The sequence below is a fragment of the Pseudomonadota bacterium genome (genome assembly GCA_039196715.1).
Lineage (GTDB): Bacteria > Pseudomonadota > Gammaproteobacteria > CALCKW01 > CALCKW01 > CALCKW01.
This window is the reverse complement of sequence record JBCCUP010000028.1, coordinates 1-56,940: the sequence shown is the minus strand read 5'-3', so window position 1 is coordinate 56,940 and position 56,940 is coordinate 1. Positions and strand designations below refer to the sequence as shown.

Annotated in this window: 49 protein-coding genes and 1 pseudogene; 34 read left to right on the top strand and 16 right to left on the bottom strand. The window is 65.9% G+C overall.

Annotated elements, in window-relative coordinates; genetic code table 11:
• The first annotated feature begins 903 nt into the window (after window positions 1-903).
• From AAGA11_11550 to AAGA11_11520, 7 genes are all read left to right on the top strand, one after another.
• Window positions 904-1,266 (top strand): hypothetical protein, encoded by a 363-nt coding sequence (locus AAGA11_11550; GenBank protein MEM9603490.1) that lies wholly within the window; start codon window positions 904-906, stop codon window positions 1,264-1,266.
• A 173-nt stretch (window positions 1,267-1,439) separates the two neighbouring features.
• Entirely contained in the window at window positions 1,440-1,712 is a 273-nt protein-coding gene (locus AAGA11_11545) for a hypothetical protein (GenBank protein ID MEM9603489.1), read from the top strand.
• Window positions 1,713-1,971: 259 nt separating this feature from the next.
• Window positions 1,972-2,382 (top strand): universal stress protein, encoded by a 411-nt coding sequence (locus tag AAGA11_11540; GenBank protein MEM9603488.1) that lies wholly within the window; start codon window positions 1,972-1,974, stop codon window positions 2,380-2,382.
• Window positions 2,383-2,475: 93 nt separating this feature from the next.
• Window positions 2,476-2,883: a bleomycin resistance family protein gene (locus AAGA11_11535; protein MEM9603487.1), complete on the top strand. Its 408-nt coding sequence runs from the start codon at window positions 2,476-2,478 to the stop codon at window positions 2,881-2,883.
• A gap of 60 nt (window positions 2,884-2,943) precedes the next feature.
• Window positions 2,944-3,327: a RidA family protein gene (locus AAGA11_11530; protein ID MEM9603486.1), complete on the top strand. Its 384-nt coding sequence runs from the start codon at window positions 2,944-2,946 to the stop codon at window positions 3,325-3,327.
• Between the two features lie 92 nt (window positions 3,328-3,419).
• Window positions 3,420-4,463, top strand: coding sequence for a hypothetical protein (locus tag AAGA11_11525; protein ID MEM9603485.1), 1,044 nt, complete (start codon window positions 3,420-3,422; stop codon window positions 4,461-4,463).
• A 194-nt stretch (window positions 4,464-4,657) separates the two neighbouring features.
• On the top strand, window positions 4,658-5,056 hold the full coding sequence (locus AAGA11_11520) for a nuclear transport factor 2 family protein (protein ID MEM9603484.1): 399 nt from the start codon (window positions 4,658-4,660) through the stop codon (window positions 5,054-5,056).
• A gap of 29 nt (window positions 5,057-5,085) precedes the next feature.
• On the opposite strand, the gene AAGA11_11515 is transcribed toward AAGA11_11520, so the two are convergent.
• On the bottom strand, window positions 5,086-5,994 hold the full coding sequence (locus AAGA11_11515; protein MEM9603483.1) for a LysR family transcriptional regulator: 909 nt from the start codon (window positions 5,992-5,994) through the stop codon (window positions 5,086-5,088).
• Window positions 5,995-6,096: 102 nt separating this feature from the next.
• Between AAGA11_11515 and AAGA11_11510 the strand changes: the two genes are divergently transcribed.
• From AAGA11_11510 to AAGA11_11490, 5 genes are all read left to right on the top strand, one after another.
• On the top strand, window positions 6,097-6,681 hold the full coding sequence (locus tag AAGA11_11510; GenBank protein MEM9603482.1) for a nuclear transport factor 2 family protein: 585 nt from the start codon (window positions 6,097-6,099) through the stop codon (window positions 6,679-6,681).
• 27 nt (window positions 6,682-6,708) lie between these two features.
• Window positions 6,709-7,611 (top strand): alpha/beta hydrolase, encoded by a 903-nt coding sequence (locus tag AAGA11_11505; protein ID MEM9603481.1) that lies wholly within the window; start codon window positions 6,709-6,711, stop codon window positions 7,609-7,611.
• 32 nt (window positions 7,612-7,643) lie between these two features.
• Window positions 7,644-8,015, top strand: coding sequence for a nuclear transport factor 2 family protein (locus tag AAGA11_11500; protein MEM9603480.1), 372 nt, complete (start codon window positions 7,644-7,646; stop codon window positions 8,013-8,015).
• Window positions 8,016-8,023: 8 nt separating this feature from the next.
• Window positions 8,024-8,680: an SDR family NAD(P)-dependent oxidoreductase gene (locus AAGA11_11495; protein MEM9603479.1), complete on the top strand. Its 657-nt coding sequence runs from the start codon at window positions 8,024-8,026 to the stop codon at window positions 8,678-8,680.
• Between the two features lie 85 nt (window positions 8,681-8,765).
• Entirely contained in the window at window positions 8,766-9,767 is a 1,002-nt protein-coding gene (locus AAGA11_11490; protein ID MEM9603478.1) for a hypothetical protein, read from the top strand.
• Window positions 9,768-9,865: 98 nt separating this feature from the next.
• Here AAGA11_11490 and AAGA11_11485 read toward each other — a convergent pair whose 3' ends face one another.
• The 5 genes from AAGA11_11485 to AAGA11_11465 all read right to left on the bottom strand — a co-directional run bounded on the left by AAGA11_11485 (window position 9,866) and on the right by AAGA11_11465 (window position 16,550).
• On the bottom strand, window positions 9,866-10,201 hold the full coding sequence (locus tag AAGA11_11485) for a DUF805 domain-containing protein (GenBank protein MEM9603477.1): 336 nt from the start codon (window positions 10,199-10,201) through the stop codon (window positions 9,866-9,868).
• Between the two features lie 100 nt (window positions 10,202-10,301).
• The gene (locus AAGA11_11480; GenBank protein ID MEM9603476.1) at window positions 10,302-12,140 is read right to left on the bottom strand and encodes an alkyl sulfatase dimerization domain-containing protein; all 1,839 of its coding nucleotides are present in this window, start codon (window positions 12,138-12,140) and stop codon (window positions 10,302-10,304) included.
• Window positions 12,137-12,982, bottom strand: a complete 846-nt coding sequence (locus tag AAGA11_11475; GenBank protein MEM9603475.1) for an alpha/beta hydrolase — start codon at window positions 12,980-12,982, stop codon at window positions 12,137-12,139. The genes AAGA11_11480 and AAGA11_11475 overlap by 4 nt, the downstream gene beginning before the upstream one ends.
• A 137-nt stretch (window positions 12,983-13,119) precedes the next feature.
• On the bottom strand, window positions 13,120-15,120 hold the full coding sequence (locus AAGA11_11470; GenBank protein MEM9603474.1) for a CocE/NonD family hydrolase: 2,001 nt from the start codon (window positions 15,118-15,120) through the stop codon (window positions 13,120-13,122).
• The gene (locus tag AAGA11_11465) at window positions 15,120-16,550 is read right to left on the bottom strand and encodes a sulfatase-like hydrolase/transferase (protein MEM9603473.1); all 1,431 of its coding nucleotides are present in this window, start codon (window positions 16,548-16,550) and stop codon (window positions 15,120-15,122) included. The genes AAGA11_11470 and AAGA11_11465 overlap by 1 nt, the downstream gene beginning before the upstream one ends.
• Window positions 16,551-16,805: 255 nt before the next feature.
• Here AAGA11_11465 and AAGA11_11460 point away from each other — a divergent pair, with 255 nt between their 5' ends.
• Both AAGA11_11460 and AAGA11_11455 read left to right on the top strand, forming a co-directional pair.
• Window positions 16,806-17,546 (top strand): sulfite exporter TauE/SafE family protein, encoded by a 741-nt coding sequence (locus AAGA11_11460; protein MEM9603472.1) that lies wholly within the window; start codon window positions 16,806-16,808, stop codon window positions 17,544-17,546.
• A 528-nt stretch (window positions 17,547-18,074) separates the two neighbouring features.
• Window positions 18,075-20,867: a bifunctional aconitate hydratase 2/2-methylisocitrate dehydratase gene (locus AAGA11_11455; GenBank protein ID MEM9603471.1), complete on the top strand. Its 2,793-nt coding sequence runs from the start codon at window positions 18,075-18,077 to the stop codon at window positions 20,865-20,867.
• Window positions 20,868-20,989: 122 nt separating this feature from the next.
• On the opposite strand, the gene AAGA11_11450 is transcribed toward AAGA11_11455, so the two are convergent.
• Window positions 20,990-22,534, bottom strand: a complete 1,545-nt coding sequence (locus AAGA11_11450; GenBank protein ID MEM9603470.1) for an AMP-binding protein — start codon at window positions 22,532-22,534, stop codon at window positions 20,990-20,992.
• Between the two features lie 179 nt (window positions 22,535-22,713).
• On the opposite strand from AAGA11_11450, the gene AAGA11_11445 reads away from it, so the two are divergent.
• A complete protein-coding gene (locus tag AAGA11_11445; GenBank protein MEM9603469.1) occupies window positions 22,714-23,229 on the top strand; it encodes a redoxin domain-containing protein in 516 nt (171 codons plus the stop codon).
• A gap of 34 nt (window positions 23,230-23,263) precedes the next feature.
• Here the strand turns inward: AAGA11_11445 and AAGA11_11440 are convergent, their stop codons facing one another.
• Together AAGA11_11440 and AAGA11_11435 are read right to left on the bottom strand one after the other, a co-directional pair.
• Window positions 23,264-24,355 (bottom strand): hypothetical protein, encoded by a 1,092-nt coding sequence (locus AAGA11_11440; protein ID MEM9603468.1) that lies wholly within the window; start codon window positions 24,353-24,355, stop codon window positions 23,264-23,266.
• A complete protein-coding gene (locus tag AAGA11_11435) occupies window positions 24,355-25,581 on the bottom strand; it encodes a hypothetical protein (GenBank protein ID MEM9603467.1) in 1,227 nt (408 codons plus the stop codon). Before AAGA11_11435 ends, AAGA11_11440 begins: the two co-directional genes overlap by 1 nt.
• 543 nt (window positions 25,582-26,124) lie before the next feature.
• Between AAGA11_11435 and AAGA11_11430 the strand changes: the two genes are divergently transcribed.
• Together AAGA11_11430 and AAGA11_11425 are read left to right on the top strand one after the other, a co-directional pair.
• Complete coding sequence (locus AAGA11_11430; GenBank protein ID MEM9603466.1) at window positions 26,125-27,156, top strand: efflux RND transporter periplasmic adaptor subunit; 1,032 nt, start codon at window positions 26,125-26,127, stop codon at window positions 27,154-27,156.
• A gap of 9 nt (window positions 27,157-27,165) precedes the next feature.
• A complete protein-coding gene (locus AAGA11_11425; protein MEM9603465.1) occupies window positions 27,166-30,219 on the top strand; it encodes an efflux RND transporter permease subunit in 3,054 nt (1,017 codons plus the stop codon).
• A gap of 211 nt (window positions 30,220-30,430) precedes the next feature.
• Here the strand turns inward: AAGA11_11425 and AAGA11_11420 are convergent, their stop codons facing one another.
• Together AAGA11_11420 and AAGA11_11415 are read right to left on the bottom strand one after the other, a co-directional pair.
• Window positions 30,431-31,093: a peroxiredoxin-like family protein gene (locus tag AAGA11_11420; GenBank protein MEM9603464.1), complete on the bottom strand. Its 663-nt coding sequence runs from the start codon at window positions 31,091-31,093 to the stop codon at window positions 30,431-30,433.
• 242 nt (window positions 31,094-31,335) lie between these two features.
• On the bottom strand, window positions 31,336-31,743 hold the full coding sequence (locus AAGA11_11415; GenBank protein MEM9603463.1) for a hypothetical protein: 408 nt from the start codon (window positions 31,741-31,743) through the stop codon (window positions 31,336-31,338).
• 120 nt (window positions 31,744-31,863) lie between these two features.
• Here AAGA11_11415 and AAGA11_11410 point away from each other — a divergent pair, with 120 nt between their 5' ends.
• The 7 genes from AAGA11_11410 (at window position 31,864) to AAGA11_11380 (ending at window position 40,246) form a co-directional block, all read left to right on the top strand.
• Entirely contained in the window at window positions 31,864-32,778 is a 915-nt protein-coding gene (locus AAGA11_11410; protein ID MEM9603462.1) for a LysR family transcriptional regulator, read from the top strand.
• Between the two features lie 123 nt (window positions 32,779-32,901).
• Window positions 32,902-33,510 (top strand): DUF899 family protein, encoded by a 609-nt coding sequence (locus tag AAGA11_11405; GenBank protein ID MEM9603461.1) that lies wholly within the window; start codon window positions 32,902-32,904, stop codon window positions 33,508-33,510.
• A 239-nt stretch (window positions 33,511-33,749) separates the two neighbouring features.
• Entirely contained in the window at window positions 33,750-35,933 is a 2,184-nt protein-coding gene (locus AAGA11_11400) for a TonB-dependent receptor (GenBank protein MEM9603460.1), read from the top strand.
• A 129-nt stretch (window positions 35,934-36,062) separates the two neighbouring features.
• On the top strand, window positions 36,063-36,629 hold the full coding sequence (locus tag AAGA11_11395; protein ID MEM9603459.1) for an MSMEG_1061 family FMN-dependent PPOX-type flavoprotein: 567 nt from the start codon (window positions 36,063-36,065) through the stop codon (window positions 36,627-36,629).
• Window positions 36,613-37,515 (top strand): iron-siderophore ABC transporter substrate-binding protein, encoded by a 903-nt coding sequence (locus AAGA11_11390; GenBank protein MEM9603458.1) that lies wholly within the window; start codon window positions 36,613-36,615, stop codon window positions 37,513-37,515. The genes AAGA11_11395 and AAGA11_11390 overlap by 17 nt, the downstream gene beginning before the upstream one ends.
• Complete coding sequence (fhuB, locus tag AAGA11_11385) at window positions 37,512-39,479, top strand: Fe(3+)-hydroxamate ABC transporter permease FhuB (GenBank protein MEM9603457.1); 1,968 nt, start codon at window positions 37,512-37,514, stop codon at window positions 39,477-39,479. Before AAGA11_11390 ends, fhuB begins: the two co-directional genes overlap by 4 nt.
• Window positions 39,476-40,246 (top strand): ATP-binding cassette domain-containing protein, encoded by a 771-nt coding sequence (locus tag AAGA11_11380; GenBank protein MEM9603456.1) that lies wholly within the window; start codon window positions 39,476-39,478, stop codon window positions 40,244-40,246. Before fhuB ends, AAGA11_11380 begins: the two co-directional genes overlap by 4 nt.
• 38 nt (window positions 40,247-40,284) lie before the next feature.
• On the opposite strand, the gene AAGA11_11375 is transcribed toward AAGA11_11380, so the two are convergent.
• Entirely contained in the window at window positions 40,285-41,169 is an 885-nt protein-coding gene (locus AAGA11_11375; GenBank protein MEM9603455.1) for a LysR family transcriptional regulator, read from the bottom strand.
• 113 nt (window positions 41,170-41,282) lie between these two features.
• Here AAGA11_11375 and AAGA11_11370 point away from each other — a divergent pair, with 113 nt between their 5' ends.
• The 8 genes and pseudogenes from AAGA11_11370 to AAGA11_11335 all read left to right on the top strand — a co-directional run bounded on the left by AAGA11_11370 (window position 41,283) and on the right by AAGA11_11335 (window position 48,998).
• Window positions 41,283-42,515, top strand: a complete 1,233-nt coding sequence (locus AAGA11_11370) for a hypothetical protein (GenBank protein MEM9603454.1) — start codon at window positions 41,283-41,285, stop codon at window positions 42,513-42,515.
• A 32-nt stretch (window positions 42,516-42,547) separates the two neighbouring features.
• Entirely contained in the window at window positions 42,548-43,612 is a 1,065-nt protein-coding gene (locus tag AAGA11_11365) for a hypothetical protein (protein MEM9603453.1), read from the top strand.
• Window positions 43,613-43,646: 34 nt separating this feature from the next.
• The gene (locus tag AAGA11_11360) at window positions 43,647-44,144 is read left to right on the top strand and encodes a nuclear transport factor 2 family protein (protein MEM9603452.1); all 498 of its coding nucleotides are present in this window, start codon (window positions 43,647-43,649) and stop codon (window positions 44,142-44,144) included.
• Between the two features lie 50 nt (window positions 44,145-44,194).
• Complete coding sequence (locus tag AAGA11_11355; protein ID MEM9603451.1) at window positions 44,195-44,755, top strand: hypothetical protein; 561 nt, start codon at window positions 44,195-44,197, stop codon at window positions 44,753-44,755.
• A gap of 21 nt (window positions 44,756-44,776) precedes the next feature.
• On the top strand, window positions 44,777-45,175 hold the full coding sequence (locus AAGA11_11350) for a hypothetical protein (protein MEM9603450.1): 399 nt from the start codon (window positions 44,777-44,779) through the stop codon (window positions 45,173-45,175).
• Between the two features lie 69 nt (window positions 45,176-45,244).
• Entirely contained in the window at window positions 45,245-45,958 is a 714-nt protein-coding gene (locus tag AAGA11_11345) for an alpha/beta hydrolase (protein MEM9603449.1), read from the top strand.
• Window positions 45,959-46,022: 64 nt separating this feature from the next.
• Window positions 46,023-46,895: pseudogene (locus tag AAGA11_11340) on the top strand (TauD/TfdA family dioxygenase).
• Between the two features lie 75 nt (window positions 46,896-46,970).
• Complete coding sequence (locus AAGA11_11335) at window positions 46,971-48,998, top strand: FAD-dependent oxidoreductase (protein MEM9603448.1); 2,028 nt, start codon at window positions 46,971-46,973, stop codon at window positions 48,996-48,998.
• A 239-nt stretch (window positions 48,999-49,237) separates the two neighbouring features.
• On the opposite strand, the gene AAGA11_11330 is transcribed toward AAGA11_11335, so the two are convergent.
• Window positions 49,238-50,782: a zinc ABC transporter substrate-binding protein gene (locus AAGA11_11330; protein ID MEM9603447.1), complete on the bottom strand. Its 1,545-nt coding sequence runs from the start codon at window positions 50,780-50,782 to the stop codon at window positions 49,238-49,240.
• Between the two features lie 578 nt (window positions 50,783-51,360).
• Between AAGA11_11330 and AAGA11_11325 the strand changes: the two genes are divergently transcribed.
• Together AAGA11_11325 and AAGA11_11320 are read left to right on the top strand one after the other, a co-directional pair.
• Window positions 51,361-51,762 carry a cupredoxin family copper-binding protein gene (locus AAGA11_11325; GenBank protein MEM9603446.1) on the top strand — a complete coding sequence of 134 codons (402 nt, stop codon included), beginning with the start codon at window positions 51,361-51,363 and terminating at the stop codon, window positions 51,760-51,762.
• A 228-nt stretch (window positions 51,763-51,990) separates the two neighbouring features.
• Window positions 51,991-53,970: a S9 family peptidase gene (locus AAGA11_11320; protein MEM9603445.1), complete on the top strand. Its 1,980-nt coding sequence runs from the start codon at window positions 51,991-51,993 to the stop codon at window positions 53,968-53,970.
• A gap of 23 nt (window positions 53,971-53,993) precedes the next feature.
• Here the strand turns inward: AAGA11_11320 and AAGA11_11315 are convergent, their stop codons facing one another.
• The 3 genes from AAGA11_11315 to dctP form a co-directional block, all read right to left on the bottom strand.
• On the bottom strand, window positions 53,994-55,271 hold the full coding sequence (locus AAGA11_11315) for a TRAP transporter large permease (GenBank protein ID MEM9603444.1): 1,278 nt from the start codon (window positions 55,269-55,271) through the stop codon (window positions 53,994-53,996).
• On the bottom strand, window positions 55,268-55,777 hold the full coding sequence (locus tag AAGA11_11310; GenBank protein MEM9603443.1) for a TRAP transporter small permease: 510 nt from the start codon (window positions 55,775-55,777) through the stop codon (window positions 55,268-55,270). Before AAGA11_11310 ends, AAGA11_11315 begins: the two co-directional genes overlap by 4 nt.
• A gap of 85 nt (window positions 55,778-55,862) precedes the next feature.
• On the bottom strand, window positions 55,863-56,855 hold the full coding sequence (dctP, locus tag AAGA11_11305) for a TRAP transporter substrate-binding protein DctP (protein ID MEM9603442.1): 993 nt from the start codon (window positions 56,853-56,855) through the stop codon (window positions 55,863-55,865).
• Window positions 56,856-56,940 lie beyond the last annotated feature (85 nt).

Genomic DNA, 56,940 nt, shown 5'->3' with positions numbered 1-56,940 from the left:
GTGTCAATCGGGCATTCTTGTGGGTGTTCATCCGGGCCTCTTTGGTGTGTTGGACGTAGACACCCAACAGCATCGAGCAAGGGGCTCGGATGAACAACCTACTGAAAGATCACAACTAGGCAGGAATGATTGAACTACCAAGCACAGATCCAGCAGCCTGTAGAGGCCTAGGAGTTCAGCATCTATCGGATTGAGTCACTCGATCAAGGGCAGGTCGCGTGCGTTTCTGACCTCTACTCACAATGCTGGTCCGAGTCGTACGCCAGTGTGATTCCGACAGCGGCCTTGCCTGAACTGCTGCGGGGCGCCAGCCCAGACGAGATTAGGACATGGTTCGTCGGACCCGGAACCAGAGCGTTGTATATCGCAATAGCAAACACTGACACTATCGGCGCTGCGGCATGCAGCTGCGTTAACGAAACGTGTTTTTTATGGGGCATGTACGTACTCCGTGCGCATCAAGGCAGTGGCGCAGGTCGGGCACTCTTTGATGCGGTAAGACTACGTGCACTGGACCAGAAGTGCAGCTCAATCAAGATCACCGTCTTGCGGTCAAGTCAGCGCGCCCTTGCGTTCTACAAAGCACAAGGTTTCGAAAAGACGGCGCCGACGACGCACGAACTGGTCCATGGCTCTGAACTGGAGGCCTGGTCGATGGATTGCCAACTCAAAGCAGCCAAATAGGACGCTGTGCTCAGCTCAGCCAAGCCGTAGTCTCCTCGGAGTGGGTATCCTTTGCGCGAGCGAAAGAAATCCACGTATTCACGTCAACTATCCAAGCTCCAACGACAGTCTTGCTGCAATTCTTATCTTTCGATAACTGGGCTCAGCCAGTTCCCAGGCTTGCTCCGCCTAATATCAGCGTCACTACTGCTGGTGTATATGTACAGCCAGGGTCACGCCATGAGTGAATTCAGGCGAAAGCTGAACGAGCACATTCGACTCGAGAGCCGACGGCAGCTCGTGTCAATTGGCGTCATTGTCGTTTTCGTTGGCTTCTTCACCCTGTATGACATGCCCAAAATGGGCGCTGTGCGGGAACGGACCGGTGTCGCCCTCCGCGTCGCGGGCGTCCCCTCGGTGATTGGGAACAAGTCGCTCCTTATTGTCAGGCTTGATAGCGGAGAGGAAGTCCGGACTTCGATAGACACTGTGTCGCAGTTCCAACGAGGCAAGACGGCCAGGCTAGCTGAGCGCTCGGCGCTGTTTTTCGGCGCGCCAACCTACCAATTCAGAGGCTACGTGGACGACGGCTCTTCGCGCTGAGCAGGCGGTGCCAATGCGGGGGACGCTACTCCCCCGGGCAATGGTGTCTCACAGTGTTCGTCTAAACACGTTGGTGTCGTTCTTGTATGCACTACGGCCACCCGTCGCGTCCAAACCGCGTGCTCAATGCGTGCGGCCGGACGCACTGACACGATCATCAGAGGACACCTCCCATGCTCGACGCAGACGCCGAAGCGCGAATGAAAGCCATCGACAAGGACATCGTCAAGGTGGCGATGCTGGACGCCCCGGGCACAGCGTTGGTGGGCCTTGGTCTCTACGCCAAGTTCGCCGCCAACGGCGATGCGTTTCTGCCCTTCCTCAACGATTCGGGCATCGTCAACCTCATGTTGGTCGCCGGTGTCGGCATCATGCTGTGGGGCGCGCGCAAGGTGTTTCTGTTGATCTCCGAGAAGCAGCGGCTGAAGACCCAATACGGGCTCTGAATACGCGGTCTTTCCGGGACAATGCCTTAATCCCCACAGCCAGTTGCCCTGAATCGCAGGTGACGACCTGCAGGTGGTCGGGTCGACGCCTCACACGCGTGCACGGCGCAAGACTGCCGAAACCCGCCTGAAAACCCACTCTAGTGCCTGTTTTCCTTCGCTTTTACGGGATTCAGGACACTGACTGGCACGTCACCCCAAAACCGCACATACTGGCCGTTCACCGAGTCACGCGTTGCCCATCAGGAGAGTCACAGCCATGTACCGTTCCATCCTTATCGCGGTTGATCTGGCCAACACGACGAACGTCGATTCCCTGATCGAGCACGCGACCGCCCACGCGAGCACCGACGCGAAAATCGTGTTGTTGAACGTCGTCGAAGACATCCCGAGCTGGGCACAGGTGGAGTTGCCGCGGGGCATACAGGACAAGTCGGTGCAGTCGGCCGTGGAATCCCTCAACGCCCTGGCCGCGTCGATCAGCATCGACGTTGACGCCGAAGTCCGCGTCGGCCACCCGTACAAGACGATCCTCGAAGTCTCGAAGGAGATCGGCAGCGAGCTGATCATCGTCGCGTCGCACCAACCGGACCTGCAGGACTACTTCCTGGGCTCGACCGCGGCCAAGGTCGTGCGCCACGCGACCTGCTCCGTGCTGGTTGTGCGCTGAGCGCAGCCGTCGGCACGCGGCGGCACTCCCTGCAGAACGCTGAACCCGGTTCGCCAGGTGGCCTTTCCTCTCCGATCCGCGGGAGCTCGCAACATGAACGCAAAGGGCATCACACCCATCCTCAATGTGTCGGATTTCGACGACACCTTCGCGTGGTTCGACAAGGTCGGTTGGAGCAAACGCTGGGATTGGGGCGACCCGCCGTCGTTCGGGTGCGTCGGATCAGGCCACTGTGAGATCTTCCTCTGCCTGAACGCGCAAGGCGGCAAAGGCAAGGGCCGGAACACCCGCACCTTCGGTGAAGCCGGCGGCGAAGAGCAGGACAAGGGCGTGTGGCTGTCAATCTGGGTAGACGATGTCGACGCCGTGCACGCACAGTGCGTCGCAGAGGGTGTCGAGGTGTTGCACGAGCCCGAGGACATGCCGTGGCACGCGCGGGAGCTGCACATCCGTCACCCCGACGGCCACGTCTTTCGTGTGAGCCAGGGTGTCGAGGGCTGACCCACACCACCGCGAAGTGGCAGCAGCTCCATCACACCACGTCGACCGGAGGACATCGCCATGCCAATCAGACGCATCAACGCCGCTGACGGCGCCGAGCCTGTCGGCGCCTACGTGCAGGCGTTGGAGGTAACGGGCACGACGCGCCGGCTCTATGTGAGTGGGCAGGGCCCAGTGACATGCGACGGCAGAACCCCCGACACGTTCCGGGAACAGGCGGAGACCGTGTGGCAGAACATCCTCGCGCAATTGCGCGCCGCGGACATGGGCGCCAAACACATCGTGCAAGCCACAACCTACCTCGCCGATCGGCAGCACCGCGACGAGAACCGCGAGGTCAGGCAGGCGATGTTGCAGGGCCACACCTTCGCATTGACGGTGGTGCTCGCCGACCTGTTCGAGGACGGGTGGCTGCTGGAAATCGACGCGATTGCCGAGCAGTAAAACGCTGAACCCGTGCCGCCGCGTGCACCGCGGTCGTTTGTCGGTGCGCGCTCGGGGGCTGGTCCCTGATCACACGCAATGGGGTTCGCACCATGCCAACTGACCTCGCCTTGCAGACCGGGCCTGCCGAAGCGGCCAGGGCCGTCGCGCGAGACCTGCGTGCCGCACAAGCCTGGTGTAATTTCACCCTGTACGCGCCGCGCTGGTTGCCCGACGACGTGACAATCACCGAACAGTCCCTTCGCCCCGAACGTCCGGACCAGACGGCGACGTACCGCTACGTTGCGTGCGGGCAGCGGCGTGCGCTGACGCTCAAGCAATTCCTGTTTGATTTCGCACCCCCTGCCTACGACCACCCGAGCCTGTGGCGAAACCCCCGGAAAACCGCGGCACAGACCTTCCCCGCTCCGAGGCCGTTCCCGCTCGGCGACCACACGGTGTGGCTCGGTCACGACCACCGTCAGTTCGTCGCCGGCACCGTCGGGTTCCGCCGAACGCGGCTCGAACTGACCGTCACAGCGGGGGTGTTCAGCGACGCGGAGTTGCTCGGCGTGTTTCGGGGTCTGCAGGTCGTTGACCCGGAGCGCGCCGACGCCCTCGCGCAGACACCGTTCGCCACGCTCTCGCACCAGGCGCGCCACCCGGCCACCGCGTCTGGCGTGCCAGTGAGCTATTGGCAGCACACACGCACACCGGGTGAGTTGCACTGGACACTGGACGCACACGCAGACACGTTCTCTCGCTTCGGTGTGGCACCGCCCGACCTGTCCCGGGTCGGCTGCACTCTCGACAGTGTGTTCGCAATTGGTCCCGACACGGACCGGTGCTCAGAGATCGACTTCGTGTTCGAGCACACCGCACGCAACGGCGCCTATCTCCGGCTGCTGGTCTCTCCGGAACACGCGCCGTCCCCCATCCCGCTAAACCCGGACATCGGCACGCAAGCCTGCGCGACCAAAGTCGTCGCAGTCGCTGGGCAGGCCGTCCACATCGCGTGGTTGACCGACACGTACGGCCCGTTTGATGCCGCCTTCTCGTACCGCGGCCGCCCCGCGTTGTTGCTGGCCCAATCAGCCGGTTGGACGGGTACCGACTGGTTTCAATCGGTGCTCGCCTGCGTGCTCGAGGCACCGTGACAGCGGTCCAACGGCGGCGTGCTTCGGTAAAACGGACAACCGTCTGCGCCATGCCCGGTCACTGCGCTCTGAAAAACACACTCGTGTCGTCGTTTGAGCCGGCGTCTCACCCCAGCGCCACGGACACAGCCTGTATTGGCATTTGATACACACCCACTGTATGCACCCAACCGCTTGAACAAGGAGCCCACCGCATGGACGTCAAAACCCGAATCGAAGCCATCTACGCCGACTACGCCAACCGCAATATCGCTGGTGTACTCGACGCCATCCCGGACGACTTCTGTTTCGAGTGGCCGGTGGACCCGGCGCACGCGGCGTACGCGGGCGTGTGCGGCACCAAGGCCGAGTTGCTCGCGCAACTCCAGAGCCTCGCCGAGCGGTTCACCTTCAACCGCTACGCCGCGACCAACATCGTGGTCGACGGTGACCGCGTCGCGGCGCAGGTTGCACTCAATCTGACCTCACACCAGACTGGCGACACGTTCGACGCCACGATCGCGCATTTCTGGACCTTCGAGAGCGGCACGCCGGTCAAGCTGGTGGAGTACATGGACAGCGCCTTGATGAAACACCAGTGTGGCACCGGATAGCCACCTGGCTGGCCGTGTGTCCGCGTGAACTAGGCACTGTTCCGGTCTCGTGCTGGCAGTCGCAACTGCTCGATCAGCAGCCGCAACGGCATCAGGGTCCGGTATTCGCGCGGGTAGTAAAGGTGCACGCCGGGGGTCATTTGCAGGTGATCGTCCAGCACCGGCACCAGCTCACCGGCGGCGACGGCGTCGGTGCAGAGGTTGCTGAAGGTGTTGACCAGGCCCAGGCCCTGCTTGGCGAGGTCAATCAGCGCCGGCAGCGTGTTGCCGACTACAGGGCCGTTCACATCGACCTCGTAGCCCCCCTCAGCCCCTGTGAAGCGCCACGGCGCGAGCCGCTTCGACGACTGAAACCGGTATCGAATGCAACTGTGGCCCAGGAGGTCGCGCGGCGTGTCTGGCGTGCCCCGCTCGGCAAAGTAGGCCGGGCTGCCCACTACCGTGAGCGCGAGCGGGTCGCTGACGCGCACCGCCACCATGTCGTCGGCGATGCGGTCGCCGAGGCGGAAGCCCGCGTGCAACGCCTCACCGAGGATGTCGGACAGCGCGTCAGTGATTGACAGCTCGAGCTCGATCTCGGGGTACGCCGCGCAAACGCGCGGCAGCGCCGGCCCGAGCACCAGGCGGTAAACGAACTCCGGCATCGCGAGCTTCAGTGTGCCGCGCGCCGCATGGCCGGTGGACCGCGCGCTCTCCACCGCCTTGCCCAATTGCTCAAAGGCCGGGCCAGCCCCGCGCAGCAAGGCGCGGCCAGCCTCGGTCAGGCTGACCGAGCGCGTGGTGCGCACGAACAACGCGGTGCCAAGTTGCGTCTCGAGCGCCTTCAGCTGGTGGCTGACGGTGGACGGTTGCACCCCCAGGCGGTCGGCCGCCGCCCGCATCGAGCCGGTGCGGGCAATCGCGTCAAAGACCTCGAGCGTCGCGAGTGGCAAGCGCATTGTGTTATTTCATTCAACTATGAGATTGATTTATACCCCATTATCATCACCAATCGCACTGTCTAGACTGCATCCCCACAGCACCACGCCCTGGGGATGACCATGAAACACTGCCCGAACACCGTCGCGCTGACGCTGGCCGCCACACTCACTGCCGCACTGGCTCTCACCCCGGCTACCGCCGCCGACGGCCCCGCCACACCCGGCGACCCGATCACCGCTGAACGGCTCGTCGACGTCGCCGAGCTGACCCGCCTCACCGACGCCATCGACGCCGCTGTCGATGCCAAGGACTGGCCCACCGCGCGCAGCCACTTTGTCGACGAGATCACCGTTGATTTCAGTTCGCTGGTCGGCGGCGGCCCGGCGACGATCCCGGCCGACGGCCTGATCGCCGGTTGGTCGGCCAACCTCACCGCCGAAAAAACGAGCTTCCACCTGCGCGGCAACCACCGCGTGGCCTTCAACGGCGCCGACACCGCATCCGTGTTCAGCCACGGCTACGCCTGGAACCGCCTCGAGCGGGGCGCACTCGAGGCCAACGGCGGCGACCCGCTCTGGCAGGTCTGGGGCCACTACACGCACGGGTTCACCCGCACCGCCACCGGCTGGAAGGTCGACAGCATGGCCTTTCACGCCACCGCCGAGCGCGGCAACCCCTTCGTCCGCAACACCCCCGGCAACTGACAACCGGCACAGTCGAGGCAGAATACCGTGACCACACTCAACCTGCAGAACACCCCGACCCCCGATAGCCTCACTGCCTCCGACGTCCGGTTCGACAGCGCCGGCACGCCACTGCGCGGCACGTTCTACCACCCGAGCGAAGGCGAAGGCCCGTGGCCGGCCGTGGTCGTCACCGGCGCCTGGACCACGGTCAAGGAACAGATGGCCGGCACCTACGCGCGGGAACTTGCGGCGCGTGGCTTCGCCGCGCTCGCCTTCGATTTTCGCGGCTGGGGCGAGAGCGCGGGCACGCCGCGCTACGTCGAGGACCCGACCACCAAGACCGCCGACATCCACGCGGCGGTCGCCTACCTCGCGAGCCGGGACGACGTCGACAGCGCATCGATCAGCGGGCTTGGCCTCTGTGCGTCGTCGGGCTACATGGCGGCCGTCGCGGCCGACAACGACGCCATCCAACGCGTCGCGCTGGTCGCACCCTGGCTGCACGACCCGGCGATGGCCGAGGGCATCTACGGCGGCGCGGAAGCGGCAGCCGGATTGATTGCCGCGAGCGAGCGACCCGGTGCCGCCGACACCGTGCTCACCGCCGCCTCCGCCACCGACGACAGCGCGGTGATGTTCCAGGCGCCGTATTACACCGAGCCCGACCGCGGCTTGATCGACGCGTACGACAACCGCTTCTCGGTCGCGTCCTGGAAGGCCTGGCTCGGCTACGACGCCCAGGCGAGCGCCGACCGCTTGCGCGTCCCGCTGTTGATGGTCGGCTCGCCGTCGATCGCCTTGCCGGCGGGCGCCGAGGCCTACGCGGCGCGCACCGCGGCCCCGCTCAAGCGGCTGTGGCTGGGCGACGACGTGACCCAGTTCGACTTCTACGACCGCGCGGATGCCGTCACCGCCTCGGCCGACGCGGTTGCGGCGTTCCTGCGCTAGTGTCACCCTTGCATCTCACACTGGAGACACGCATGAGAACGCTGCTTGCCGCACTCGCGCTGAGCACCACGGTGGCTGTGGGCATGGAGCCGCTGCCCGCCGCCATCGACTGCTACCAGAACGCCACCACTGCACAGGACATCGACGCCTACATGGCCTGCTTCACCGAAGACGCCGTGATGGTCGACGTCTCGCGCACGTTCACCGGCCAGGCGGCGATCCGCGCCTGGGCCGAGCGCGAGGTCATCCCAGGCGGCGACGGCTTCCGCCACCGCGCGATCCTCGACGCCGACCACGGCTACGCGAAGACGGAGGTCAACTGGTCGGCGTGGGTGGTGCACTACAGCTACTGGTGGAACGCCGACGGCAAGATCACACGCATGTCCTTGCAGTACGCCAACTGAGGTCGACCATGGCACGCGCACTCGTCACAGGCGGTAACCGCGGCATCGGCGAAGCGATCGTCCGTGGCTTGATTGCGGCCGGCTGCGAGGTGGTAATCGGCGCGCGCGATACCGCCGCCGGTGCGACGGTCGCCAAAGCCCTCGGCGCCGAGGCCGTCGCGCTGGACGTCGCCGACAACGACAGCATCGACGCCGCCGTCGCAGCGATCGGCGCGGTAGACATCCTGGTCAACAACGCCGGCGTGCTCGGCAGCGGCAGGGTGCTCGACGACCCAGCCGACTTTGCCGAGGCGATGGCGGTGATGGTCCACGGCCCCTACCGCCTGATGCACCTGCTGGTGCCCGGCATGGTGGCGCGCGGCCACGGGCGCGTGGTCAACGTGTCGTCGGGCTGGGGGGCCTTCGCCGACGGCGTCGCCGGGCCTGGCGCCTACGGGGTGGCGAAGGCGGCGTTGAACGCCCTGACCGTTGCCGCAGCCCGCGGCCTGCCCGCCGACGTCAAGGTCAACGCGATGTGCCCCGGCTGGGTGCGCACCCGCATGGGCGGCGCCGGCGCGGCGCGTTCGCCCGAGGACGGCGCAGACACCGCCGTCTGGCTCGCCACGCTCGACGCAGCCGGCCCGAGCGGCGGCTTCTTCCGCGACCGCCGCCCGATCGACTGGTAGCCAGCGCAACGCGCAACCGGCCCATCGGCGGGGCCGCTCGACCGTGGTAGGGTGAGGCCACACCCGCTTGCACAGCCGCTCGACCGTGACGCCGCCGCCTGCCCTTCGCCGCCCCACCCTGCGCCTGCTGTCGGCGTGCGCGCTGAGCCTGCCGCTGCTGCTGGCGTGTGCAACGCCGACCGAACCCGAGACGCCCGACAACACCCCCACGGCGATCTACGAATCATCGGTCTCCGCCGACGCGGTGGCGATCGACCCGGTCTACCGCCTGACCCCACAAACCCGTGCGGTGCAGGACAACAACACCGTGCTGTTCGAGACGATCAAGCTGCACGCGTGGCTCGACCGCAACCGAGACACGCTTCCCGACGAGCCAGCCGAGCGGCGGGCGCGGATGCGCGAGCGGGTGTACGCGCTGATCGACTCCCGCGCCAAGTACATCACCGCGCAGGAGGGCCAGTGGGTCTTGCCGAGCGACGACCCGGTGCTGTCAATCCTGTTCTACTGGGTCGACGCGCTGGACGTGTACGGCGGCGCGCTGTTGGTCGAGGCGCTCGAGCCAACGCCCTACGCGCCGCCCACCACACACACCCGGACGCAACTCCCCGACCACCTCGATTTGCAACTCGAGCACGGCCTCTTCCGATTGCGCTCGCGCGACGACTGGTCGGTGCGCTACCCGTACTCGTTCATGCTCTGGCAGATCGGCACCACCGAAGACGCGGCGGGCCAGACCGTCGAGGTGGCCATCATCTCGACCGGCACCGCCGACGACACCAGCAAGCGCGGCCACTCGCAAGCGACGATCCTGCTCTCGCACTACCCATCCAACGAAACCGACGCGCTCGCGCACGCGCTGCCGCTTTACGGCATGGGCGGCAACACCGCGCCCGAACCGACGTCGGTCGGCGGCTTCAACAGCCTCTACGCCTTCGACGCCGCGCAGTCGCTGCACAAGGAAGTGGTCAGCGTGCCGCTTGCCAACGGCACGCTGGTGCTGCTCTACACCGGCCTTGAAGGCACCTACCAGTGGAACCGCCTGCACTTCGAAGACTTTCTGCAGGCGCTCACAATCGGGCCTGGCTGAGCACCGTTCCCAGTCGGGTCCAACACCGTCGCACTTCGCTGTTTTTGGTGTCGGGGAGCCCGCAGCGCGGATTTCAAACGTGTCAGCCTCGAACCGCTTCAGGGCGCCGGGCCGAAGCGGTTGTCGCCCTCGCTCGGCTGGACCATGAAGTAGATCAGCACAAGCCACCCCACCAACGGGATGAAGCTGATCAGCTGCCACCAGCCGCTGCGGCCGATGTCGTGCAGCCGGCGCGCAGTCACGCTGATCGAGGTGACCAGCAACAGCAGGGAGAACACGTCCGCCGCCGTCAGACTGTCGTCCGACCCACCGACGAGAAAGGCGAGGCCGAAGTACACGATCACGTAGACGAGGATGAACATCCAGTAGCCGGTCCGCGTGGTGCGCCCCTGAAAATCGAAGGTCTTGGTCAGCGCGTCGATGAAATGCGTCACGGTGTGTCCTCACGGCAGCCGGTGCGGGCGTGGTCCACGCGCCGCGTCCCCAGAGGGTAGATCACCCGCCGGGCCGCGGACGGCACTGCACGGCACCGGGTCAGGGCGTCGCGATGTTGAACCAGAGGTCGAAGCGGTCGTGCAGCGCGAGCCACGCGCCCACCCGGTCTGCGTCACCCTCCACGTTCAGCGCCGCCGCATCACACTGGCCGGCCGCGAGCTGCTCAAGCTCGGCCTGGCTCAGGGTGACCGTCGCGTCGACCGCCGACAGCGCGTCGTCGACCCGCGCGAATTCGGTTTGCCGCGCCACCGTGACCGTCACCGGCGTGCCGTCGACGATCAGCCGGATCGCCAGTGTCACATCCCGGGCGCGCTCGGGGTTCAGCCGCACCGCGAAGGCGTCGAACCAGTCTTGCAATCCGAGCACCGCGGCGAGGTCGCTGTTGCGCCCACCGGCACTCGGCAGGGCTTTGACACCTGCGTCGAGTTCCTGTGCACCGGCGAGGTAGATGTTGCGCATGATACCGCTCTCCTCGCGGTAGGCGAGGTTGCGGTACACCGCCGCGAGCGGTGCTTTGGCGTCCACCTCACCGGCGAACACCGCGTGGCTCAGCAGCGTCGCCGCCCACTGCAGCGCGTCGCCCGCGACGGCCTCGCGCGCCAGCTCGAGCACGCGCTCGACGCCGCCGAGCGCGGCGAGGTAGTGCGCGCCGAGGGTCTCCGGCGGCAGCGGGTTGAGGCTCACCGGCCGGCCGTCGAAACAGCCGTAATACTTCTGGTAGGTCGCGCGGGCGTTGAACGCGAGCGTGCCGTAGTAGCCGCGCGCGTGCAGTGCGCTGGCGAGGAAATCCGGCTCGGCCAATTTGGCGGCGATCTCGTCGGGCCCGTGGCCGTGGTTCGCGAGACGCAGCGTCTGGTCGTGGGTGTATTTGTAGATGTCACGCTGCTCGAGCAGAAACTGCGCGACCGCCGCCTCGCCCCAGACCGGCCAGTTGTGGCTGTTGATCAGCGTGTGGGTGCGCGCGCCGAAACGGCACAGCGCCTCGTCGATCACGCGGGCCCAGAGCAAAGGGTCGCGGACTTCGGCACCGCGGGGCGTCAGCACGTTGTGCAGGGTTTGGGTGCACACTTCGGCCATGCAGAGCACGCCGAACTCGGGCAACAGGAAGGTGAACTCTGCCGGCGCCTCGGTGCCCGACGCCATCAGAAATTCGAAACGCACGCCGTCGAGCGTGCGCGTCTCGCCGGTCTCGCAAACCACGTCGGTCGGGACGACGAAGCCGCGCGTGCCACGCGCCACGGTCTTGCCGATGCCGCCGTCGACCATGCCGGTCGGCCCCATCGGCAACGCGATGCCGAACTGGTCCACCGCGCGGCGCGAGGTGTGGTTGCCGCCGAGCACGCCCTCGGACGCAACGAAATTCATGAACTGGTCGGGCACGGTGATCGACGGGTTGTCGGCGGTCACGCCGCGCAGGCCACCGAAATGGTCGGGGTGGGTGTGCGTCACCAGCACCGCGCTGACCGGGCGGACGCCGAGCGTGTCGTTGACCAGCTGCAGCGCCGCCGCCGCGGTCTCGGCGGTCATCAACGGGTCGATGAGGATCCAGCCGGTGTCGCCGCGCACGACGGTCATGTTGGCGTAGTCGCAGGCGCGGAGTTGCCAGACGCCGTAGCACACTTCGAACAGCCCGCTGAGCGCGTTCAGCTGCGCGTGCCGCCAGAGCGACGGGTTGACGGTATCCGGGCAGGGCCCGTCGAGAAAATCGAACCAGCCGAGGTCCCAGGCCACGCCGCCGTCGGCTCGCGTCACGGGGCCAGGCAATGCGGCCAGCCAACCGCGTTGTGCGTCGGCGAGCCGCTGCGGGTCGTCGAGCGGCAGGCGGGCCGCAAAGGCCCGGTTGTGGGCCAGCGTGCCGGGGTAGACGGTGTCGGTCACGCCGCCGCCTCGACGATGTCGCGGATCTTGGCTGCAACCACGTCCGGGCGGTGGCGCGTCATCGACACATGACCGAGGCCCGGGATCTCGTGGAAGACGCCCTTCGGCGCGAGGTCGGACACCACTTGGCACATCGACGGCGCGGTCTGCACGTCTTCGGAGAAGGCGATCACGTGCATCGGCACCGGGCAGGTCTTGAGGCCCTCGCGGCAATCGAAGTCGAGACAGGCCTGCCACTGGTCGATCAGGTCCTTCGGGTCACGGTTGGCAAAACGTGTGGTGTAGGCCGGCTTGATCTCGGCCCAGAGCGCCGGGTCGTGCAGCGCCTTGGCCGGAAATGCAAAGGGCGCGTAGTGCGGCGCGAGAAAAGAGTCCGGCAGCTCGATGCCGGCCTTGCGGATGTCGATCTCGGCCTGCATCCAGTCGCGTGTGAAGCCGTCGATGTAGGCCGCGGTGCCCATCGGTATCGCAAGCCTGACCTTATCCGGGAAATCGATCGCCACCTGCTGCGTCACCAGGCCGCCGAGCGACAGCCCGCAGACCACCGCTGACCCCTCACAGAAAGCATCGATCACCGCGGCGCAGTCGCGCGCGTAGTCGCCCATGGTCCAGGGCGCAGGCGGTGACGTGGTTTCACCCGCGCCGCGTGGGTCGTAGGACACGCAGCGGAAGTGCTGCGACAACAACGCAAACTGCTGCGAGTAGCCCTCGGCGGTCTGGTCGCCGCCCGGGATGAAGACGATGTCGGGCCCGGTGCCGTCGACCACGACGCGCATGGTGACGCCCTCGGCGGTCAGTGAGTGGGTGGTCGCGGTCGCGGCGAACTCGGGGAAGGCGCTCATCGAAAAACCTGTGCACGGGTTGAAGGTCGGCTGGGCCCTAGCCTACACAAGCCCGGCGCGCGCGGCGTGCTGCTGGGTGCAGCGCGCCGCGGAACGCCGCCCGGCCGGTGTGCCGGACCACCGGTGCGCCGGCCCGGTCACATACCGTTGCGGGGGATGTCGTGTTCCCACTCGACCGTGTGGAAGACGGTGTCCCCGTCCCAGCAGGTCACACTGGCGCGCAGATGGAAGGCGGTGCGGCTCGCGGTCATTTCCGTCGTGGTCTTGATCCGGGCGTCCCAGTCCTCGCGGCAGAAGTGGCTCTCCTGGTCCATGGTCGCGCGGCAGGACAGCGGGTCGTCGGCGGTGATGCGGTACACGCGGTCGGAGATGTCACCCATCTCGGTGCCGGTGTCGTCGAGCCGCAACCGCCCGATCGGGCCGAACACGCCACCGTCGAGGTAGAAGCGTGTGCGGTGCTCGCCGGTGGTCAGGTCGGTGTGCAGCGAGCGCTCCATGGCGCCGTCGCGCACCTTCGTCATCGGGCGCTTCTGCGTGCGCCGCGGCGGCTCGGGCATCGGCCGCGGGTTGTCGTCGACGGCGGCGCGGGTCGGCAGGTGCAAGCGCGAGCGGCCCGGTTGCAGCGTCAGCGTGACCGGCTCGGGCGCGGGCCAGAGCACCGGCCAGTAGGTCGAGGCGACCTGTACCACCAACGCGTGGCCGACGGCGAGGCGGTGCCCGACACCGTGCAGCGGCACGTGGATGGTCATGACCTCGCCCGGCACCACAGGCGTCGGGTCGGTGTCCGAGTGCCGGTGCATGAGGTTGGCGTAGCCGCGCGAGATCAGCGTCTGCGCGCCGTCCGGCGCCTGGTCGATCAGCAGCACCGCGACAAAGCCCTGCGGTTGGTCGGCGCTGAGGCTCAGCTCGAGCGAGGGCTGGCCGAGGATGTCGAGAGGCTCGGCGACCGGCTGGCCGGCAAAGCCCAGCGCGCCGCCCGCGTCGATGCGGCAATCGCTCGGCATGTCGCCCGGTATCGCAAACGAGCACATGTCGCCGCCCGACTGGCCGAAGGTCTGCGGCGAGCAAATGGCCATCGGTGCGCCCTCGGCCGGCGCGCTGCCGAGGCTGGCGGCGTTGAGCCAGAGCGTCTGTGTGCTGACGTTGGGCGACGGCCACGTCGCCTCCTCCACCCAGGTGCCGGTGCGCTGCTTGTGCGTACCGGCCGGGGCAACGCTGTCCTGCAGGTAGAAGCGCAAGGGTGGCTCGTCCATCAGACCGGTGTCAATGCCTTTCAGGCAGTGGTCCCAGAAGCGGATGATCTCGCGGGTGAAATCCATGCGCGGCCCCGGGATGCCCTCGTGCGGGTAGAGGTGGGCCCACGGGCCCATCAGCACCTTGAGCGGGCCGGTGAGGTGCTCGGCGATGCGGAACGGGGTGTCGCGAAAGAGATCGGCCCAGCCGCCGAAGAAGTACACAGGAATGGTGATGTCGTCGTAGTTCTCCGAGATCGACCCGCGCCGCCACATCGCGTCGCGGGTCTGGTGCTCGAGCCACATCGCGGGCCAGTAGGTCATGGCGTCGAGGCGCTCGCGCCACATGTCGCGCCAGCGCTCGCCGACGATCGCCGGGTCCGGCGGCATCGCGTTGTAGAGCTGCATGATCGAGCCCCACCAGAAGTTGTCGCTCGCGAGCACGCCGCCGTAGAAGTGGATGTCCTCGAGCCAGCGGTCGTCGGTGCCCATCACCGGGGCGATGGCCTTGAGCGCGGGCGGCCGCCGGGCCGCGACCTGGAAGGCGTTGTAGGCGCCCCAGGACTTGCCGAACATACCGACGTTGCCGTCGCACCAGGGCTGCTCGGCAATCCAGGCGACGACGTTGACGCCGTCGTCGGTTTCGATGTCGGCGTATTCGTCGAGCATCACGCCCTCGCTGTCGCCCGCACCGCGCAGGTCGACGCGGATGGCGGCGTAGCCGGCGTCGGCAAAGAGCGGGTGGGTGACCTCGTCGCGCAGGCGCGTGCGGTCGCGACGCCGGTAGGGGATGTACTCGAGGATGCAGGGCACCGGCGCCTCGCGCGCACCGTCCGGCAACCACAAGCGCGCGGCGAGCCGCGTGCCGTCCGGCATCGGAATCCAGACCGTTTCAATCACGTCCATCACGCGCCCTCCTGCGTTGCCACCGGGGTGTGGTCGTAGTTCTGCATGGCCTTGATCGCCTCGCGCCCGCCGAGCGCGTCGATGCGCGCCGCCTGGTCGGCAAAGGCCTGGGCGTTGGCAGCGTCCGGGTCGACGAGCGTGCGCAGGTGTGCGTGCAGCTGCTCCAGCACGGCGGCGTTGCCCGGGTCGTCCGCCACATCATGCAATTCGTCCGGGTCGCTGTCGAGGTCGAACAGCTGCGCCGCAAAGCCCGAGTACACCACGAGTTTCCACCGCTCGAAGCGCAGCATGAACACGCCGGTCTGGGCGCCGTAGTCGTGGTACTCCGAGAGGATCGGGCGGTCGTGCCGCGGCGCGTCGAGGGTGTCGAACAGCGAGCGCGCGTGCGGGCAGGCGCCGTCGGGTGCCGGCACCCCGGCCGCGTCGAGCACCGTCGGGAAGAGGTCGATCAGCGAGACGGGTGCATCGCAGGTGCCGGGGGTCACACCGGGGCCCGCGAGGATCAAGGGCACGGCGGCCGATTCCTCGAACATCACCATCTTGGTCCAGAAGCCGCGGTCGCCAAGGCACTCGCCGTGGTCGCTGGTGAAGAGCACGGCGGTGTCGTCGTCGAGGCCGGCGGCTGACACCGCGCCGGTGATCCGGCCGACGAGGTGGTCGACGAAGGAGCACAGGCCGAAGTAGGACGCGACCGCGACCCGACGGCTCGCGTCGTCGAAGGGCGCGTCGTAGTCGCAGGTGTGACGCAACCACTGCAGCACCGGGTGCTGTTCGGGCCCCTCGAGCCGAGCGGGCCGCGGCAGGCGCACCTCGGCCGGGTCGTAGAGGCCGTAGAAGTCGGGCGGGCAGGTCAGCGGGTAGTGCGGCCTCAGGAAGGAGATGTACAGGCACCACGGCGCAGCACCCTCGGCGGCGCCCTGCCCGGCAATCCACTGCACCGCCGCGTCACAGACGCGGGTGTCGTAGTCGCTGTACGGGTCCTCGCCCGGGCCGATGTGTCCGGCAAAGCCCGACGCGTCGAAGAGACCGTCCTCGTCGCGCAGCAGGCCGTGCACCCAGCCCTGGCCGCCAACCACGTGCAGCGGGTGGTGCTCGTGCGTGAAGCCGTTGTCGTCGGCGCCGCTGCGAAAATGCAGCTTGCCGAAGGAGTGCACCTGCTGCCCGGCATCGCGCAGGACGTGGTGCCAACTGGCGGGTTCGCCCGCGTAGGGTTGCGCGTTCGACCAGCAGCGGGTCTCGTGGACGTGGCGCCCGGTCGCGACGGACGCGCGCGCCGGCACGCAGATCGGCGACGGCGTGTAGGCGCAGTCGAAGCGCGCACCGCGCGCCGCCAGCGCGTCGATGTGGGGCGTCTGCACCACCGTGTTCCTGTAGCACCCGAGGCAATCGCGCCGCAGTTCGTCTGTCATGATCACGATGGTGTTGGCCATGTACGCTCCGCCCGGTGCAATCCCTCTGTCATAACGCGAGGGCACACTGCCGCATGATCGCACGGAACCCGTCTGCCGCACCGGACACCCCGGACCCCGAGAACACCACAAGCCGATGGTCGCCGCTTCGGCGGTCGCCGCAGGCCGCTTGCAACCGCGCGACACCCGCGCGAACTGAGCCGGCGGGCGCTCGCGGCCGCACGCCGCCATGCCGTATCCTGTCCAGCCCTGCTTCGCCCCCCGAGCCGCGCCCGCATGTCCCTGGAACACCTCGCCCTCGTTTTCGTGGCGTTCAGCCTCGGCGGGGTGTTGAAGGGCGCGACCGGTGCAGGCGCGCCGTTCCTCGCCGTGCCGATCATGGCGATCCTCGTCGACGTGCCCTTCGCCGTGGCGGTGTTCGTGTTTCCGAACGTGGTGTCGAACGCGTGGCAAGTCTGGAACTACCGGCACCACCGCCCCGAACGCGGGTTTCTCACGCGCTACGCCCTCGCCGGTGTCGTCGGTGCCGGGATTGGCACGGCCGCGCTCGCCGGCATGAGCGCGAGCGTCCTGACCACCGCGGTTGCGCTGGTTGTGCTCATGTACGTCGGCTTTCGTCTGCGCAACCCGGGCTGGACGTTGCCCGCGCCGCTCGTCGACCGACTGGCATTCCCCGTTGGCACCGCCGGCGGCGTGTTACAGGGCGCAGTTGGCATATCAGCCCCGGTTTCGGTGACCTTCCTGAACGCCGCCGGGCTCGCGCGCAACACCTTCGTGTTCACGCTGTCGACCTTCTTCCTCGCGATGGCCGCGATCCAACTGCCCATGCAGATCGCGCTTGGCATCATGACCTGGGAACGTGCGGGCTACAGCGCTCTCGGCGTGTTACCCCTGCTGCTCGGCATGCCGCTCGGCGACCGGCTCGGCCGCCGCATTCCCAAAGCCACCTTCGACCGCATCATCCTCGCGGTGCTGACGCTGCTGGCACTCCGTCTGCTCTGGCAGAACACCCTCTGAAGAGCCGCGTCCGAAGCCATGAATTTTATGCCATGCCTGTAAAATGTACAGGCTTGCAATAAAATCGTGTTCTGATTGAGCAGCCTCGGCACTCGGTCACGGTGTGGGCCTGCAAAGCGCTCCACGATTTGGTACACTCGTACGGCTAGGCAGACGGCGCGCTGCAACATAGTGCGCACCACTGCACGTGACCTCACATCGAGTGCGTGCACTTCGGCAGTACACCGCTGCGAGACGGCACCGTACACCGCTGCGGTGCCCGCCGACGGAGCTCTGGCCACGCGATCGCGTTGAACCCCGACGGGGCTCGGTAGATCGAAGACCGTAGGCGTCGACGTTGAGGCTGGCGCAGGCCACACAGCAAGACGTGTATGGCCCCGCGTGCCGTTTCTGTCTCAGTTGTGCTGAGCGGCCGCAGGATAGGGCCTCCAAGGCGCCTTAAATGCGTCGCACGCGTTCAGTTTGGCGCACGAGAGACGACTTAATAGAATTGTATACGAACGAAATAACGGACAAGTTGGGTTAGCCATGAGCCTTTACGCAGCCTACCTCGAGGAAATCGACACCCGCGCCGAGCAGGGTCTCAGCCCCAAGCCGGTGGACGATGGCGAGCTCACCCGGGAAATCATCGCCCAGATCAAGGACACCGAACACCCGCACCGGGCGGACTCACTCAAGTACCTGATCTACAACACGCTGCCGGGCACCACCAGCGCGGCGGGCGAGAAGGCCCACTTTCTCAAGGACGTCGTGCTGGGCGAAGCGGTGGTCGAGGAGATCTCGGTCGAATTCGCGTTTGAGCTGCTCTCGCACATGAAGGGCGGTCCCTCCGTCGAGGTGCTCATCGACCTCACGCTCGGCGACGACGCCGGCATCGCCGCACAGGCCGCCGAGGTGCTCAAGACCCAGGTCTTCCTCTACGACGCCGACACCAGCCGGCTCAAGGCCGCGTTCGACGCCGGTAGCGCGGTCGCCAAGGACATCCTCGAGAGCTACGCGAAAGCGGAGTTCTTCACCAAGCTGCCGGACGTCGACGAAATCGTGAAGGTGGTCACCTACATCGCCGCTGAAGGCGACATCTCGACCGACCTGCTCTCACCGGGCAACCAGGCGCACTCGCGCTCGGACCGCGAGCTCCACGGCAAGTGCATGATCTCCGAGCGCGCGCAGCAGGAAATCCAGGCGCTGAAACTCCAGCACCCCGACAAGCGCGTCATGCTGATCGCCGAAAAGGGCACCATGGGCGTTGGCTCCTCGCGCATGTCCGGCGTCAACAACGTCGCCCTCTGGACGGGCAAGCAGGCGAGCCCCTACGTGCCCTTCGTCAACATCGCGCCGGTGGTTGCGGGGACCAACGGCATCTCGCCGATCTTCCTCACCACCGTCGGCGTCACCGGTGGCATCGGCGTCGACCTCAAGAACTGGGAGAAGACACTCGACGACGACGGCAAGCCGATATTGAACAACGACGGCAACCCGATCCTCCAGCAGCGCTACTCGGTCGACACCGGCACCGTGCTGACCATCAACACCAAGACCAAAAAGCTCTACAACGCCGAAGGCGACGAAGAGCTCGTCGACATGTCGTCGTCCTTCACGCCGCAGAAGGTCGAGTTCATGAAGGCGGGCGGCTCCTACGCCATCGTCTTCGGCAAGAAGCTTCAGACATTTGCCTGCGAGGCACTCGGCATCGAATTGCAATCGGCCTTTGCCCCCTCGAAGGAAGTCTCCCATGAAGGCCAGGGCCTGACCGCGGTCGAGAAGATTTTCAACGCCAACGCCGTGGGCGTTGCGCCCGGCAAGACGCTGCACGCGGGCTCGGATGTCCGCGTCAAGGTGAACATCGTCGGCTCACAGGACACCACCGGTCTCATGACCTCGCAGGAGCTCGAGGCCATGGCGGCCACGGTGCTCTCGCCGCTCGTCGACGGTGCCTACCAGTCGGGCTGCCACACGGCCTCGGTCTGGGACAAGAAAGCCCAGGCCAACACGCCGCGCCTGATGGCCTTCATGCACAAGTTCGGCCTCATCACCGCGCGCGATCCGAAAGGCGTCTACCACTCGATGACCGACGTGATCCACAAGGTGCTGAACGACATCACCGTCGACGACTGGGCGATCATCATCGGCGGCGACAGCCACACGCGCATGTCCAAGGGTGTGGCTTTCGGCGCGGACTCCGGCACGGTGGCGCTGGCGCTCGCGACCGGCGAGGCCAACATGCCCATCCCCGAGTCGGTCAAGGTGACCTTCAAAGGCAGGATGGCCGACCACATGGACTTCCGCGACGTCGTCCATGCCACCCAGGCGCAGATGCTCGACGCCTTCGGCGACAACGTCTTCCAGGGCCGCATCATTGAAGTGCACATCGGCACGCTGCTGGCCGACCAGGCGTTCACCTTCACCGACTGGACCGCAGAGATGAAGGCCAAGGCCTCGATCTGCATCTCCGAAGACGACACCCTGATCGGCTCGCTCGAGATCGCCAAAGCGCGCATCCAGATCATGATCGACAAGGGCATGGACAACGACGTCGAAATGCTCAAAGGCCTGATCGCGATTGCGGACAAGCGCATCAATGAGATCCGCTCTGGCGAAAAGCCTGCTCTGGCCCCGGATGACAACGCCAAGTACTTCGCCGAAGTGGTGGTCGACCTCGACCTGATCAACGAGCCGATGATCGCCGACCCCGATGTCGACAACTCCGACATCTCGAAGCGCTACACGCACGACACCATCCGACCGATTTCCTACTACAACGCCGAGAAGGAAGTGGACCTCGGTTTCGTCGGCTCCTGCATGGTGCACAAAGGCGACATCAAGATTGTCGCGCAGATGCTCAAGAACATCGAAAAAGAGCAAGGTGATGTGCAATTCCAGGCACCGCTCGTGGTCGCGGCGCCGACGTACAACATCATCGACGAGCTGAAAGCCGAGGGCGACTGGGAAGTCCTGCAGAAGCACTCGGGCTTCGAGTTCGACGACTCAGCGCCGAAACTCACCGCGCGCACCGAGTACGAGAACAAGCTTTACCTCGAACGCCCGGGCTGCAACCTCTGTATGGGCAACCAGGAGAAGGCCGCCAAGGGCGACACCGTGCTCGCGACCTCGACGCGCCTGTTCAAGGGCCGCGTGGTCGAGGACTCCGAAGAGAAGGCCGGCGAATCGCTGTTGGCTTCGACGCCGGTGGTGGTGCTCTCGGCCGTGCTTGGCCGCACGCCGACGCTCGAGGAGTACAAGAGCGCTGTCGAGGGCATCGACCTCACGACCTTCGCACCGCCGACGCAGACCCCGCTCGGCTCGCAGTCGGTGCACTTCTGACGCCGCACCGCCAAACAGGGCGCCCTCGACCGGGCGCCCTGCCCTTCATAAAACAGGCACATGCCGGTGTTGCCCGCAGGGTGGCAACGGCATCCCGTGCGGGCCTGACGCGCGGTTAAGCCCTACACGTTCCGCCCGGCGTCCCGCCAGTAGGGCTCGCGCAACCGCGGTTTGAAGATCTTGCCGGTGTCCTCGCGCGGCAAGGCGGCGTGGAAGTCGATGATGCGCGGGTGCTTCAGTCGCGCCAGCTTGCCCTGCAGAAACTGCCTGACGTCGTCCGCATCGGGCTCGCAACCCGCCGCCGGCTCGACGGCGGCCACGATCTGTTCACCGAACTCCGGGTCCGGCGCGCCGAACACGGCGACGTCGCGGATGAACGGCGCCCGCATCAGCACGGCCTCGATCTCGGCCGGGAAGATGTTGGCGCCGCCCGAGATGATCATGTCCTTCTTGCGGTCGGTGATGTAGAGGTAGCCGTCGTCGTCCACCCAGCCAAGATCACCCACCGAGACGTGCCCGTGCTTCTCGGCAGACTGCCGGCTGTCGGGGTCGTTGGCGTAATCGAAATCACCGAAGGCCTCGAGCCGCGCGTGGATTTCGCCGACCTCGCCGGCGGGCAACGGGTTGCCGTCGTTGTCGAGGATGAGCACGGTCCCGCCCATCTGCATGCGGCCAGCCGTGCCGGGGCGCTCGAGCGCCTCGGCCGACGACACCATCGTCATAAACCCGAGTTCCGAGGCGCCGTAGGTCTCCCAGAACACCGGGCCCCACCAATCGATCATCGCCACTTTCAGCTCGTGCGGCCAAGGCGACCCGGTTGAGACACAGAACGCCACCGACGACAGGTCATGGCGCGACTTCACGGCCTCGGGCAGTTTCAGCAGCCGGCTCATCATGGTCGGCACAAGGTAGATGTGTGTGATCCGGTGCGCCTCGATCGTCGCCAGAAAGGCTTCCGGGTCGAAGCGCGGCGCGACCAGGGTCGAGACGTCGTCGCTTTCCAGCGCCGCGAGCGACAGGGTCGAGGGGGCGGAGTGGTAGATCGGCGCCGCGGTGAAAAACCGCGACCCGGGTTCGAACCGCATCATCTCGACCCCGAGGCGGCGCAAGAGGTCGCGGTGGTCTCGCTTCGGCCCGACCGCAACTTTCCGGATGGCTTTGGGGCGGCCCGTCGAGCCGGAGGTGTAGCGGAGCAGCGGGCGCATCGCGGCGCGCGTGGTCAGCGGCGGGCTGTCGTCAACCAGCGTCGCCCATTCCGGAATGTCGGCGTGGCACTCTGCGTCCTCCGGGGCAATGCCGTAGGCCGCGCGCAGCCGGGGCGCCGGTGTCACGCCGATCACGCGCCGCCCCGCGAGCGCGGGTTGCAGTCGGCCGATGAGGTCGCGGTGGATGATCACGGTCTCGGCGCCACTGTCGTTGCAGATGGCGGTGACTTCGTCGGACTCCCCGTGCCAGTTGAGCGCCACGATCACCGTGCCGGCGAGGGCCGCGGCCCGCATGACCTCGAGCTGTGTCAGGTCGTTCCGCAGAATCAGCGCGACGCGTGCGTCTTCGCCCGCACCCATCGCTGTCAACGCGGCGGCCCCCTGGGCGGCGCGGGCATCCAGCTGGTGCTGCACGACACACTGATCGAGGTCGCCGACAACGGCGTCTGGCAGTGGCTCCATGACCCGGCTCCTTCCGGAAACGAAGCGGCATTGTGACACCCTTGCCCGCCAGGGTGTCCTGTCCCCCGGGACCTTCAATCCACGGCGCCGTGGACGGACCAGACGACCCGGGCGAATCACGCTAGAGTGTTTCAGAACAGCGGGGCATGCTGCCGCGCTGTGCACTTCAGGAGTTGAACATGAGCGCAGCCAAACCCCGAGTTGGCGAACACCTTGACAGCCTCACCCTGCCGAGCGTGGGCGGCGGGTCCGTGACCCTGGGCCAGCCGACCGAGCGGTGGACCATGCTCTTCGTCTACCGCGGCACACACTGCCCGCGGTGCAAGCGCTTCCTCAACAAGCTCAACGCCGTATTGCAAGACTGGACAGCGGTGCTCGACGTGGTCGTGGCATCGGCCGACAGCGAAAGCCAGGCGCTGGCCGACCAGCAGGAACACGGCTGGGCGTTCACCTTGTGCCACAGCCTGAGCGAAGCGCAGATGCGCGCGCTCGGCCTCTACGTGTCGGACCCGCTCTCAGCCGAGGAAACCGACCACCGCTTCGCCGAGCCCGGCGCCTTCGGCATTCGCCCGGACGGCTCGCTGATGCTGGTCGACATCAGCAACGGCCCGGCCGCGCGCCCGGACCTCGAGGAGCTGCTCGACGGCATGACCTTCAACATCACCAACAACCGCCCGGTGCGCGGCACCGCCTGAATCGCCCCCGGTCGGCGTGCCCGACCGGCTTTCCTCAGCGCACCACGACCGGCAGCACCACCGCCTCGGCCCGCGCCGTGCCGAGCGTGCCGGCCGCGTCGAAGGCCGCACGCAAGCGGTTGCCGGCGACGTCCTCGAGCGCCGGCGCAGCAACCAGCTGGGCATTGTCGGGCCAGGCGCGAGCCGGCGTGAACGACCAACTCGTGCCGTCGGTCGCGCGGGTGCCGTCGAGCGGTGCGCCGTCGCCACCGCGCACACGCAGAAAGCGCTGCAATGCGAGTGTGTCCATCGCGCGGTCGAAGCGAACCTCGAGAGGGTGGCGCGTGCCAGCCGCAGGCGACGAAACGCGCCAGGTGTCCGGCGACACCGCGCGGCGCTCGGCTTCGCCGACGGTCAGCGCGTGGTGCACGGTGTCCCCAAGCGGCACACCGGCTGCGCTCCGCATGCGACCGGAGACCACCAGGCGGTAGCGCTGACCGGTTTGCAGCGGCGCACCAACGCGCGTGTTGGGCCCGACGCCCTGCTTGATGCGGCCCGGGTCGAACACCAGCGTGAGGTGCTGCTGGCGCCGATCCCAGAGCTCGGTCGGGGTGGCGAGGAACGCGCCTGCGACCCGCACGCCGCCCTCGGATTCGAGCCAGACCGCTTCGCGCACCTGCCCGGTGGCCATGGGCTCCGAGAAGCGCAGGTGCACGCGCAGCGTGTTGGCAGGCCACACCGCAGCCGACGGCGAGACGCCAGCGAGCACAGGTGGTTGAGCCTCGGCGGCCGGCACCCGAAAGGCGACGTCCACCGCATCGGCTGCTGCAGCGCCGGCTGCCGTCCCGATCGAGAGGCGGTACGTGGCGCCGGGCTTGAGCGCGAAGCGCGGTGACACCGCCAGGCCGTGGTCGTGGCGCGCGACGCGCACCAGCATGCCACGCGCCTCCGGCTTGGCGTCGAGCTGCAGGCGTACGGCGACGTCGCCGTTGACCACCGATTGCGCAAGCCCGGTACTCACGCCACCCACCGTGACGACGCGCAACGCCGGGTCGTAGTCGACCCGGGGCTGCGCGGCCGCGAGTGCCGCGGCAGAGAGGCTGGCGGCGAGCAGCGCCCGCCGCAGCCAGGTGTGACCCCGTGCCATCAGTTGTAGCTGAGCGGCGGCGCCGACTTGTAGCCAAAGGGGTCCGGGCCGTCCGCCCAGTTCATCTCAACCACATGGTCGGCCCGGTCGAAGAAGAACGGCATGGGCAGCGTGTGCAGCTGGATGTTGCGCGTGTCTTCGGGGCTCCGCCGCACCACCACGGCCCAGGTCGCGTCGACGGTGTCGAGGTGGAGCGTGCCACTCAACGGCATCGGCTGCTGCGCCACGCCCGCGACCGCGAACACCGGCTGCACACCCTCGCCGTGCGGCATCGCCTCGGCCGTCGCGACCGCGTCGGCCGACAGCGTCACGGCGCTGCGGTTGGTGTTGGTGACAATGAAGTTGTGGCTCTGATCCCAACCGTTGACGTAGGGCACGATGTCGATCGGCGTGTTGCCAAAACCCATCTCACCGATCATGGTGCCGCGCACCTCGGCGCCGTCCTGCAGGTCAGCCAGCGGGATCCGCACGATTGGCGTGCACGCGTACACCGCGACCAGGGTGGGCTCGCCGTCGAACTCGGTGACGGTCTGGGTGATGATCGGCGCGCGCGTCTCGTACTGCGCGTGCACGGCGTGCCAGATCTCGATCGATGACGTCGCCACCGTGTCGGTGAACGGGTAGGCCATGCGGCGAAGCGTCGAGCTGAAGGACGCATCCGAGATGCCGGAGACAAACAGCTCGCCCTGGTAGTGGTCGATGTCGGTGATCGCAAGGCCGTTCAACGGCTGCCCGAACTCCAGGGTGTCGTCGGTCGGCACCGGGCCGACGCTCTGCACGGTCTCAGCCGCGTCTTCGATCGCCAGCAATTCGACCGCGCCCTGGTTGACCTTGAGCAACACGGGTTCGGCGTCGGGGCCGGTGCCACGGTGCACCGACAGCACAATCTGCTTGCTCGGCTTGTGCACCGCCATGTCGTTGATCGTGATATCTGCGGCGTCGACGCCGAGCAGCGCCGCAATGGCGTGGTCGAGGCCGTCGATCAGCGTGCGCCCTTCGAAGGTCTGCGCGCGTCCGAGCGCGTAGCCCGACTGGTCGTCAAAACCGCCCTCGCCGAAGTCGAAGGCGCGCACCACCCCCGCCTTGCTGTCACCGACAAAGAGCACGTTGCCGTCGTTGAAGGCGAGCGCGCCCGCTGATTGCATCGGGCCACTGCCCGCGTGGGCCGCCGCTGTCAGGGCAAGGGCCAGCGCCGAGGCGAGCGCCGTTGCGTTGCGTGAAAGCATCTTTGCATTCCTGTTGAGAAGAGGAACGGCGAGTCTATGTCGACCTCAATAACAGTCACAGACAGCAGTTTGGGATAACTGTGTTCACTTTTTTAGTCCACTTCAGCCAGTCACTCCCAAGCGGAAGGGTCGAACACGGTGTCCCCCTTCAGACCGCCCCCGCACCCCGCGCCCAGCAGGGGCGCTGTGTCGAGCGGCACACTCCGCGCGACCACACCGACGGCGAGTGCAGGCAAGCGGTACCCCATGGCACAGCGGCCTTACTCGTACGTGTTCACCCGGTCGTCGGACATCGCCTGCCGATCCGCAACACAGGTGCGCTTGCAGGACGTCAAGACTCTTTTTTCAGACACCGACAGGCACTCACCGCTCAAGGCCATCGGGGTGTTGTCAGCTGCGAGCACGTCACTCTGATTGCGGCGACCGCACGACCACAAGTTGCTAGACTGTGCGCCACCGGCGCTGCCGGTGCCGGCGTGCGTATCGCCCCCCATTCAATCACCTGTGACTCGTGCGCCCCGCGCGTGACAATGAGTAGACACCATGTTCAATCGGCTTCTGTGCTTTTTCGCCGCGACCCTGTTCCTCTGCCCCGTTTTCGCGGAAGACCCGCGGCTCGCCAAGATCATCCCGGTCACGTTCGACGACGGCAACGTCACGCGCACGTTTTTCGGCCGTGTGGTCGCCAAGCAGACCGTCGACTACGCCTTTCAAGTCAGTGGTCAAATCACCGAATTGCCGGTGGTCGAAGGCGACACAATCGAAAAGGGTGCGACGATCGCCAAACTCGATCAGGAACCGTTTCAGTTGGCATTGGACCAGGCAAAAGCACAAAAAAACCAAGCTGACCGCGCACTCGCGCGCAACCAACGACTGCAAAACGCGGTCAGCCGGGTCGCACTCGAAGACGCCCAGACCAGCGCCGAGCTGACTGACATCGCCTTGCGCAACGCGCAACGCGACCTGAATAATGCAAGCTTGTACGCACCCTTTGAGGCACTGGTTGCCACGCGCAACTTCGACAACTTTTCGACCGTGTCGGCGGGTACACCTGTGGTGAGACTGCACGACATGTCCGAGCTCAGAATCGAGATCGAGGTGCCGGAGATTCTGTTCCAGCGCGCTGGCGAAGACCCCGATGTCGAGCTTTGGGTCACTTTCCCGACGAGTGACACCCGCCATGCACTCGAAACCCGCGAATTCAACGCTGAGACGTCGGCGGTTGGGCAGTCTTTTCGAATCACGCTGGGCCTGCCGCGCCCGCCAGGGTTGGTGGCCTTGCCCGGCTCCTCGGCAACCGTCACGGCGACACTCAAAGGCGGTGTACCAAGCATTGTAATACCCCGATCGGCGGTCCTCACGCGCAACGATGGCAGCACACAAGTCATGGTGTTCGAACCCACCGGCGCGGACGAGGGTACCGTCTCGGCGGTCGATATCAGCATTACACCCACCGACAGCGGCGGGGTCGCTGTGGTCAGCGGGCTCTCCGGCGGTGAGGAGATCATCGCAAGCGGCGCCTCGGCCCTGACAGACGGTCAGTCCGTCCGCCGATTTACCGGATTTGCGAAGTAGACGCCGGCCATGAACATCGCGCGATTGTCCATAGACCGGCCCATCTACACGTGGATCATCATCCTCAGTTGCCTGCTCGGCGGGCTCTGGGGATTTTCGTCACTCGGCCGACTCGAAGACCCGGCGTTCACGATCAAAACCGCCGTTGTGGTCACGCAGTACCCGGGCGCCTCCGCCGCCGAAGTGGCACGTGAGGTCACCGAACCGATCGAATCCGAAATCCAGAAGTTGGCCGAGGTCAAGGAAATCCGGTCGATGAACCAGCCAGGTTTGTCGTGGATCACGGTGGACATGGAGGACCAGTTTGACGGCACGGAGCTGCCGCGCATTTGGGTCAAACTGCGCAACCGCGTCGCCGATGCCACGCTGCCAAGCGGCACCAGCACACCGTTTGTCAACGACAGCTTTGGCGATGTCTTCGGGCTCTACTACGCGGTAACCGCTCCCGGGTACTCCGACGCCGAGATCTACGACCTCGCCACCTTTCTGCGGCTGCGTTTATTGGCCGTCGACGGCGTGGCGGATGTGTCTCTCAGTGGCGTGCCCAACGAAGTGATCTACGTTGAACCGGACTTGTCACTGAGCACCAACCTCGGCATCTCCCCCGCGGTTATCCAGGGCGCTCTGAGCAGTGCCAACGAAGTGCAAGACGGTGGCAGTGTCCAGGACACAAACGGTCGATTGTTGATTCAACGGCCTGAGGGCGACGACAGCGTCGAAGAAATCGCTGGCCTGGCCATCGGCGTTGGCGATCACCTGCTGACAGTCTCCGACTTTGCCGAGGTCTACCGGGGCCGTGAAGCGAATCCGAACATCGTGATTCGCCACAACGGAACAGAGGCGTTCACGCTCGGGGTCGCAGGTGTCGGCACCCAAAACATCGTGGACATCGGGCACCGCGTGGATGCGCAACTGGACGCGCTTGCTGCCCAGATCCCACTCGGGGTCACCGTATCGCCGATTTACCAACAACACCTGGTCGTCGAGGAGGCGAGCAACGACTTTATCGTCAACCTCGCCATGTCGGTTGGCATCGTGGTCACGGTGTTGGCCGTATTCATGGGGTGGCGTGCCGCGCTGAACGTCGGGTCGACACTGTTGCTGACGGTTGTGGGGACGCTGCTGTTCATGGCGTTTTTCTCGATCGAGATGGAGCGCATCTCACTCGGCGCCTTGATCATTGCCATGGGCATGTTGGTCGACAACGCGATCGTGGTTGCCGAGGGCATGCAGACGTCGATGAAACGCGGCATGACATCGCGCGACGCGGCCGACGATGCCGCCAGCAAAACGCAAATTCCGCTGCTTGGCGCAACCGTCATCGCCATCATGGCGTTTGCCGGTATCGGCCTGAGTCCGGACGCGACCGGTGAGTTCCTGTTCTCCTTGTTCGCCGTGATTTCGATTTCTCTCTTGCTCTCCTGGGTGCTCGCGCTCACCGTCACACCCCTGCTCGGACACTACCTGTTCGTCACAGGATCTCCCTCGGCTTCCGGCAGCGACAGCACCTACGACGGCCTCCTGTTCCGCGCTTACGCGAACACGGTCCGCCTGTGCCTGCGTTTTTGGTGGCTGGTCATCGCCCTGTTGGTGCTGGTCACGGCCGCGTGCTATGTCGCCTTCGGCTCAATCAAGCAGCAGTTTTTCCCGGACAGCAACACGCCACTCTTTTTCGTCCACTACAAGCTTGAACAGGGTGCGTCGATACACGAGACCTCACGCGATCTCGACGTCCTCGAAGGCTGGCTGCTCGAGCAAGCCGACACGGTCGCTGCCACAGCTTACGTTGGCCAAGGGGCCGCACGCTTCATGCTCACCTACCAGGCTGAGGATCCGAACCCGAGCTACGGCCACATCATCGTCCGCACCGCATCGCTCGACACCATTGCGCCCCTGATTGCCGATCTGGACCGGTTTGTTGCCACCAACCTTCCCCACGCCGAGGTGCGCGCGAAACGCCTCGCATTCGGCCCTGGCGGCGGTGACCCGATTCAGGTGCGGTACTCGGGACCGGACCCCGAGACGCTACGCGACCTCGCCGACCGGGCGATCGACACCTTGAAGTCGACGTCGACAAATATCATTGCGCCGCGACACGACTGGCGCGAGCAGGAGCAGGTCTTGAGGCCGGTGTATGCCGAGAACCGCGCGCAACAGGCGGGCGTATCGCGCAGTGACGTCACCGACACCTTGCGGTTTGCCACCACGGGTGTGTCATCCGGGGTGTTCCGCGAGGGCGAGCGGCAACTGCCGATCGTGTTGCGTACGCCTCGCGACGCCAATCTCGATCTGACCGACTACACCGTGTACTCGGATGCAGCTGGCGGCGTTGTGCCGTTCCAACAGGTGACCGACGGGCTCGCATTTGAGGCGCAGAACACCCTGATGATGCGACGCGATCAGCTGTACACCATCACCGTCGGTGCAGATGTGCCCAAAGGCATGACCGCTGCCGAAGTGCAAGCCGAGATCACGACCGCCATCGAGGAGCTGCCACTGCCTGCAGGGTATCAATTGGCCTGGGGCGGTGAGCTCGAGAGCGCAGGCGACGCACAGGCAAGCCTCGGCCGGCAGTTGCCGCTCAGCTTGATCATCATGGTCTTGATCTCGGTGTTGCTGTTCAACGCGCTGCGTCAGCCGCTGATCATCTGGCTGCTGGTACCCATGTCGGTCAACGGCGTGAGTCTCGCCCTGCTCGGCGTCGGCCTGCCGTTTACCTTTACCGCCCTTTTGGGTCTGTTGTCGCTCTCGGGCATGCTGATCAAGAACGGCATCGTGCTCGTCGAAGAGATCGACATCACCCGGCGCGAGCAGCCGACATGGCCACTCAAAGAGGCCATTGTCACCGCGTCTACGTCGCGACTTCGGCCGGTCATCCTCGCCGCCGCGACGACCATTCTCGGCATGATCCCGCTTATCTCGGACGCTTTTTTCCAGTCCATGGCGGTCACGATCATGGGCGGGCTTGCGTTTGCGTCGATCTTGACGCTGATCGCCGCCCCGGTGTTCTACTACGTGTTTTTTGCGCGAGGCGAGCGCCAGACGCCCGCTGTGGCCAGTTGATGGCGTCATAACAGGTACAGGCAAGTTGCAGAGGGTCACGTCGGTCAGTGGCACGCCGCAGCTCAGGGTCAGCCAGTCACAGGCGCGTTGCTCGGTCAACGCGCCGATCACGTGGTGATCGAGCGGATGCTGTCGTGACACCGCGCAGACCGCATTGCACCGTCGCCTCAACCGCGCGCCGGGCCGGCACGCGGTCCAGGGCCAAGGGCATCTAGGCTGCGGCGCTTGCGCCGAGCGCATCCAACACCGGAAAGAGCTCGGCCGGCTCGGGCCGGCGCGTGTAGTCCGGGTTCACCTCCGCGTAGGCGACGGTGCCGTCGGTGTCGATCACGTAGCGCCCGGGCATCGGCAGGTTCCACTGACCGTCGCCGTGGATGCTCGGCAGGTCCACCTTGAACGAGCGGAACACCGGCTGTACGTAGGGCTGCACACGCCAGCGCAAGCCGAAGGCGTCGGCGACGTTGCCGCCCACGTCCGACAGAATCGGGAAGCTCAACCCGTTCTCGCGTTGCGACTTTCGGCTCTGCGCCGCGTTTTGCAAAGAGATGGCGACGAGCTGGGCACCGCGGGCGCGGATGTCGTCGGCCACCGCCTCCAGGGCCTGCAACTCCAGGTTGCAGTAGGGGCACCACGCGCCGCGGTAGAACGACACCACGACGGGGCCCTCGGCGAGCAGGGTCTCGAGTGCGACCGGGTTGCCGTCGGGGTCGTGCAGGACGAACGACGGTGCGGCGTCGCCGGCCTTGAGTGTGCGTTCCGCCTGGCCGCTCTCAATGAGTTCCCGGGTGGAGCGCTCGAAAGCCTCGACCGCCTCGGCGGGCACCTGGGACGTGAACTGGACCTTGAAGGCATCGAGTTTTTCTTGGAGTGACATGCTGTGAACCTCGTACAGGGTAAAGGGGTCATCACGCCGGTAGCCCATCAACGAGCGGCATCGGCGTTGGGTTTCATGGTCGGCCCGAGCGGACCAGTTCGGTAGACGGCCCGCGCGGCTAACGGTTATTCGCGGTGTGCATGGGACTTTCGCTTATCGCAACCCCGGCTCCGCTCGATTCAAGGAAAGGCACCCCCAACCGTGGATGCCTTCACACCGGAGACGCCGGGCTCAGCGCCGACTCAGGCCCGCGCGCGGAACCACTGGCGCACGTCGTTGACGTCGAACGCCAGCGACACCAGATTGATCACCAGCAACACCGTCAGGAACGTCTGGTAGAGCGCGCTGCCGCCCGGCGAGGCGAATACCAGCATCAGCACCTGTGGGGTCCAGGGCAGGATGAGGCCGGCGGCCGCGAGTTTGGTGAAGCCGCCGGACGCCACGACGATGGCCACCGTGAGCGCCATGCCGCCGATGGCCAGGGCCGCGATGAGCGCACCGCCCGGTTCGTCGAGGAACGCGAGCGTCGCGAGGTTTACCGGGCCGAGCACGACGTTCATCCAGAGCTTCACCCAGGTGGGCAAGGCGGCGTAGGACGCCATGATCCGCGCTGAGCGGCCGGGGGCGTGTGTGTGGGTTGCTGTGGTCATGAGAGCACCTGTGAGTTGTGTGGGTTGTCGACGCGGTGTGTTGCGTCTGACGGTCAGTGTTGTTCATTCACTTTGCAATCGGTAGAGTGCTCTCGTGGTTTTTGGATATACGAATTTCGAATGACAGAAGACATCAATGCACTGCGGCTCTTCACGCGGGTGGCGCGCACCGGCAGCTTCACCGCCGCCGGCAAGGAGGCGGGCCTGTCGCAACCCTCGGTGTCGCGCATCGTGTCCAAACTCGAAGCCGAGCTCGGGGTCGCGCTCCTGACACGCACCACCCACGCGGTGCGGACCACCGAGGCGGGTGAGGAGTACCTGAGCCGGGTCGAACCCATCCTCGCGGACATCGAGGAAGCCAACCACGCTGTCCGCGGCACCGGCGAACTGCGCGGCAGGTTGCGCATCGGCGCGGCCACGAGCTTTGCCCAGCGCGAAATCATCCCGGCGCTGCCCGAATTCCTCGTGAGCCACCCGAAACTGAAAGTCGACCTCGTGCTCACCGACGCCAAGCAGGACCTGATCAACCAGGCCATCGATGTCGCCGTCCGCTTCGGGCCACTCGAGGACTCGACCATGGTCGCGCGCGCGTTCGGCACCACCCCGCGACTGCTGGCGGCGTCCCCGGCCTACCTCGAGCGCCACGGCACGCCCGCGTCGCCGGCAGACCTGGTCGACCACCAGATCATCCTCGGCCCATCGAGCGCGAGCCGCACGGGCTGGAAGTTCGAGAAGGACGGCAAGGTGCAGTCGGTGCGGGTCGAAAGCCGGCTGATGATCACGGTCAACGAAGGCACCACCGCCGCCGCGACAGCGGGCCTCGGCATCGTCAGCACCGCGCTGTGGGGCTGCAAGGCGGAGCTGGCGAGCGGGACGCTGGTGCGTCTGCTGCCCGACTGGGACCTCGGTCACATCGAGGTGAACGCCCTGCTCGCGGGCGGCAAGGGCACCAAGCCCTCGGCCCGCGCGTTCACGGCCTACTTGCAGTCGGCCCTCGCGTCACAGGCCGCCGACACCGTCGGAGCAGGCTTGTGATAACGCAGCCACGCTGTTCAGCCACACCGTCCATGTGAGCGTGCACACGCCGTCGATTCGCTCCCACCACCGGTGTGTTCTACCGTGGCAACGCACCCAGCCACACCACGCAAGGGGAACCCGATGAGCGACAACACACAACAGGCCATCCAGGCGGTGGAGACCGAAATCTTTGAGCTCACCCGAAAGCTCACGGCACTGCGCACAGCGGCCGCCCCGATTGCGGTCCCGAACTACACCTTCGACACCCAGAGCGGCAGCGTGTCACTGCTGGACCTCTTCTCGGACAAGCGCCAACTGCTGGTGGTCCACAACATGGGTCAGGGCTGCCGCTACTGCACGCTCTGGGCCGACGGCTTTAACGGGTTTTTGCCGCACCTCGAGGCCACCCTGTCGGTCGCGCTTGTGTCGAAGGACACACCCGAGGTGCAGCGCCGCTTTGCCAACGCGCGCGGTTGGCGCTTCCGCCTGGCCTCGCACGGCGGTGGCGATTACATCCGCGACCAATCCGTGCTGCCCGGGCGCGACAACGTGCCAGGCTGTGTGGTGTACGAGCGCGAGGGCGACACCGTGTTGCGCAAGAACAGCACCGTGTTCGGCCCGGGCGACCTCTACTGCCCGGCCTGGCACCTGCTCGCGCTCGCGGGCGTGGGCACAGACACGTTCACGCCACAGTACAGCTACTGGCAACAACCGGCCGAGTTGGACGACGGCGGTGAGGATCGCCTCTAGTCACACGGCGACCTGCCTCCACTGGTCGATGTTCAGGCTCCAACCAGGTCGTTGAGCACGCGACGCGGGGTAGCCGTCCCACCACTGGTATGACACAGGACGCCAACGTCCCTCCTCGACCTCGTGTCTGCCTGAAACGGGTACACGCTCGACGCGGTGTACAAATGCAAATAAGAAGCGTTATCATTTGCCACCCAGTGCTGAGCCACAGCATTACCCCGTTAGGACAGGTGACACACATGCTCCACAAACCCCATGGAATCTGCGGGTCAGCGGCGCTGTTTTGCGTACTGACAGCGCCCGCCTTCACCGCAGTAGCCCAGGATAGCGACGAGCAGATCGACGCGATTGAAACCGAACAGCTCGTGATCATCGGCTCGCAAATCGAGTTGGCTGGTCCGGCACCTGGTGGCCAGGTCGCCGACGGCGGCCGGGCGGGCATGCTCGGCAATTTGCCCTACCGTGACCTGCCCTTCAGCGGCTCAGCCTACACCGAGGCATTCGCGCAGGACTTGCAGGCCGACGGTGTGGGAGACGTGTTGTTGAGCGACCCGTCAGTCCGTGTTCAAAAAGGTTTTGGCAACTTTCAGGACGTCTATCAGATCCGCGGTTTCCCGGTTTTCTCCGACGACCTGACCTTCAATGGACTCTATGGCGTCGTACCACGGCAATTCGTGGCTGCACCGCTGGTTGAGCGCGTCGAGGTGCTGCGCGGTGTCAACACCTTCGTGAACGGCGCGGCCCCGGGCAGCAGTGGTGTGGGTGGCTCGGTCAATCTGGTACCCAAACGGGCACCCGACGAGCGTATCCGTCAGTTCACGCTCGGCTACGAGACAGCAGGCACCCTCTTTGGAGCAGCGGATTTCGGCCAACGGTTCGGCACGGATGGCGAGTGGGGCCTGCGCACGAACGCCGTGGTACGCGGTGGCGATACAGCAGTCGAGGACAGCGAACGTGATCTCAGCGCACTCTCTTTCGGTGTCGACTACGACGGCGACCAGCTGCGTTTTACCGCAGACATCGGCTACCAGGACAACAGCATCGATCGGCCGAGGCCGCAGGTGACGCCCACCGGCGCTGCGCCAACCCCACCTGACGGGGACACCAACTACGCCCAGGACTTCACCTTCTCCAATGAAGAGCAACTGTTCTTCACCACACGCGGCGAGTACCGGTTCACTGACAACGTCGTTGGCTGGGCCGCGTTGGGCATACGCGACGGCAAAGAAGAAAACGACCTGGCCAACCCCAACGCCGACGAGAATGGCAATTTGCAAGCGCTCCGATTCGTGAACGTGCGCGAGGACGACATCAGCTCACAGGATATCGGGCTTCGGGCCGAGTTTGACACCGGCGGCGTCGGACACACACTGGTCGCAAACGTCTCGGCGACGCGCTTTCAGTTCGACAACGCCTTCGCGTTTTCGGATTTCAGCCGATTCTCTGGCGGCACGCTAGAAAACCCGGTGCAGGTGGCCCCGCCCGCAACCACCGCGTTTGTCGGCGGAGACCTCAACAACCCATTGACCACAGAAGACGCGCGTACCAGCAGTGTGGCGATATCGGACACGCTGTCCTTCATGGACGACAGTGTGTTGCTGACACTGGGCGCACGCTCCCAAACGATCGAGCAAAAGACGTTCAACGCCACCACGGGTGCGCAAGAAGGAGACATAGACAGCGACGCGGTCACTCCGGCGCTCGGCATCGTCTACAAACCCAACGCGCGCTGGGCACTTTTTGCAAACGCCGCGGAGGCGCTTCAGCGTGGTGCCGTCGCGCCGGCAACGAGTGGCGGCAATCCTGTCACGAACGCCGGTGAAATCCTCGATCCGCTGGTGAGTGAACAGATCGAGCTGGGAGCGAAATACGGTGACGAACGCTTCGGCTTCGGTGTCAGCCTGTTCTCGATCAGCCAGCGTAGCGCAATCGTGGTCAATGACACCTTCACCGACGCCGGCGAGCAAGTGAACGAGGGCATCGAAATCACCATGCACGGTGAGCCGACAGCCGGTCTGCGTCTACTCGGCGGTGTGACCTTGCTGAGTGCTACGCTTGATCAAACTCAGGGTGGGATCAACCAGGGGCAAGACGCGGTCGGAGTCCCTGAAACCATGGCGAATTTCGGCGTTGTGTATGACGTCGCTTCAGTCAGCGGTCTCACCGTGGACGGTCGTGTCATTCACACCGGCTCACAGTACCTTGACGCTGCCAACACGCTCTCGGCTGACAGCTGGACGCGACTTGACCTCGGCCTGAAGTACCAAACGCGACTGGGTGGACGCCCTGCAACACTGCGTGCCCGAGTAGAAAACGTGACGGATGAGGCCTACTGGGCATCTGTCGGTGGCTTCCCGGGCGCAAACTACCTTGTGCAAGGCGAACCGCGCAGCATCAGCGTGTCCCTGACCAGTGACTTTTGAGCGCAGTTTCATGCGCGGGGTCCAATCGGATCGCCCTGTTGGGCGGTCCGTGCCACGTGACACGCAGGCCCGAGGGGAACCCGGCGTTCACGGTATGCTTCATCAGGTCGGAGAGATGAGGAAACTGCTGTGGAGAAGCAGCAACCCGAAGAGGGTCTTGCAGCCACGCTGAGACGCCGCTACGGCGATCCGATGCCGCTCGCTGCAGCAAAGGTGATCGACCGGCTGGATGTGCATTGCCGCACATTCATCGACCACTCACCGCTTGTCATGCTGGCAACGTCGAATGGCCATACGCTCGATGTCTCGCCCAAAGGCGGCGACCCCGGCTTCATCAAGGTCGAAAACGATCAGACCTTGCTGATGCCCGACTACGCCGGTAACAACCGGATCGATGGCTTGATCAACATCGCCGCCGAACCGCAGGTCGCGTTGGTCTTTTTCATCCCGGGCGTCAAGGAGACCTTGCGAGTCAACGGGCCCGCAGAGGTTGTCCTGGAGTTCGACACCGACCCGTATCCGGACCTCTGGGATAGCGTTCCGAAATCCGTGCTCCGCGTGCGCACACGTGAGGTGATGCTGCATTGCGGCGCTGCGCTACAGCACGCATCGGTGTGGCAGCCCGAGACCTGGCCACGCGAGCGGCCGATAGCGTCATTGTCGAGAATCGTCAGGGATCATGCCGCGATCACATGACGCTGCCCGCTCCGGTGTTGACACACCCTTCGGGCTGCGCCGCCGTGCGTGTCTCACAGCCGCGCTGGCTCTGCTACCACTCGCCGCACGCGCGGAGCCCATGCGGGTTGCCGCGATCGACTGGGCGATGCTCGAAACCGCACTGGCGCTCGGTATCACCCCGGTGGCGGCAACCGAGCTTGTCCGTTTTCGCGTCGACGCTGTGACACCCGCCGTGCCTGCCACGGTCGTTGACCTCGGCTTGCGCGGGTCGCCCAACCTGGAGCTGCTGATCACGACCGCACCGGACGTCATCCTGACGTCGCCGTGGTACGCGTTCATCGAGCACCGCCTGGCGTCTGTCGCCAAGCTTGTCACGCACACGGTCTACACGCCTGGGGAGCCGCCGTGGCCGAAAGCACTCGCTGCGCTGAGGGTGGTCGGTCAACGCCTGGGTGTGGTTGAGCACGCCTTGGCTGTGGAGGCCCAGACGAAGAAAACGATCGCAATGCGCGCCAGGGCGCTCCGACCCTACCGCGACCGGCCGTGCTACATCGTGCAAATTGGAGACGCTCGGCATGTCCGAATGCTGGGAGACGACAGCTTGTTCGGCAGTGTCCTCATGGCGCTTGGCTTGCAAAACGCCTGGGAGGCGCGGAGCCGCTTCTCCTTCGCGGCACCCGTCCCGATCGAGCAGCTGGCCACCACGGCGGACGCGCGTATTCTCGTGGTGTCCGAGGTGCCGGCACTGGTCCGAGACAGCCTTGCACACTCGACACTCTGGCGACGTCTCACGCCCGTTGCCGAGTCGCGTGTGCATTTTCTCGACAACATCAACCCATTTGGCGGAGTGCCAGCCGGTCTGCGCTTTGCCGCACTGCTGCACAGGGCCCTGACCGCACCATGACCCGTCCACTGGGAACAGCAGTTGCATTCGGAGCTGTCGTCGTCAGCGTGCTGTGGTGGTGGAACGCCCTGCCGTACACGCGCGCCGGGCTGCCTGTGTTCTCGCTCGATGCCGCTCGGCTGTCGATCGACGGGATCCTGCTGTATCACGGCCATGTGCCGCGTGCCGCTGTCGCCCTCCTGTGCGGCGCCCTGCTCGGGCTCTCCGGTGCAATACTGCAAGCCGTTCTCAGAAACCCCCTGGCCGACCCTTCAACGCTCGGGATTTCCGCCGGTGCGCAACTGGCCTTGACGGCCGCTGTCGTGCTGGCTCCAGGGTGGTTGGCCTGGGGCCACTGGCCAGTGGCAATGGCCGGCGGCCTCGGCACTGCCGTGATCGTCATGCTGATCGCGTCTGCGCGGGAATACGATCCAACGACCCTGGTCATCGTGGGTATGCTGGTCAGCCTGATGGCGAGTGCGCTCGCCGCCGCCATCACGCTGTCACAGGGTCACTACTTGTTCAGCCTGATGATCTGGAACGGTGGCTCACTGGTGCAAACCGGCTGGCAGCCCGCCCTGTGGCTCGGTGTCACCTTGCTGCTCGGTCTCGTGCTGGTGGCACCGCTCGTGGACGTCGTGCAAGTGCTCGGGCTCGGTTCCGGCAGTGCCAAGTCGCTGGGCGTCAACGTCGCCGTGTACCGAGGCCTTCTCATCTTGATCGCCACCGCACTCGCCGCAGGTGTTGCGGCAGCCGTGGGCCTGGTGGCGTTTGTCGGTTTGGCGGCGCCGGCACTGGCACGCGCCCTGGGTGCCCGTACCGCAAGACAACGCATCCTGGGTGCCGCGTTCACAGGTGGCTTGATGCTGGCGCTCTGTGATGGGCTGGTGCTGCGTGCAATGAGCGTATCGAACGAGATGTTCCCGACCGGCGCCGTCACGGCGATCCTCGGCGGCCCGCTCATTCTCCTCATGCTGAGGCGCGTGCGGTCCGTGCCTTTGCCAACCCACAAACACACGCCCCGGCGCCTCGCTCAACCCGCTCGCGCGCTGGCGGTGTTGTGCCTGTTTCTGTCTGCGGTGTTTTGCCTGGCCCTCGTTCTGGCACAAGGGCCTGATGGCTGGTCTCTGCCACAGCCGGCACAAGCCGAACTGTTTCTCGAGACCCGCTTTGTGCGCCTCGCAGGCGCGGCCGCGGCAGGCGGACTCCTGGCGCTTGCCGGGACGGTGTTGCAGCGGTTGACGGCGAACCCGCTCGCATCGCCCGAGGTGATCGGTGTGTCCGGTGGTGCGGCGGTTGGCTACGCCACGGTGTTGTTCACGGCCGCTGCGCCGAGCATCGGTTTGCTGCTCTTCGGGGCAACGGTCGGCGGCACGCTGGCAACGCTCGCCATCCTGGGTTTCGTGGTCGGGCACAACCCGTCGCCGGAGCGCGTGCTGCTGGCGGGCATTGCCATCTCATCGCTCGCTGCTGCCGTCCTCTCGCTGCTCATGACGCTTGGTACCACACAATCCTTTGCCATTTTATCCTGGCTTAGCGGCTCCACATCGGCACTGACGGTGACGCTGACGGTGACACTGGTCGGCTCGCTGGTGCTGATCGCCAGCCTCGTGTTGTGCGCACACCGGTGGCTGACCATACTGCCCTTGACGACGCCTGTGGCTCGCAACCTGGGGGTGCCGTTGCGCACCGCTTGGTGCGGGCTGATCGCATTGGCGAGCCTCGCGACGGGCGCGGCAACCGTCATTGTCGGCCCCCTGAGCTTTGTCGGCCTGATGGCACCACACCTGGCACGGCGCAGCGGGTTTTCCGCTGCGGGCCCGCACCTGCTTGCCAGTATCCTGATAGGCGCCCTGGTGATGACTGTCGCGGATTTCGGGGCACGACAGGCCAGTTTTCCCTACCAACTGCCACTCGGTCTTTTTGCCTCGCTGATCGGCGCACCCTGGCTGGTCTGGCTGCTCACCCGCAAACCCGCATCATGACCCTGTTCAAGCTCACAGATCTGTGCGTCGACGTGCCATCGCGACGGCTGCTCGACCGCATCACAGTCACCTTCGAGGCCGGTGCCATCACAGGCTTGGTGGGCAAGAACGGTTCGGGCAAAAGCACCCTGCTGAAGGTCATCGCACGCCAGACAACCGCTGGGGCCGGGGACATCGAATTCGACGGACACCCGCTGGCGTCGTGGCCACACGACGCCTTTGCGCGCAACGTCGCGTACCTGCCGCAAACGCTGCCGCTGGCCGAGGGCTTGTTGATCCAGGAGCTGGTGGCTCTGGGTCGCTACCCATGGCACGGCGCTTTGGGTCGGCCAGGACCCGACGATGCCGCCGCCGTCGACCGCGCACTCCGAGTGTGTGGTCTGGATCACCTGCAGCAGCAGCGCGTCGACACCTTGTCAGGCGGCGAGGCGCAACGCGCCTGGCTCGCCCTGCTGATCGCACAGGATGCGCGCTGTTTGCTGCTCGACGAACCGACGTCGGCCCTCGATATTGCAACGCAAATGGACATACTCGGCCTGGTCCGGCAACAGTGCAAGACGGATGGACGCGGCGCCGTTGTCATCATCCACGACATTAACCTGGCCGCGCGGTTTTGCGACCACATAGTCGCCCTACGTGACGGTCGCGTCGCCTTCGACGGCGCGCCTGACGTGTTCATGAAACCGCCCTTATTGAAAGAGGTTTTTGACGCAGACATGGAGGTGATGACACGCGCCGACGGCTCGCTGGTGGCCCTACCGCACTGACAGTGGCGCTGACACGCAGTCAGCCAGCCCTGCAGGGGTCAGCACAGCCCCTGGTCGGCCAGGAAGCGGACAAACAGCAGCGTCAGGCTCTCGCGGCGCGATTTGTCGGGCCAGACGGCGTAGATGCCAAGCGGCGCGAGCGACCACTCGGGCAGCAGCCGTACCAGTTTGCCTTCGTCAATGCCGCGTTGTGCGAGGAAAGACGGCAACACCGTGGCACCGACGTTCTGGGTCGAGAGGTGGTAGACCGCCTCGATGCTGTCCACCGTGATCTGCGCTTTGCCAGTGACGGTTTCGATCTCGCCCGTGGCCGACGTGAACTCGGTGGTGTCCGAGCGCTGCTCGAAGCGAATCCAGTCCCACGCCTCGAGGTCGCTCGGTTGCGTGGGTCCGGCCTTGCGTTGTGCGTAGGCCACTCCCGCGACGAGGTAGCGCTGACCCTCGGCCAGCTTGCGCGACATCATCGCGCTCTCGTCGAGCCAGCCGACCCGAATGTTCATGTCGAAGCCGTCCTCGACCAGGCGCACACGGTGGTCAGTGTACGACACCGAGAAACTGACGTTCGGGTGGCGCAACGCGAACTGCGCAATCGCGGTGGACAGCGGCCCCTGCGCCAGAAACGCGGGCATCGAGATGCGCAGCGCACCCGAGGGCTCCTCCGACAAGGCGTTGAGTTCGTCGAGGCCCGACTCGGCGCTGCGCAGCATCTCCGACACACGCGCGTAAAGGATGCGGCCCTCGTTGGTCAACGCAAGCTTTCGCGTGCTGCGATACAGCAGCGTTACCCCGAGGACTTTCTCAAGCTCCGAGACAGTTTCGCTGATGCGCGACGGCGCGAGCCCGACCTGTTTGGCCGCCGCGCGAAACGACCCTTCCTCCACCACGCGGGCGAACACCGCCATGTGCCTGAGGTGATCAATCATTGTTCGGTCTCGCAGATCAGGGGTTTCGGTTTTCAGCCCATAGTCCAGGCCCAACGCCGGACGTAGACTGCACAGTCGTGCCGGCATTGTGCCCCTTTTCAGGAGATCCGCCCATGTTGCGAACCGTGAAAGCCGCCCTTGCAGTATTCAGCCTGTGCCTCGGCGCCGCGGTATCCGCCGACGACACCCCACTCGACCTGAAATTCGCGGGCGCTCTGACCTTCTCGGACGACGGCACGCTCTTTGTCGGGGACAACTACAGCGGCGCGATCTACGCCTTCGACCTGACCGGGGCCACGGCGCCGGCGCAGGTGATGCCGGTCAACATCGCCGACATCGACATCAAACTCGCGGACGTGCTGGGCGTGGGCCCGCGCGCGCTCGCCATCAACGACATGGCGGTGCACCCGGTCTCGGCGGAGATCTACGTCTCGGTCACACGCATCGGCAACTTCGAATCGGCGCCAGCGGTGCTGCGCGTGACCCAATCCGGCGACATTGACCTGGTGGACCTCGGCGCGCTGACGTTCCAGAAGCAGCCGCTCGACCACTACCCCGACCAGGAGACCACGTTCCGCCCACGTGGCCTGGGCAAGAGCCCGCCTGAAGTGCGCGACCTCGCCAAGGGCAACATCCGCTTGAGTTCGCTCGCGATCATGGACATGGTCTACCACGACGGCGAGCTTTTCGTTTCGGGCGTCGCCTTCGACAACTTCCTCTCGACCCTGCGCCGTGTGCCGGTGCCGTTCACCGGCAGCCAGGCCGCGGCGAACGTCGAGATGTACCACATCTCCCACGACCAGTTCGAAACCCGAGCGCCCATTCGCGCGATGTCGATCCACGAGATCGACGGCTCCCCTCACCTCGTCGCGGCCTACACCTGCAGCCCGATCGTGTTGATCGCGCTGGACGAGATCGTCGACGGCGCCAAGATCGCCGCGCGCACGATCATGGACTACGGCAACGGCCAGCCGATCGACATGGTGTCCTACACCTCCCAAGCCGGCGAGATGCTGTTCCTGACCAACAACAGCCGCTCACCCCACGTCATCCCGGTCGAGAGCCTGAACGGCGCGACCGCCTACACCCAGGGCGACTTGCCACGCGGCGGGAAGTCGGACCTGATGCCGATCATGCCGGTCGGTGACACCGGCAAGGCCGTGATGTTCGACGGCATGTCGCTGCACATCGACACACTGGGCGAGCACCTGTTCGTCTCGCTCACCCGCGACCTCTACACCGGCAGCTTGAACATGGACTCGAACTTCAACAGTTTCCCGAACCGCTTGCACAACCTCGTGGCCGAGTTCGACTTTCCGCAGTACTACACCGACAAGGCCCAGTAGGGCGCATCGGACCCATGCGCTGCCTGCGAGCCATGCTCCTCGGGACCGGTGTGCTCGGTGTGGCCCCGCTCGCGGCGACCGGCAGCGAGGGCCCCGACCTGAGCCTGCCCACGCACGCGCATGCGCCGGTGCGGCTCAGCCTGCCAACGGGGTCCGCCGAGAACGCACGCGCCGCGCTACAGGTGTTTGTCGGTGACGCGAGCGCGTGCTGCACACACCGGACACCGATCGCCGGCCAACATCAGGTGTCGCCCGACGACATCGCGTTTCACCCCGCGTTTCCGTTCGAACCCGAACAGCCCTACACCGTGCGTGTCGGCGACGCTCTCGTGGTGTTCGTGGTGCCGCGGAAAACGGCGCTCACCGCGCCAGCCGTGACCGCCGCCTACCCGAGTGGCGCACAGCTCCCCGCCAACACCTTGCGATTCTACCTGCACTTCTCGACGCCGATGCAGCCCCACCGCGCGCACGACTTCATTAGGCTGGTGGACGCGAACGGCAAGGCCGACCCCGCCGCGTTTATGGCGTTCAAGCAGGAGCTCTGGAACCGAGAGCGCACCCGCCTGACCGTGCTGCTGGACCCGGGCCGGATCAAGCGTGGCGTAGCACAGAACCGCACGCTCGGGCCGGCGCTCGTGGACGGCCAGCAGTACGCGTTGGTGGTCGAGGCCGGGTGGCCGAGCGCTGACGGCCGCGGCACGGCACCGCGGTTCGAACACCGCTTCACCGTCACAGGCGCTCTGCGCAGCCGACCGCGGGTCGACCACTGGACCATCACCCCGCCGCGGCGCGGTGGCCACGACGCTTTGCTGATCGGTTTCGACAGAGCCTTCGATGCCGCACAGGCCCGCGACGCCATCACCGTCTGGGACAACCCGGCGACGCCGGTGCCGGGCGAGGTGCAACTCGACGCCGGCGAACGCGGCTGGCGCTTCGTGCCACACCGGCCGTGGGCCAGCCATCAGGTGGAGGTGCGCGTGGACCCCCGTCTTGAAGACGTCGCGGGCAACAACTTCCGCGAGCGGCTCGACCACCCGAACGGCGAAGCCGCCGCGACACCGAACACCACCCGCACGCTGGCGCTGCCGCCGGCGTGACGTCCCCGACACCCAGAGACCGAGGATTTCAGCCATGAACCGACGCACCGTCTTGACCACCACACTCGGCGCCGCCCTGGCGCTGACCCTCAGCCGACACGCAGGAGCACAGACAATGGACAGTACCAGCCAGGCCAGCTACGACACCGTGATGGGTTTCATGGGCGCCATGGGAAGCGGCGACATGGACGCCATGTCCGCGCTCATGGCCGACGACATGGTGTGGCACAACGAGGGTGACACCTCACTGCCCTGGATCGGCGAGACCCGCGGCAAGGCGGCCATCTTCGACTTCCTCGGCGTGTTCTCCACCAACCTCACCACGACCTTGTGGGAAAACACCGACGCCTTCGCCTCGGGCGACACCGTCGCGGTGTTCGGCAAGATGAACGGCATCACCCCACACTCGGGCCAGGAGATCGGCGAATTCACCTTCGCGCTGCGCGCCAAGGTCCGCGACGGCCAGGTGGTGCTCTGGCACTGGTTCGAAGACAGCTTTGCCGTCAGCCAGGCCTACCACGGCCGCGCTTGACAACCGCACACACGCCAACCCCGACACCATGACACGGAGCACGTCCCCTCATGCACACCCACCTTAGCTGCAGGCGTGCTGCCTGCTTCGGCGCGGCGCTCGTCCTCGGCACCCCCGGCGCCTTCGCGGGCGACGCCAGCACACTCGAGGTGGCGGTCAACACCTTCCAGAACAGCACCGCCACCGGCGGCGCGCAGATGACCGTGGACGCCAAGGGCCCGGTCACGATCGGCGACACCGTCGAACTGCCCGGCTTTGCCTTCAACGTGTACGACGTCGACCTCACTGCCAATAGCGTAACCCTGACGCTTGTGGCGGATCTCGCGAAACTGCAGATCACGCAGTACGACGAAACGACTTTCGACCGCTACTACATCAGCCTTGATGCGCCGGTGGACAGCGCGCGCCTGTCGGACGCCACACACGCCGATTTCGCGGCCACGGTCGACATCATCGCCCCCGGCACTGCGCTGTCGACCGCCGGCGCCTTCGTCCAGGGCATGGCGAGCGAATTCAGCTTCGACACCGGCGGCCTGCTGATCACCATTGGCGACGGCACCGACCTCACGAAGATCAAGGCCGACGGCGGCGCGCTGACCGTCGATTTCTGAGTGCACGCCCGAGACAACGACATGGACCTCAGAAAGCCCTACCTGATCCCCCGCCTGCTGATTGGGCTCATGGCGCTGGCCATGGCCGCGGCGACCCTGCCGGCCTACGTCAACCCGACACTGAACCCCGGTCTCGCCAACCTAAGCGGCCCAGCCTTGTCGCTCGGCGAGACCGCGGGCGCCTTCCTCGGCCGACAACTGACGCTGATCGGGATTGCGCTGGTTGGCGCGATTGGTGGCCAGCGCACGTGGGTGATCGTCGGTGCCGCAGGCTTGATGTGCATGAACGGACACGATGCGGTTTTCATGGGGCTGTTCGGCGGGCCCGAGGCCGCCGCCGTCGGCGGATTGGTGTTCGCGCTGCTCGCTGCGCTGACGCTGTATCTCGCCGTGCGCGAGTCACCGCCCACTTCATCCTGACCGACCTGCGGCCGGCCGCACGGGCCTGCTTGCTACACTGACTGACCCGTTCCGTCGGCACTGTCCCGCATGGCCACCTTCGTTCTCGTCCACGGTGCCTGGCACGGTGGCTGGTGCTGGCAACCGACGCAAGCTCGCCTGGTGGCGCGCGGGCACACGGTGCACTGCCCAACACTGACCGGGCTCGGTGAGCGCAGCCACCTGGCGCACCCCGGCATTACCCCGGACACCCACGTCGAGGACATCCTCGCGGTGCTGCGCTGGCGCGAGCTCGAGGACGTGGTGCTGGTCGGTCACTCCTACGGCGGGTTGGTGATCACCGGCGTGGCCTCCGCGGTGCCGGCGGCGATACGGTCGCTCGTGTACCTCGACGCTTTCGTGCCGGAGACAAGTGGGGTGGCGATTTTTGCGAATGCCAACCCCGAGCGCCTGGCCGCCTTTGAAGCGCAAACCGCCGACGGTGGCTTCCTGGTCGAACCGGACCTCTTCGACGCCTGGACCGACGATCCGGACCTGAAAGCCTGGCTGAGGCGCCAGTGCACCCCACACCCGATCGGCAGTTTCCGCGAAGGCGTGACGCTGAGCGGGCGCGAAGCCGAGGTCCGCGACCGCCACTACATCGCGTGCGTGCGCAACGTGCCCTCGCCGTTTCAGGCCGAGTACGCGCAGGTCCGCACCACCGCCGGCTGGCAGACGCACGAGATCGACGCCAAACACGACGCTATGGTCGAGCGCCCCGACATGCTCACAACGCTGTTGGGCGCGATCGCCAGCGAACACTAGCGGCACACGCTCCACCTGGTAGACACTGGAGGCACCCCGCAAGAACGCGAAGGAGTCTGCCGGCATGCAGATCACCCCACTGACGTCCGCCATCGGCGCAGAGATCCGCGGCGTCGATTTCGCAACGCCACTCGATGCCGCGAACCAGCAGGCCATCTACGACGCGCTGCTCGCACACCTGGTGGTGTTCTTCCGCGGGTGCACGATCACACCCGAGGCACACCTCGCGTTTGCCTCCGACTTTGGTGAGATCGACGCACCGCACCCGCTCTACCCCCATGTCGGCGGCTTTCCGAACATCGTGAAGCTGGAAAACAACTCGGGCGCCCCGCCCGACACCAACAGCTGGCACACCGACCTGACCTTCAAGCAGCACCAACCGTTCGCCTAGATTCTGGTGGCGCGCGAGGTCCCTGCCTGCGGCGGTGACACGCTGTGGTCCAGCACCTACGCCGCCCACGACCGGCTGACCGAGGGCATGAAACAACACCTCGCTGGCCTCCGTGCGGTGCACGACCTCGGCGACTTCCGCAACAGTTTCTCCGGGATGCAAGGCGATCGGTCCGGCGAGCACCGGCTCGACGACGCCGTCGGCCGCTTTGGCCACCGGTTGCGACCGCTGCTCGACACGCACCCGGTCACCGGACGCCCCTTCCTCAACTTCAACGAGGCCTTTGTCAGCCACATCGACGGCCTGACCACCAACGAGTCCACCGCATTGCGCGACTGGCTCGCAAACCACATGAACCGACCCGAAGACCAGGTGCGCTGGCGCTGGAAAGCCGGCGACATGGCGATGTGGGACAACCGCGTCACCATGCACTACGCCGTGGCCGACTACCTGCCGCAACACCGTTGCATGAACCGCGTCACCGTGGCTGCCGACCGGCGCGCACTCGACGCACACGTGGCGACACCCTCCGCGGAAGCGCGCTGACATGTGCGTCGACGAACCGCCGGCCTTCAGCCACACCCGGCTCGACTCCGCGATAGGCGAACCAACGGCGCGCCGATGAGCGCCTACCGCGAGCTGCTGTCGCCGCTGACGGTCAACGGGCTCACGCTGAAGAACCGCGTCGTGTCGACCGCACACGCCCCGGGTTACGCCGAGGGCGGTCTGCCGGGGCCACGCTACGTGGCCTACCAGGCCGAGAAGGCGCGCGGCGGCTGCGGGCTTGTCATGTTCGGCGGCTCGTCGAACGTGTCGCGCGACTCGGGCTCGGTGTACGGCCAGCTCTACGTCGGCGACGACGCGGTGGTTCCGGCCTTTCGTACCTTGGCCGACGCGCTGCACGCGCACGGCGCCGCCGCCGTCTGCCAGATCACCCACATGGGCCGCCGCACCACCGCGACCGGCGGCGACTGGCTGCCGACGCGCGGCCCCTCGGCGGTGCGCGACCCGGCCCACCACGCCATGCCCTACGCGCTGAGCACCCGCGAACTGCGCCGCATCACGCAGGCCTTCGCCGACGCCGCGCGCCGCTGCCGGGACGGCGGCCTCGACGGCGTGGAGATCCTCGGCTCGAGTCACCTGATCGGCCAGTTTCTCTCACCGCTCTCGAACGCGCGCACCGACGCCTACGGCGGCGCACTCGAAAACCGCGCGCGCCTGCTGTTCGAGGTGCTGGAGGCCTGCCGTGACGCCGTGGGGCCTGACTTCGTTGTCGCGTTTCGCAGCAACTTCAGCGAGGAGAACGAGGGCGGGCTCAGTGCCGACGACGGCGTTGCGCTCGCCGCGCTGATCGGGCAACACGGCGCGGTGGACCTGATCAACGTCAACGGCGCCTACGGTGGCACCGACATGGGGCTGACCGAATACATGCCCGGCATGGCGTTTCCGGCGGCGCCGTACGTCGAGCTTGCACGCCGCGTCCGCGAGGCGTCGAATCGGGTCACGCTGCAGGCCGCGCGGCTCTCGGACCCGGCCACCGCCAACTGGGCGGTGGGCCAGGGCTACCTCGATCTCGCTGGCCTCACCCGACCGCAGATGGCCGACCCGGAGCTCGTCAACAAGCTCGCCCGCGGCGACGCCGAGCGGGTGCGCCCTTGCGTCGGGGCCGGCTACTGCCTCGACCGCATTTACGGTGGCCGCGAAACCTTCTGTGTGCAGAACGTGTCGACTGGGCGCGAGCTGACGCTGCCGCCACGCATTGCACCGGCACCGCACACCCGACGTGCCGTGGTGGTCGGTGGTGGCCCGGCCGGTCTCGAGGCCGCGCGCGTACTCGCCTTGCGCGGCCACCGCGTAACCCTCCTCGAAGCGCAAGCCCGGCTCGGTGGCCAGGTGCGGTTGGCCGCCGCGGGCGCCTGGCGCACCGACCTTATCGGTGTGACCGACTGGCTGGCAGCGGAAGTCGCGGCGCTCGGTGTCGACGTGCAGCTCAACACCCTGGCCGAACTCGACACCGTGCGCGCGCTGACACCGGACACGGTGGTGGTGGCCGCCGGGGCCGCGCCTGCCGACCCGCTCGGCCTCGGCTTGCCGACCGTCTGGGACGCACTGGCCGGGCACGTGCGGACGGACGGCGACACGCTGAACTACGACAGCGTGGGCGAACACGCCGCGCTGTCGCTCGCCGACCGTCTGTCAGCCGCGGGGCTGCCCGTCATCTTCGTCACGCCGGACCGCCACGCCGGCCGCGGGCTCGGTGGGCAGAACGCGCCGGTCTACCTCCGCAACCTGGCCAACGCCGGGGTTGAGATTGTCACCGACCACGCGCTGGTCGACGTCACAACGGCGGGCAACCAGTGCGTGGTGCACCTCCGCCACGCCTTCGCCCGCAGCCGCCACACACGCCGGGCGCAGACCGTCATCGCGGATTTCGGCAGTGACCCGGTGACCGAACTGTTCGAGACGCTCGTGCCCGCGGCCACCAACCTCGGCGAGATCGACCCCGAGGCCATGGTCCGCCTGGCACCCCAACCCGCTGACAGCCACCCCAACGGCCACTACCTGCTGCTGCGCGTCGGCGACGCGCTGGCGCCGCGCGACATCCACGCGGCCATGCTCGACGCCAATCGGTTGGTTCGGGTGGTGTGACACGGCGCGCTTCGCCGCGACGCTTCGAAGGACAGGTGATCCAGCCGCTGCCGCGCCGAGCGACACAGCCGCTCACACGCACGCCGATCGATTCGGTCGGCTCGGAATCGGATACGAGGCGTGGGCCCGCACGCCGCCCGGCGACACCGACGCCTAAGCGCCCCGAGCAGCACGTGGCCCCTACGAAAAAAAAGGCCACGGCGTCCGAATGACGCCGTGGCCTCGCTGAGCAGGCGCCCTCAGTCGCTCAGCGCTTCGGACAAGGTCTTGGCGTTGTGGCGCATCATGTCGATGTAGGTCGACGCAGGACCATCAGGCCCTGACAACGCGTCGGAGTAGAGCGAACCCCCAACCTTAGCGCCCGTTTCGTTCGCAATCTGCTCAATCAAACGGTTGTCGGTGATGGTCTCGACAAACACCGCTGAAATGCCGTCTTCCCGTATTTGCGTGATGATCGCAGCCACATCGGCCGCCGACGCCTCGCTCTCCGTGCTCAGACCCACCGGTGCCAGGAATGCTATGCCGTGGTGTTGGCTGAAGTAGCCGAACGCGTCGTGCGAGGTGACCACAGTGCGCTGGTCTTCCGGTATGCCCGCAATCATCGCGTCGACCTCGGCACCCAGTGCTTCAAGCTCTGCGACATAGGCTGCCCGGTTTGCAAAGTAGGCAGACGCGTTGTCCGGGTCGGCCTTGGAGAGGCCAGCGGCAATGTTGTCGACGTACACGATTGCATTCTCAACGGTCTGCCACGCGTGCGGATCAAAAGCGCCGTGGTTATGGCCGTGGTGATCGTCGTGACCACCGTGATCGTCGTGATCACCGTGTCCGTGCGCGTGATCCGAATCCGGTTCCTGGGCTGTCGGCTCGACATCCGCGCCGGACGCATCTTTGAAGAAATGCGCGTCCGCTTCGAATTCAAACGGCATGTGTTCAGTGAAGAACGCGTACGTGCCGCCCTCAGCCACGTCGACAGAGAACAGTGTCACGTCTTTCGCGCTGTCGAAATTCAGCGAATAGGCCACGTTTGCAGCGGTGATCACGTCACCATCGGCCTTTGATTCGCTTGCGTCGCTCTCGAGCAGTTCTTCTGCCGCCTCTTCAACCGCCTCGATGTCCTCGCCGGACAGCATGACAAGCTTCATCGCCGGGTCAGCGTAGTCGCCGTCGACTTTGGCAAACGACCAGGTGTAGGTGCCCGGTGACAACTCGAAGAGCCCGGCCCATTCGAAGGCATGCGCGCCATGCCCGTGGTCATCATGGTCGTCATGGCCCTTGTCATCGTGGCCGTGTTCGTCGTGGTCATCGTGGCCTTTTTCATCGTCGCCATGATCGTCGTGGTCGTCGTGGCCTTTTTCATCGTGGCCATGATCGTCGTGGTCGTCGTGGCCCTTTTCGTCGTGATCGTCGTGATCGTCGTGATCGTCTTCGAACGCGATGGCGTCAATGCCGTCGGTCGCAACCACCATCTCACCGTCGAAGGGCGCCGCTTCAGCCAAGCGCTCCAGCCAGCCTTCAAACTCGAGGCCATTTATAAACATCACCTTGGCACCGGCGACCGCCGCAGCGTCACGTGGCGTCGGTTGGTAGACGTGTGCATCGCCATCCGGGCCAACGAGTGTGGTCAGGGCGATGTGTTCACCGCCGACCCGAGCGACCATGTCACCCAGGATCGAAAAGGTCGCGACAACCTCGAGCGGCTCGTTGGCGTTGGCCATGCCCGCCACAGACAAGGTGGCTGCCAGCAGTGCGGCTGAGGGTTTCAGGTGGGGTAGTCGAAGGGACACGGTATCTCCAATTCTTTCGGGTTGTGTCGGTGCAGCGGGCCGTGGAAAAAACCCTGCTGACTCGACCGTGGATGCAGTCGGTTGCGGATGACCTGCGCGCAGGCTCTCGAGGGGGACGAGCAGGCACACTGCTCAGGCGCGGTACCGGAAGCCGGCGGCCGATGTTATAACATAACCATCTACGTAGAAAGCGCCGCGGGCTCCTGACGGAGGCAGCGCGCACACGAGGCGAGAAATCACCCGTTCTGCTGCCCATTGTGTTTCAGAGAAGACACAGATTGCGTCACGGACACGCGGCCGTGCAGTGTCACCACCGCCGTCGTCCAGCACGGGGAATGCGACACATCCCGAGGCAAAGCCCACCCACCCGGCTGCCCACGCGGGGCATCCGCCCGACGAGTGGCGCTGCCACAGCAACCGCCCCGCCAGGGTCAGCAACCACGGCGTCTGGCTCATGAACGGCAGGAACCGCACCACAGCCGACCGTGCAGTCCGGCGGGGCGGCCGCGCGGCCGCCGAATCCCACATTGCCTATACTCGCGGCGTGTTTCGCTGTGTGTCACCGTGAGGAGATCGATATGTCCACATCCAAAGCCACCCTCGTCATCGCCACTGCCTTCCTCACGGGGTTTCTGGGTGCCTGCTCGTCGCTGAGCGACTTTGCCCAGTCGGGGTACTACGACCACAGCGTCAGCGGGTCGTCATCTGGGACGGCCGACGCGCCCGAGGGGGCCATCACCGTCGCAATCAGCAACTTCGCTTACGTGCCGGCGCAGCTGACGGTCTCGGCCGGGGACACCGTTGTTTTTGTCAACGAGGACGGCGCGCCGCACTCGGCCACGGCCACCGACGGCAGCTTCGACACCGGCGTCTTCGCGGGCGGGGAATCCGGCGCCATCACCGTGGGCAGCGCGGGCACTTACGCGTACTTCTGTTCGGTGCACCCCAACATGAAGGGCACACTCGTCGTCACGGAGTGAGGCGGCCGCATGGCGTTCGGGCCGTGGCCACCGCCTGAGCGTCGGCCCGGGTCCGGTGCCACCCAGTCGACAACGTCCACACCGTGCAGTCGATCCGCGGGCCGACCGCGGTGTCAGCCTTTTCACGTGGGCGCCGAGGAGCGCGCCAGCACTTGAACTTATCGTCGTCGGCGCCACTCAGTGAGGTACTGCCTTTCGGCGCCTCTCGATTCCCTCGGACTCCCCCCCATGGCTCATTCGGACGACACCCCGCTGCTGGACCGCGACCTCTTTTTCGGCAACCCGCAGGTGGCCGACGGCAAGCTGAGCCCCGATGGCCGATTCATTTCGTTCATGAAGCCCCACCGCGGCATCATGAACGTGTGGGTGAAAACCTTTGCCGAACCCTTCGAGGCCGCGCGGCCGTTGACGGCCAGCACGCGCCCACTCTACGGCTACACCTGGACCGAAGACGGCCAGCACATCCTGTTCGTCAAGGACTCCGACGGCGACGAGAACATCAACCTCTTTGCCGTCGACCCGGCGGCACCGCCCGCGGACGGCGAGGACACCCCCGCCGCGCGCAACCTGACCCCGCTCAACGACGTGACGGCGCAGATCTACCACGTCAGCCAGTCCAACCCCGACGTGCTGTGGGTGGGCCTGAACGACCGCGACAAGGCGTGGCACGACCTGTACAAACTCGTGATGTCCACCGGTGAGCTGACGCGCCTCTACGAGAACACCGACCGCATCACCGGCTACGACTTCGACTGGGACGACACCCTGCGCCTGCTGAGCCGCACCGACCCGGCCGGCAACACCACCCTCCTGCGCAAGGACGGTGACACGCTGGTGCCGATCTACGAGACCAACGTCGACGAGGGCGCGTACGTCGCGGGCTGGACGCCAGACAACCGGCTGCTCTACCTCGTCACCAACCAGGGCGACCTCGACCTCAAGACGCTCTACACCATGGACCCGGACACGACGGCGCTGACCCGGGTGGAGAGCGACCCGGACAACCGTGTCGATTTCGGCGGGCTTCGCGTGGACCGCAACACACGTGAAGTCATCTCGACGTCGTACACCGACGACAAGACGCGCTACTGCTGGCGCAACGCCACTTGGGAAGCCCACTACGCCTTTCTGCAAGCGGCCTTCCCGGGGCGAGAGGTGGCATTTCAGAGTGCAACCAACGACTACAGCGCCTTCCTGGTGGCCGTGCACGGCGACCGCTACGCCGCCGAGTGCTGGTATTTCGACGTCGAGACCCGCGAGCTGGCGCGCCAGTACACGCCGCGGCCCGAGCTCAAAGACGTCGAGGACCACCTCGCGCCGATGACGCCAATTCGCTACTCGAGCAGCGACGGCCTCGAGATCCCGGCCTACCTCACCGTGCCGCCCGGCATCGAGGCGCGCAACCTGCCACTTGTGGTGCTCGTGCACGGCGGCCCCAAGGGCCCACGCGACCACTGGGGCTACGACGCGCAGGTGCAGTTTCTGGCAAACCGTGGCTACGCCGTGCTGCAGCCGAACTTCCGCGCCAGCGGCGGGTACGGCAAAGCGTTCCTCAATGCCGGCGACCTGCAGTGGGGCAAGCTCATGCAGGACGACATCACCTGGGGCGTGAACCACCTGATCGACAACGGCACCGCCGATCCGGACCGCATCGCGATCATGGGCGGCAGCTACGGCGGCTACGCCACATTGGCCGGGCTTGCATTTACGCCCGAGCTGTACGCCTGCGGTGTCGACATTGTCGGGCCGAGCAACCTCTTCACACTGATCGAGTCCATCCCGCCGTACTGGGAAGCCGGGCGCGCGTTCCTGCACAGCATGGTCGGCGACCCGAGCACCGAGGAAGGCCAGGCCCGCATGCGCGAGGCGAGCCCACTGTTCAGCGCGGACAGCATCAAAAGACCGCTGATGATCGTTCAGGGTGCCAACGACCCCCGCGTCAAACAGGCCGAAGCCGACCAGATCGTCATTGCGCTGCGCGACAAGGGCCACGACGTCAGCTACCTGCTGGCCGAAGACGAGGGCCACGGCTTCGCCAAACCGGTCAACCGCATGGCGATGTACGCCGAGATCGAAGCCTTTCTCGCCGCCCAGCTCGGTGGCCGGTACCAGACCGAGATGCCGGACGATGTCAGCGCGCGGTTGGCCGAACTCCGCGTGGACGTGAACACGGTGCGCTACGAGGCGGAAACACACGTCGATCCATAGCGCTGCGTGATCGTTGCAGCCGCCTAGCGCGCCAACTCGTAGGGAATGTAGAGCGCGAGACCTGGCCAGAACCACAACAGCACGGCGACGGCGAGCATGATCGCGGCGAACGGCAAGGCACCGCGCGCGACCTCTTGCAGTCTCGCCTTGGCGACAGCCTGGATGACAAAGAGGTTCATGCCCACCGGCGGTGTGATCAGCGCAGTTTCGATCAGCACGACAAAGAAGATGCCGAACCAGATCGGGTCGATGCCGGTGTTCAGCACGGCCGGAAGCAGCACCGGTACCATGATCAAGAGCATCGAGAGGGACTCGAGGAAGAAACCCATGATCAACAGCACGATGCCCACCGCCAGAATGAACAGGCTCGGGTTGGCGATGTTTTCGGTCAGAAAGGCGCTGATCGACTGCGGAATCAGGTAGAGCGTGATGGCGTAGGAGAACACCTTGGCGCCGGCGACAATGATCAGCACCATCACCGAGGTTTTCAACGCACCCTCGACCGCTTCGCGCAGTTTGGCGCGGGTCATCCGCCCCATCAGCGTGGTCATGATCAAGGCAATCACAAAGCCAAGACCGGCACTCTCCGAGGGCGTGGCAATACCGGCGTAGATCGACCCGACAATCGCCACCGCCAGCGCCACCGTCGGCAACGCCAGAAGGGAGGCGCGCGCACGTTCGCCCCAGGCCGCGCGCGGCATCGGCTGGTAGCCACCCGAAAAGCGCGAAAAGAGAATGCCGTAAACAATGAAGGCCAATGCGAGGAACAGGCCCGGCCCCACGCCCGCGAGGAAGAGTGTCGGAATCGAACTCTCGGTGACCACACCGTAGAGGATCAAGGGAATCGACGGCGGTATCAGGATGCCGAGTGTCCCTCCGGCCGCCAGCATGCCGTAAACAAAGGGCTTGTCGTAGCCGCGCTGCGACATCTCGGGGATGGCGACGGTGCCGATGGTGGCGGCGGTCGCTACCGACGAACCAGAAATTGCCGAAAACAGCGTGCAGGACAGGATGGTGGCCACGCCGAGACCGCCTGGCCAATGCCCCACCCAACTTTGTACCGCGGCATACAAGTCCCGCCCCACGCCGCCCTTGAGCAGCACGTTGGACATCAGCAGGAACATCGGCACCGCCAGCAGCTCGAAGCTGTCCATCGCACCGTGCAGTCGCTGCGGTACCGCAACGAGCGGAAACCCCTTCAGCGCGAGGAGGATGACGCCGAGCCCACCGAGCGCGATCGCGACCGGGGTGCGCAGCACCAGGAGGGCCAGCAGGGCGACAAGGATGAGGACCGTTTCTATGGCGGCGGTCCGTCGTGGCTTTCGGTGACAAGCGGGTCCGCCCACACCCGGTACAGCTGCACGGCCCCCTGCAACATCAGCAGTGCGCTACCCACCCAAACCGGCGCGTGCGTGAGCATCTTCGGCGGTGCGAGGTAGGTGTCGGTGGTGTGGCCAGCCAGCGTCGCCTTCCACCAGATCTGATAGCCGTAGTAACACGCCACGCCCGCAAAGACGAAAAGCACGACGATGGCAAAGCTCTCGGCCAACCGACGCGCGAGCGAGTTCGGGTCCTTGAGGATGACGTCGATGGTGACCATCTCGCGGTGCTTCAACACGTACGCCGCCGCGAGGTACACCACCCACACCTGCAATACCCGGCTGACCTCGTCAACCCACACGGTGGGGGCGTTGAACACATAGCGCATCACCACCTCGAAGGTGATGAAGAAGCCGATCAGAAACAGGCACCACGCGCACAGCTTGCCCGTGAACTCGGAGAGGCCGTCGATCAATCGGATCAGCACGTCTCTGGCCTGTATCAATGCGGTCAGTCAGCGAGCAGCGCAGAGTGCACCGCGTGCGCACCCCACGCCCCTCAGCCGATCGCCGTCAGGGCATCGCCGCCTTGACTGCCGCGACCGCGGCCGCGCCGACATCACCGGTCTCACTGACGAACTGGTCCACCACACCCTGAGTCGCCGTGACCCACTCGACGCGCTGCGCGTCGGTGAGCTCGACCACGGTCATGTTGGCCTTCATCTCCTCGACGATCTCGGCCTCCTGGCCGTAGATCTGGTCGCGCAGCGACTGTTCGACCTCCGCCGCTGCGGCATCGATGATGGCCTTGTGCGCGTCGGAGAGGCCTTCATAGAAATCGTTGTTCATCACCGCGATGAACTCGATAGCCGAGTCGAAGGTGAGCGTCATGTGGTCCATGACTTCGTAGAGCTTGCGGGATTTCACTGCGGAAGCTCCGGTCATGCCGACGTCCACCGCACCCTGCTGGTACGCGAGGAACTGCTTTGAACCGGACATCAGCGTGGGCGCGCCACCGAGCGCCTGCACCGTCCAGCCGTGCACCTTGCCGTAGGTGCGCACCTTCTTGTCGGCGATGTCCGCCGGGGTGACGATGGCCGAGCCGTTGTTCAGGTAGATGTTGCGGCCAAAGGCCTGCCACCAAAGCACCCGGTTGTTGGTTTCTGCAAGGATGGCGGCGTCGAGGGCGGCGCGCATGTCAGAGTCCGGCCCGACCGCCGCGCGGATGTGCGCCTCACTGCCGAAGATGAACGGAATCGAGACCACGTCCACAGCCGGCACAGAGCCAGCGAAACGGCCGATGAAGGCGGAGCCCGCTTCCACCGCGCCACTGCCCACCGCGCCCGGCACTTCCTTGTCCTTGAAGAGCTGGGCCGACGGGAAGAGTTGCATCTTCAACTCGCCGCCCGACTTCTCGTCGATGATGCGGCCAAAGTCCTGCCAGTTGACGCCCAACGAGTGGGTCTCGGGCAACTGCAAGGTGACACGGATGGTCTCCGCGCTCGCGACAAGCGGGGCGACAGACAGGGACAGCGCAGCAACGGCGCCAAGAAAAACGTGTTTCACAGGCGATCCTCCATACCAGCCAAAACAGACTCCGGACGGTATCGAGAATTAATTGCCGGTGCAACTGACCCGGGGCAGCGCCACC

What these genes read in the sequence shown, in the direction of transcription:
- AAGA11_11430 (MEM9603466.1), top strand. Translation starts at nt 26,125, where the DNA reads ATGTTCAATCGGCTTCTGTGCTTTTTCGCCGCGACCCTGTTCCTCTGC.
- AAGA11_11515 (MEM9603483.1), bottom strand. Translation starts at nt 5,994, where the DNA reads ATGCGCTTGCCACTCGCGACGCTCGAGGTCTTTGACGCGATTGCCCGC.
- AAGA11_11530 (MEM9603486.1), top strand. Translation starts at nt 2,944, where the DNA reads ATGCCAATCAGACGCATCAACGCCGCTGACGGCGCCGAGCCTGTCGGC.
- AAGA11_11325 (MEM9603446.1), top strand. Translation starts at nt 51,361, where the DNA reads ATGTCCACATCCAAAGCCACCCTCGTCATCGCCACTGCCTTCCTCACG.
- AAGA11_11370 (MEM9603454.1), top strand. Translation starts at nt 41,283, where the DNA reads ATGTTGCGAACCGTGAAAGCCGCCCTTGCAGTATTCAGCCTGTGCCTC.
- AAGA11_11410 (MEM9603462.1), top strand. Translation starts at nt 31,864, where the DNA reads ATGACAGAAGACATCAATGCACTGCGGCTCTTCACGCGGGTGGCGCGC.
- AAGA11_11440 (MEM9603468.1), bottom strand. Translation starts at nt 24,355, where the DNA reads ATGGCACGGGGTCACACCTGGCTGCGGCGGGCGCTGCTCGCCGCCAGC.
- AAGA11_11540 (MEM9603488.1), top strand. Translation starts at nt 1,972, where the DNA reads ATGTACCGTTCCATCCTTATCGCGGTTGATCTGGCCAACACGACGAAC.
- AAGA11_11550 (MEM9603490.1), top strand. Translation starts at nt 904, where the DNA reads ATGAGTGAATTCAGGCGAAAGCTGAACGAGCACATTCGACTCGAGAGC.
- AAGA11_11380 (MEM9603456.1), top strand. Translation starts at nt 39,476, where the DNA reads ATGACCCTGTTCAAGCTCACAGATCTGTGCGTCGACGTGCCATCGCGA.
- AAGA11_11405 (MEM9603461.1), top strand. Translation starts at nt 32,902, where the DNA reads ATGAGCGACAACACACAACAGGCCATCCAGGCGGTGGAGACCGAAATC.
- AAGA11_11375 (MEM9603455.1), bottom strand. Translation starts at nt 41,169, where the DNA reads ATGATTGATCACCTCAGGCACATGGCGGTGTTCGCCCGCGTGGTGGAG.
- AAGA11_11500 (MEM9603480.1), top strand. Translation starts at nt 7,644, where the DNA reads ATGAGAACGCTGCTTGCCGCACTCGCGCTGAGCACCACGGTGGCTGTG.
- AAGA11_11455 (MEM9603471.1), top strand. Translation starts at nt 18,075, where the DNA reads ATGAGCCTTTACGCAGCCTACCTCGAGGAAATCGACACCCGCGCCGAG.
- AAGA11_11445 (MEM9603469.1), top strand. Translation starts at nt 22,714, where the DNA reads ATGAGCGCAGCCAAACCCCGAGTTGGCGAACACCTTGACAGCCTCACC.
- AAGA11_11470 (MEM9603474.1), bottom strand. Translation starts at nt 15,120, where the DNA reads ATGGACGTGATTGAAACGGTCTGGATTCCGATGCCGGACGGCACGCGG.
- AAGA11_11520 (MEM9603484.1), top strand. Translation starts at nt 4,658, where the DNA reads ATGGACGTCAAAACCCGAATCGAAGCCATCTACGCCGACTACGCCAAC.
- AAGA11_11345 (MEM9603449.1), top strand. Translation starts at nt 45,245, where the DNA reads ATGGCCACCTTCGTTCTCGTCCACGGTGCCTGGCACGGTGGCTGGTGC.
- AAGA11_11400 (MEM9603460.1), top strand. Translation starts at nt 33,750, where the DNA reads ATGCTCCACAAACCCCATGGAATCTGCGGGTCAGCGGCGCTGTTTTGC.
- AAGA11_11355 (MEM9603451.1), top strand. Translation starts at nt 44,195, where the DNA reads ATGCACACCCACCTTAGCTGCAGGCGTGCTGCCTGCTTCGGCGCGGCG.
- AAGA11_11510 (MEM9603482.1), top strand. Translation starts at nt 6,097, where the DNA reads ATGAAACACTGCCCGAACACCGTCGCGCTGACGCTGGCCGCCACACTC.
- AAGA11_11475 (MEM9603475.1), bottom strand. Translation starts at nt 12,982, where the DNA reads ATGAGCGCCTTCCCCGAGTTCGCCGCGACCGCGACCACCCACTCACTG.
- fhuB (MEM9603457.1), top strand. Translation starts at nt 37,512, where the DNA reads ATGACCCGTCCACTGGGAACAGCAGTTGCATTCGGAGCTGTCGTCGTC.
- AAGA11_11525 (MEM9603485.1), top strand. Translation starts at nt 3,420, where the DNA reads ATGCCAACTGACCTCGCCTTGCAGACCGGGCCTGCCGAAGCGGCCAGG.
- AAGA11_11335 (MEM9603448.1), top strand. Translation starts at nt 46,971, where the DNA reads ATGAGCGCCTACCGCGAGCTGCTGTCGCCGCTGACGGTCAACGGGCTC.
- AAGA11_11415 (MEM9603463.1), bottom strand. Translation starts at nt 31,743, where the DNA reads ATGACCACAGCAACCCACACACACGCCCCCGGCCGCTCAGCGCGGATC.
- AAGA11_11365 (MEM9603453.1), top strand. Translation starts at nt 42,548, where the DNA reads ATGCTCCTCGGGACCGGTGTGCTCGGTGTGGCCCCGCTCGCGGCGACC.
- AAGA11_11360 (MEM9603452.1), top strand. Translation starts at nt 43,647, where the DNA reads ATGAACCGACGCACCGTCTTGACCACCACACTCGGCGCCGCCCTGGCG.
- AAGA11_11460 (MEM9603472.1), top strand. Translation starts at nt 16,806, where the DNA reads ATGTCCCTGGAACACCTCGCCCTCGTTTTCGTGGCGTTCAGCCTCGGC.
- AAGA11_11535 (MEM9603487.1), top strand. Translation starts at nt 2,476, where the DNA reads ATGAACGCAAAGGGCATCACACCCATCCTCAATGTGTCGGATTTCGAC.
- AAGA11_11420 (MEM9603464.1), bottom strand. Translation starts at nt 31,093, where the DNA reads ATGTCACTCCAAGAAAAACTCGATGCCTTCAAGGTCCAGTTCACGTCC.
- AAGA11_11495 (MEM9603479.1), top strand. Translation starts at nt 8,024, where the DNA reads ATGGCACGCGCACTCGTCACAGGCGGTAACCGCGGCATCGGCGAAGCG.
- AAGA11_11545 (MEM9603489.1), top strand. Translation starts at nt 1,440, where the DNA reads ATGCTCGACGCAGACGCCGAAGCGCGAATGAAAGCCATCGACAAGGAC.
- AAGA11_11435 (MEM9603467.1), bottom strand. Translation starts at nt 25,581, where the DNA reads ATGCTTTCACGCAACGCAACGGCGCTCGCCTCGGCGCTGGCCCTTGCC.
- AAGA11_11450 (MEM9603470.1), bottom strand. Translation starts at nt 22,534, where the DNA reads ATGGAGCCACTGCCAGACGCCGTTGTCGGCGACCTCGATCAGTGTGTC.
- AAGA11_11465 (MEM9603473.1), bottom strand. Translation starts at nt 16,550, where the DNA reads ATGGCCAACACCATCGTGATCATGACAGACGAACTGCGGCGCGATTGC.
- AAGA11_11320 (MEM9603445.1), top strand. Translation starts at nt 51,991, where the DNA reads ATGGCTCATTCGGACGACACCCCGCTGCTGGACCGCGACCTCTTTTTC.
- AAGA11_11425 (MEM9603465.1), top strand. Translation starts at nt 27,166, where the DNA reads ATGAACATCGCGCGATTGTCCATAGACCGGCCCATCTACACGTGGATC.
- AAGA11_11390 (MEM9603458.1), top strand. Translation starts at nt 36,613, where the DNA reads ATGCCGCGATCACATGACGCTGCCCGCTCCGGTGTTGACACACCCTTC.
- AAGA11_11350 (MEM9603450.1), top strand. Translation starts at nt 44,777, where the DNA reads ATGGACCTCAGAAAGCCCTACCTGATCCCCCGCCTGCTGATTGGGCTC.